Genomic DNA, 55696 nt, shown 5'->3' on the forward strand with positions numbered 1-55696 from the left:
GGAGGTCGAACCCTGGCCCCGGCAGGAGGCCGGCCCTCCGGCCGATTTTGCGTCCGGCCAATCGCCTGCGCCGGCTCGGCGAGGGGGCTCGCCTCCTACGCGGAGGCCGAACACGGAAATCGCCTCAGTCGGCGCGGCGCAGGAACGGGCGCTGTCCGGACTGCACGGCGCGGCGGATGAAGTCCGCACGGCCGCTTTCGCGCTGGTTGACCTCGTCCGCGCACTGCGACGGCTCGTAGGCCGCGGCCGAGAGCATCACTTCCAGTTCGGCGACGTCTACCTTCGGATCGGTCAGCTGGTCGGAGGTGACGTTCAGGTGGCGCCCCACCTCCCAGAACATGCGTGGACTCCACATCTTGGTCTGCACCCGCGGCGAGTTGAACAGTTCGACGCAGCGCTGATTGATCTGTTGCTGATCCATGGGGTACTCCGGTCACGGTTTTCAGGACGCCGGGGAATCTAGCGAAGCCGGCGTGGCAATACAAGCCATGCGGACTATTCCACGGTCACGGATTTGGCCAGATTGCGCGGCTGGTCCACGTCGGTGCCCTTGAGCACGGCGGTGTGATACGCGAGTAGCTGCAACGGGATCGCGAAGAGAACCGGAGCGATCCACGAGTTCAACGGGCCGTCGTGGGGCATGCCGACCCAGGTGTCATCCGGGCCCAGGGCGCGTGCCGCCGCCTCCTCGCCGATCACGATCAGCTCGCCGCCGCGGGCCCGTACCTCCTGCAGGTTGCTCGCGAGTTTCTCCAGCTGGGCGTCATCCGGTGCCACCGCAATGACCGGCATTTCGGCGTCCACGAGTGCCAGGGGCCCATGCTTGAGCTCGCCCGAAGGGTAAGCCTCCGCATGGATGTAGGAGATCTCCTTCAGCTTCAGGGCGCCCTCCAGCGCAATCGGGTAATGCACCCCCCGCCCCAGGAACAGCGCGTGGTGGCGCTCCACCAGATGCTCCGCCACCTGGGCGAGGCGCCCGTCCAGCTGCAGTGCGGCGTCGGCCATCGCCGGCAGGGCCTGCAGCGCCCGGATGCCGTCCTGGCGGTCGGCGGCCCCGAGCCGCGCGGTGCGCGCCGTATCACCGAGCAGGAGCACCAGGACGGCCAGCGCGGCGAGCTGGGTGGTGAAGGCCTTGGTGGAGGCGACGCCGATCTCGGGGCCGGCCTGGGTCATCAATACCAGGTCCGCGAGCCGGGCCATGGTGCTCTCGGGTACGTTGCAGATGGCCAGCCGCGCGGCGAAGGGCTCTTCGCGCGCCTGGCGCAGCACCGCCAGGGTGTCAGCGGTTTCCCCGGACTGCGACAGCACCAGCAGGAGGGTCCCGGGAGCGACCACATGCCGGCGATAGCGGTACTCGCTCGCCACCTCGACCTGTGCCGGCATGCCGAGATAATCCTCGATCCAGTACCGCGCCACCATGCCCGCGTGATAGCTGGTGCCGCAGGCGACGATCTGCACCGAGGTGACGTCGCACAACAGACGGTCGGTGTCCGGGCCGAGCAGATTCGGCAGCACGCCGTCATGACCGAACCGTCCGGCCAGGGTTTCGGCCAGCGCGCGCGGCTGCTCGTGGATCTCCTTGAGCATAAAATGGCGGTAGTCGCCGCGATCGGCGATGGTCACCTCGCAGCGGGTCTCGCGCGCCTCACGAGTGACCGTGTTGCCACGCGCATCCTCGATCTCGACGCGATCGCGTCGCAGGACCGCGATGTCGCCTTCTTCCAGATCGATGAACCGCTGGGTGACCGGCAGCAGTGCCTGCATGTCGGACGCCGCAAAGTTCTCGCCGATCCCCAGGCCGATCAGCAGGGGCGATCCGTGACGGGCGACGATGACACGGTCGGGTGCATCGGCCACGATGACGGCCAGCGCCCACGCCCCCTGGAGGCGGGCGCAGACACCGCGCACGGCCGCCACCGGTTCGTCCCCGGCAGCCAGCGCCTGTTCGATCAGGTGGGCGATGACCTCGCTGTCGGTGTCGGATGCACAGTTCCAGCCATCGGCCGCCAGGGCGTCCCGCAGGGCCGCATGGTTTTCGATGATGCCGTTGTGCGCAATGGCGACGCGCCGATCGCGCGACAGGTGCGGATGCGCATTCGCCTCGGAGGGCCGCCCGTGGGTAGCCCAGCGGGTGTGAGCCAGACCGGCCTGGCCCTGGAGCCCGGCCTGCGCGACCCGCTCCTCCAGCGCGGCGACCTTGCCCTCGGTACGAACGACCTCAATGCCGGCCGTGCGGGCGACCGCGACCCCGGCGGAGTCATAGCCCCGGTACTCCAGGCGGTGCAGGCCCTCGATCAGTAGCGGAACGATGTTGCGCTCGGCAATGCCGGTAACCAGTCCGCACATGGTTCAGTCCCCGTCTTCCGTTGCCTCGGTGCCGGCTTCGCCCGATTTCGGTCTCTTCGCCGGACGCTGCCAGCCTTCCACGGTCCGTGCCGGCGCCCGCGTCAGGGCCAGCGCGCCGTCCGGCACGTCGCGGCTGATGGTCGAGCCCGCGCCCACGGTCGCGCCCGCACCGATGGAAACCGGCGCGACCAGCGCGGTGTTGGAGCCGATAAACGCGTCCGCGCCAATCTCGGTGTGATGCTTGTTGGCCCCGTCGTAATTACAGGTGATGGTGCCCGCCCCCAGGTTGGCTCCGGCACCGACCCGCGCATCGCCGACGTAGGCAAGATGGTTGGCCTTGGCACCGGACTCCAGGCGCGCGTTTTTCACCTCGACGAAATTGCCGACCCGGGCGCCCTCGCCAAGATCGGCCCCCGGACGCAGGCGCGCGAACGGGCCGGCCTCGGCCCGCTCGCCGAGCCGGGCGCCCTCGACCACCGTATACGGCTGCAGCCGCGCGCCGGAAGCGATACGACAGTCACGCAGCACGCACCCGGCACCGATTTCTACATCATCGCCGAGGATCACCGTTCCCTCCACCACGACATTCACGTCCAGCCGGCAGTCGCGGCCGAACTCCAGCGTACCGCGGCAATCGAACCGGGCCGGGTCTGCCAGTGCCAGACCCTCACGCATGGATTCATCGGCGATCTCCCGCTGGAGCAGGCGTTCCTGCACCGCAAGCTGCGCCCGGTCGTTCACGCCCAGGACCGCGTCGGGGTCCTGGCTGTCGATCAGGGCCACCGACTGGCCCTCGCCCCGGGCCACCGCGACCACATCCGTCAGGTACCACTCGCGCTCGGCATCGGCCGGGGGCTCGCACGCACCCAGCCAGCGTCTCAGCGCCACCGCATCGCCCGCCAGGACCCCGGTATTGATGCGGTTCACGGCGGCCTCCGCAGCGTCCGTCTCCTTGTCCTCCACGATCCGCTCCAGATTGCCCCGCGCGTCTTCGATCAGGCGCCCGTAGCCACGGGGATCGGCCACCCGGGTACCAAGCACCGTGAGCGTCTCCCGCGTACGCGCACAGCCTTCCAGGTCTGCCAACGGGATCCGGGGCACGTCGCCATACAGCACCAGAACCCGCGCACCGTCGGGGATCCCCTCCAGGGCGCGGGCCACCGCGTGTCCGGTGCCCCCGGGATGGCCCTGGTCCACCCAGCGCAGGTCCTCTCGCTGCGCGAAGGCCGCCTGCACCGCCTCCCGGCCGTGGCTGACCACGACATGGACGGCGCTGGCCTCCAGCCGGTCCGCGCGCTCGAGCACGTGCGCCAGCATGGGTCGGCCGCCCAGCGGCTGCAGCACCTTGGGCAGGGCCGAGCGCATCCGCGTGCCCTTGCCGGCGGCGAGTATGATCAGATGCAGTCGTTCCACAATTACCCTTCCATACCGAGATCCCGGCCGGGACCACAAACAACAAGGCCGCCCGAGAGAGGCGGCCTTGTGATCCTTCCCTGCCGTGTCTGCCGCCGGTTCAGCGGCGGCGACGCAGCTTTTCGATCATCTGCAGCCGGGCCGCGGCTTCCGCAAGCTCGGCCTGCGCCTTGGCATAATCGAAGTCGGCCTGCTTGTCGGCCAGGGCTTCCTCCGCCCGCTTCTTGGCCTCGAGCGCCTCGGCCTCGTCCAGGTCCTTCGCGCGGACCGCGGTATCCGCGAGCACCGTGACGTGGCGCGGCTGCACCTCCATCACGCCCCCGGAGACGAACACCGGCTGGGGCTCCGCCCCTTCCTTCTCCTGGATGCGCAGTTCGCCCGGATTCAGACGAACCAGCATCTGCAGGTGACCGGCATACACGCCGACCTCGCCTTCCTCGGCCGGGGCCGCGATCATCTCGGCCGTGCCGGAGTAGATCGACTCCTCGGCACTGACCACGTCCACATGCATTGTCATTGGCATGACAGGTGCTCCTTAGCCGAGTTTGTCGGCCTTCTCGACGGCTTCCTCGATGGTACCCACCATGTAGAACGCCTGCTCGGGCAGGTGATCGTACTCACCGTCCACGATGGCCTGGAAGGCACGAATGGTGTCCTTGAGCGACACGTACTTGCCGGGGGCGCCGGTGAACACTTCCGCAACGAAGAACGGCTGCGACAGGAAGCGCTGGATCTTGCGCGCCCGGGCCACGACCAGCTTGTCGTCTTCCGACAGCTCGTCCATGCCGAGGATCGCGATGATGTCCTTCAGCTCCTTGTAGCGCTGCAACGTACCCTGCACCGCACGCGCGGTGTCGTAGTGCTGCTGCCCGATGATCTGCGGATCCAGCTGACGCGAGGTCGAGTCCAGCGGGTCCACCGCGGGGTAGATCCCCAGCTCGGCAATCTGGCGCGACAGCACGACCGTGGCGTCCAGGTGCGCAAAGGTGGTGGCGGGCGACGGGTCGGTCAGGTCGTCCGCCGGCACGTAGACGGCCTGGATCGAGGTGATCGAGCCCTTCTTGGTGGAGGTGATGCGCTCCTGCAGCACACCCATTTCTTCCGCCAGCGTGGGCTGGTAACCCACCGCGGAGGGCATGCGGCCCAGCAGCGCCGATACCTCGGTGCCGGCCAGGGTGTAACGGTAGATGTTGTCGATGAACATCAGCACGTCACGGCCTTCGTCGCGGAAGTACTCCGCCATCGTCAGACCGGTCAGCGCCACGCGCAGACGGTTGCCCGGCGGCTCGTTCATCTGGCCGTAGACCAGCGCCACCTTGTCGAGCACGTTGGAGTCGTTCATCTCGTGATAGAAGTCGTTCCCTTCACGAGTACGCTCCCCGACGCCGGCAAACACCGAGTACCCGCTGTGCTCGATGGCGATGTTGCGGATGAGCTCCATCATGTTGACGGTCTTGCCCACGCCGGCGCCGCCGAACAGGCCCACCTTGCCGCCCTTGGCGAAGGGGCAGAGCAGGTCGATGACCTTGATCCCGGTTTCCAGCAGGTCCGTGGATCCCGCCTGTTCGTCAAAACTCGGGGCCTTGCGATGGATCGACCATTTTTCTTCGGTTTCCACGTCGCCGGCCTCGTCCACCGGGCGGCCCAGCACGTCCATCACGCGGCCCAGGGTGCCCTGGCCCACCGGCACGGAGATCGGGCCCCCGGTGTTGCTCACGGCGGTCTGGCGCTTGAGGCCGTCGGTGCTGCCCATGGCGATGGTCCGGACGATCCCGTCGCCCAGCTGCTGCTGGACCTCGAGGGTCAGGCCGTTTTCCAGCGTCAGGGCGTCGTAGACCCTGGGCACCTCGCCGTGGGGGAACTCCACGTCCACGACGGCGCCGATGATTTCGACAATCTTTCCAGAGCTCATGCGTTCAATCCTCTAAGTCGTAATTCTTGCCGCGTCGGGCCTGCCGGAGGCGGTCGCTAGACCGCCGCGGCGCCGCTGACGATCTCGGAAATCTCCTGCGTGATCGCGGCCTGGCGTGCCTTGTTGTAGACCAGCTGGAGGTCCTTGATCATCGTGCCGGCGTTGTCGGATGCCGCCTTCATCGCCACCATCCGCGCGGCCATCTCACAGGCCACGTTCTCGACCACGGCCTGATAGATCAGGGATTCCACGTAGCGCTCGACGAGGGTATCCAGAACCTCGTAGGGCTCCGGCTCGTAGATGTAGTCCCAGTGGTATTCCAGTTCTTCGTCCGCGCTTGGCGCGGTCGGCAGCAGCTGCGTGACCTGCGGCTTCTGCGTCATGGTATTGACGAACTTGTTCTCCACCAGAACGACGCGATCGATCTTTTCCTCGCGGAAATCGTCCAGCAGCACCTTCGCGGTTCCGATGAGATCGGAGAGGTGCGGGCGGTCACCGAGATCCGTGGCCTGCGCCACGATGTTGCCCCCCAGCCGCCGGAAGAACTGCAGTGCCTTGTTGCCGAACACGCAGAGATCCACCTCGACCCCTTCGTCGCGGTAGCGCCGCATTTCCGCGACCGCCTGCTTGAACAGGTTGGTGTTCAGGCCGCCACACAGCCCGCGGTCGGTGGACACCACGATCATGGCGACGCGCTTGACGTCGCGCTCCACCATGAACGGGTGACGGTACTGGGCGTTCGCCATCGCGACGTGACCAATCACGTCGCGGATCTTTTCGGCGTACGGCCGGGACTCCTGCATGCGGTCCTGGGCCTTGCGCATCTTGGACGCGGCCACCATTTCCATGGCCTTGGTGATCTTCTGAGTATTCTGGATACTCTTGATCTGCGTCCGGATCTCCTTCGTGCCCGCCATTGCGCGCTCCCGTTACCAGGTGTTCTTGGACTTGAACTCGTCCAGGGCGGCGGTCATGCGTTCCTGGATGGAGTCGTTGTAGTCGCCGGTGCTGTTGATCTCGTCGAGCAGCGCCTTCTGGTTCGAGCGCAGCCAGGCCTGGAGTTCGCGTTCGAAATCCACGACCTTGTCTTCCTCGACGTCGTCGAGGTAGCCCTGATTGGCCGCGTACAGGGAGAACGCCATCTGGCCGATGGACATCGGCTGGTACTGGCCCTGTTTCATCAGCTCGGTGACGCGCTTGCCACGATCCAGCTGCTTGCGCGTGGTTTCGTCCAGATCGGAGGCGAACTGCGAGAATGCGGCCAGTTCGCGGTACTGGGCGAGGTCGAGACGCACGCTGCCGCCCAGCTTCTTGATGATCTTGGTCTGGGCCGAGCCACCGACACGGGAAACCGAAAGGCCGGCATTGATCGCCGGGCGGATACCCGAGTTGAACAGGTCGGTCTCGAGGAAGATCTGACCGTCGGTGATCGAGATCACGTTGGTCGGCACGAACGCGGACACGTCGCCGGCCTGGGTCTCGATGATCGGCAGGGCGGTCAGCGAGCCCGTCTGACCCTTGACCTCGCCATTGGTCGCACGCTCGACGTATTCCTCGTTGACGCGGGAGGCACGCTCGAGCAGACGCGAATGCAGGTAGAACACGTCACCCGGATAGGCTTCGCGGCCCGGCGGACGACGCAGCAGCAGGGACACCTGACGATACGCCCAGGCCTGCTTGGTGAGGTCGTCGTAGACGATCAGGGCATCTTCGCCCTTGTCGCGGAAATATTCGCCCATCGCGCAGCCGGCATAGGGGGCGATGAACTGCATCGCGGCGGATTCGGACGCGTTGGCCGCGACAACGATGGTGTTCTCCATCGCGCCGGCCTGTTCCAGCTTGTTCACCACCGACGCCACCGAGGAGGCCTTCTGGCCAACGGCGACGTAGATGCACTTCACGCCGGAATCCTTCTGGTTGATGATCGCATCCACGGCAACGGCGGTCTTGCCGGTCTGGCGGTCGCCGATGATCAGCTCGCGCTGACCGCGGCCGACGGGGACCATGGCGTCGATGGCCTTGATGCCGCTCTGCAGCGGCTGGTCCACGCCCTGACGTTCGATGACGCCGGGTGCCATGCGCTCGATCGGGCTGGTCTGACCGGTCTCGATCGCGCCCTTGCCGTCCAGCGGCTGCCCGAGCGAATCGACCACGCGGCCGAGCAGCTCGTCGCCCACCGGGACCTCGAGGATGCGGCCGGTGCACTTGACGGTGTCGCCTTCGCGCAGGTGGTTGTAATCACCGAGGATCACCACACCCACGGAGTCGCGCTCGAGGTTGAGCGCCATGCCGTAGGTTTCGCCGGGGAAGGCGAGCATTTCGCCCTGCATGACGTCGCCCAGGCCGTGAACGCGGGCGATGCCGTCCTGCAGGCTGACCACGGTGCCCTCGTTCGAGGCCTCGGAGCCCGCATCGAACTTGTCGATGCGCTGTTTGATCAGATCACTGATCTCGGAGGGATTCAGTTGCATGATAATTTCCTCTTAGCGACTCAAATTGGCAGCCAGGCGGTCTAGCTGGCCTCGCACGGAGCCGTCGATGACCAGGTCGCCGGCGCGGATGATGGCCCCTCCAAGAAGGGAGCTGTCGACCGAGGAGGTCAGATCCACTTCGCGGCCGAGACGTTCGGACAGCGCCTTGTGGATCTCTTTCTCCTGCGCCTGGGTGAGTTTGCGGAACGCAATGACCTCGGCCTCCACGCGGCTTTCGGCTTCGGCCTTCAGCGCGTTGAAGGCCTCGCTCACGGCCGGCAGTGCCGGCAGGCGACCGTTCTCGCCCAGCAGGCAGACCAGGTTGGCCGCACCGTCGTTGAGCTTGCCCTCGGCGATGTCCAGCACGAGCTGGGCACGCTTGTCCCGCGGCACCCGGGGATTCGAGAGGAGATCGTGCATCCGGGAATCGCCGGCGATCGCCGCCAGCAATTCCAGCTGCTCGGCCCAGCCGGCGAGGTCCTGGTCCTCGCGTGCCCGCTCGAAAGCGGCGCGGGCGTAGGGTCGGGCTACCGAAATCAGGTCTGACATAGCCTCTCCTTACAGCTTGGCAGCGAGCTTCTTGAGAAGGTCACCGTGGGCCTTGGCGTCAATCTCCTTGGCCAGGATCTGCTCGGCACCCTGCACCGCCAGGTCGGAGACCTGCTTGCGCAGCTCGTCCTTCGCGCGGTTGAGCTCCTGCTCGGCTTCGGCCTGCGCCGATTCCTTGATTCGCTCCCCTTCCTCGCGGGCGTTGGTGCGGGCTTCCTCGACGAGCTCGTTGGCACGCTTCTGAGCGGAGGCGACGATGTCGTTGGCCTGCTGCTTGGCCTCCTTGATGACCTCGGTCGCACGCTCCTGGGCCAGCTCCTGTTCCTTCTCGCCGCGTTCGGCGGCCGCGAGGCCGTCGGCGATCTTCTTGCGCCGTGCCTCCAGGGCCTGGGTCAGCGGCGGCCACACGAATCGCATGGTGAACCATACGAAAACGCTGAAGGCCAGCAGCTGCCCGATGATGGTGAGATTGATATTCATCCTGCTACCTCAGGTTGACGAGTGGTGAGGGATCCTCGTGACTCGATCAGCCCTTAGCCGAGAACGAACAGGACGTACAGGCCGATACCCACCGAGATCATCGGCACGGCGTCGGTCAGACCCACAACGATGAAGAAGTTGGTGCGCAGCATCGGGATCAGTTCCGGCTGACGGGCAGCGCCTTCGAGGAAGCGACCCCCGAGGGTGGCGACACCAATCGCGGCGCCGATAGCGGCCATGCCCATCATCAGAGCGGCGGCGATAATAACCAGAGCGTTAGCCATTTCCATCGTAATATCTCCAGTGAAGTTGAGACGGTCAGTTGAAGTTAAGGGTTATCAGTGGTCTTCCGAGTGAGCCATGTCCAGATAGACGATGGTCAGCACCATGAAGATGAAGGCCTGCAGCGGCACCACGAGGATGTGGAAGATCGCCCAGCCGACGTGCAGCACGCCCCCGGCGAGCCCCAACATCAGTCCGGCGGAGTACATCAGGCCGATGAGGATAAAGATCATCTCGGCGGCGTACAGGTTGCCGAACAGTCGCAGGGCGAGAGAAGCCGGCTTGGCCAGGAGGTCGACGACTTCCAGCACGAAGTTGGCCACCCAGGTCAGGGGCTTCAGCGGGGTGATGGAGGTCTGGAACGGCGCACCGGTCAGCTCCTTGACGAAACCCACCGGACCCTTGATCTTCAGCGAGTAATAGATGATGAGAATGAACACGCCCAGCGCCAGACCGATCGTCACGTTGATGTCGGTCGTGGGCACGATCTTGAAGTACGGGATGCCCAGCAGATAGGCGAGGTGCGGGATCAGATCCACCGGCACCAGGTCCATCAGGTTCAGGAGGAAGATCCAGATAAAGATAGTCAGTGCCAGCGGCGCGATGAGGTCGTTCTTGTGCTTGAACGAACCGCGCACGTTGGTGTCGACGAAGTCCATGATCCATTCGACGAAGTTCTGCCAGCCACCGGGGACACCGGCGGTGACCCGCTTTGCCGCGTAACGGAAGCTGAGGATGAACAGCAGGCCGAGGCCGATGGACCAGATCATCGAATCGACGTGGATGGCCCAGAAACCCATCTCGGCGGCCTCCGATGCGTTCATCGCGAAGCCGAGCCCGTTCTCCGGGTGATACCCGAAGGTCAGGTTCGTGAGATGGTGATTGATATGGTCGTCCATTTCTGAAGCCATGTCGCTATCTCTTCATTGCTTGGGCGGATGCCCGGTGGACCCACCACACGGGCAGAAGATGCACCGCGAGAAAGCCACCGAACAGGGCGGGCAGGTCGGGGTTCTCGTAACCCGCGAACACCGCCGCAAATGCGGCTGCGATGAGCAGCAGCCGGAATACCTGAGCCAGCATCATGCGCCCGGCCAGGTTGCGGGCGGCCGACGCACGATACGCCCCGAAGACCGCAAATACCATCACGGCGTTTCCGAGGGCGGCAATCCCGCCGCCGAGCGCCATCGAGATGGCGGCCGACGGTAACGACAGCACCAGCAAGAGCACCGTCAGGAGAAGGGTGACTGCGAGCTGCAGACCGAGCGACTGGATGGCAGGGCCGAAGCGTCGCGGTGTCATCTGGTGGATGGGCACAACCCACCCCTCTCCGGAAAATTGCGCGCAGTATAAGTGGGCCCTTAAGGGAGGTCAACGCGACCCGCGGGGGCCGACCGGGTTACTGAATATGTGAAAGGATTCCGTCGAGCTCGTCGAGGGAGTTGTATTCGATCACCAGGCGGCCCTTGCCCTGACGGTTGTAACGCACCTGGACGGGAGCACCCAGGGTGTCGGCCAGGCGGCTCTCCAGCTGCCGGATCTCGGGCGGTGGCTCGGTGGAGACCGGCTCGGCATCCTTCTGCTCGAGGGTGCGGCGAACCAGCTGTTCGGTGGCGCGTACCGAGAGCCCGCGCTTGACGACGCGCTCGGCGACCTCGGGCTGGTCGTCGACCGGCAGGGCGAGGATGCAGCGGGCATGGCCCATCTCGAGGCGACCCTCGTCGACGTGAACCTTGACCGCATCGTGGAGCTCCAGCAGCCGCAGGAGGTTGGTCACCGCGGTGCGGGAGCGGCCAACGGCGGTGGCCGCGTCCTGGTGGGTCAGTTCGAATTCGCCGATCAGCCGGTGGATGGCACTGGCCTCCTCCAGCGGGTTGAGGTTCTCCCGCTGGATGTTCTCGATCAGGGCCATCGCGGCGGCGGCCTGGTCGGGGATCTCGCGGATCACTGCTGGGACCGTTTCGAGGCCTGCCTGCTGGGCGGCGCGCCAGCGTCGCTCGCCGGCGATCAGCTCGTAGCCATCGTCCACCGGCCGCAGGACCACCGGCTGTACGATGCCCTGCGAGCGGATGGATTCGGTCAGTTCGGCCAGCGCCTCTTCGGAAATCCGGCCGCGCGGCTGGTAACGGCCGCGGCGGATGCGTTCGACCGGCACGGACTCCAGGCGATCCTCTTCGCCGGGCTCCTCGGAGGCCCCGCTGAGCAGCGCGTCGATACCACGTCCGAGTCGTCCACTGTTTCTTCTGGCCATGTGTCGAATCCTCCCGAAAGGAGCAATCAGCGGCGCAGCAGTTCGCCTGCCAGGGCGAGATAGGCGACCGCGCCGCGCGATGAAGCATCATACAACAGAGCAGGCTGACCGAAGCTGGGGGCTTCGGCCAGGCGGATGTTGCGCGGGATCACGGTATTGTAGACCCGGTCGCCGAAATACCCGGTCAGCTGCTCGGAGACGTCGCCGGCGAGACGGTTGCGGGCATCGAACATGGTGCGCAGCAGTCCGGCGATGCGCAGGCGGGGATTGGGCCCGCGCTGGATGCTCTCGATGGTGCGCATCAGCGCGGTGAGGCCCTCGAGGGCGTAGTACTCGCACTGCATGGGGATGACCACGCCATCGGCGGCGACCAGACCGTTGACCGTCAGCAGATTGAGCGACGGGGGGCAGTCGACCAGCACGTAGTCCCAGCGGCCACGGGCATCCGCCAGGGCCTGTTGCAGGCGATATTCGCGGCCCTCTTCCTCCATCAGGCGCACCTCGGCCACGGTCAGGTCACCGTTGGCCGGCAGCAGATCGAAGCCGGCCTCGACGCGTTGCACGACATCATCCAGGGGCGCATCACCCAGCAGGACGTCGCAGGTGGTGCGTACGTCGGCATGCTTGTCTTCGCCGGATCCCGTGGTCGCGTTGCCCTGCGGGTCCATGTCGACCACCAGCACCGAACGACCCAGACGGGCGAGCGATGCGGCGAGGTTGACGCAGGTGGTCGTCTTGCCGACGCCGCCCTTCTGGTTGGTGATCGCAAGGGTCTCGGTCACGGCGCGGTTCTCTCGATGATGGCGATGTGACGGGGGGCGTGCTCGCCGGGAATGGTAACCGGCTCGACCGCTTGATACGACCACGGTGCCGGCAACGCTTCGCGGGCACGGTCGGCGGGGCCCAGCATCGCCAGTACCCGCCCCTGCGGGGCGACCAGATGGCCGGCGCGCTGCAGGGTCTCGGCGGGGGCCTTGAAGGCGCGCGAGACCAGGGTATCGAACGGGGCCTGCGGCGCGAACTGCTCGATCCGCAGATGCCGGGCCTCGACGTTTTCCGTCCGCAGCAGGCCGATCACGTGACGCAGGAAACGAACACGCTTGGCGGCACTGTCCAGCAGGCAGTACCGCCGCTTTGCGGCCACATCGCCGTCGGGGGCGTAGGCATCGGCCAGGGCCAGGATCAGCCCCGGCAGTCCGGCGCCGGTTCCCACATCCAGGATACGCTGCCCGTGCAGCCACGGGCGCAGGCTGAGACTGTCGAAGACATGCCGCGACACCATCTGCTGCGGGTCGCGCACCGCGCTCAGGTTGTGCACCCGGTTCCAGCGTTCGAGCTGACTCAGCCAGGTCACCAGCGCGTCGATCGCGGGTTCCGTCAGGCCCGCGGCAGGGGCGTGGCGCGCTAGCTCCGCACGCCAGGTGTCCTCATTCGCCACTGGCGCGCTGCTTCAGATGCACGGCCAGGGCGGACAGCGCGGCCGGGGTCACGCCGGGAATGCGCCCCGCCTGGGCCAGGGTGTGGGGACGAAACTCGGCGAGCTTCTGCCGCAGTTCGGCGGACAGCCCATGGACGCGGTCGTAGTCCAGGTTTTCCGGCAGCGGCGTGTTTTCCGCGCGCGCCTGGCGGCGGACCTCGGTCTGCTGACGTTCGATGTAGCCGGCATATTTCGTCTGGATCTCGACCTGCTCGCAGACGTCGGCGGGCAGGGTCGCAGCCAGCTCGGGCAGGCAGGCCATCAGGCCGGGATAATCCACGTTCGGGCGACGCAGGAGGTCTTCCAGGGTCGCCTCGGGATCGGGTGTCTGGCCGAGGTAGGCGACCAGGGCCTCGTTGCCGCGCTGTTCGCGCGACAGTCGGGTCGCACCCAGGCGCGCGCGTTCGGCCTCCACCTGTTCGGCACGGCGACCGAACACGGTCCAGCGTTCATCATCGACCAGGCCCATTTCGCGGCCCGCCGGCGTGAGGCGCAGATCGGCGTTGTCCTCGCGCAGCAGCAGGCGATGTTCGGCGCGCGAGGTGAACATCCGGTAGGGCTCGCGGGTACCGCGGGTGACCAGATCGTCGATCAGCACCCCGATGTAGGCCTCGGAACGCTGCGGGACCCACGGGTCGTGCCCGGCGACGTGACGGGCGGCGTTGAGGCCGGCCACCAGCCCCTGGGCGGCCGCTTCCTCGTAGCCGGTCGTACCGTTGATCTGGCCCGCGAGGAACAGGTTGCCGACGTCGCGGGTCGCCAAGCCCGGGGTCAGGCCGCGCGGGTCGAAGAAATCGTATTCGATCGCATACCCCGGACGGGTGATGTGTGCGTGCGCGAAACCGGGGATGCTGCGCACCACGTCGACCTGTACCTCCCAGGGGAGGCTGGTGGAGATGCCGTTGGGATACAGTTCGTGGGTATCCAGGCCTTCGGGTTCGACAAAGATCTGGTGACTGTCCTTGTCCGCGAAGCGCACCACCTTGTCCTCGATCGACGGACAGTAGCGCGGACCGGTGCTGTCGATGGCCCCGGAATACATCGGCGAACGCTCGAGGTTGTCGCGGATGATCGCGTGGGTATGCTCGGTGGTCCGGGCGATATGACAGGCACGCTGCGGCGGATGCTCGTCGCGCGAACCGATGAACGAGAAGACCGGGCGCGGATCGTCGCCGGGCTGACGTTCCAGCACGGAAAAGTCGACGCTGCGCCCGTCGATGCGCGGCGGGGTACCGGTCTTCAGCCGGCCGACATCGAAGGCCATCTCGCGCAGGCGCGCCGCCAGGCGTTCGCTCGGCGGGTCGCCGGCGCGGCCGCCGGCCTGGTTCTGCTCGCCGGTATGCATCCGGCCGTTGAGGAAGGTGCCCACGGTCAGCACCACCGAGCCGGCCTCGAAGCGGATCCCGCCGTCGGTCACCACCGCCGCAGCGCGGTCACCGTCGAGCACGACATCAGCCACGCCCTGCTGAAAGACCCGCAGGTTGGGGCACTGGTCGACGGCGCGGCGCACGGCCAGGCGATAGAGCTGGCGATCCGACTGGGCGCGGGTCGCGCGCACCGCCGGCCCCTTGCGCCGGTTCAGGACGCGGAAATGGATACCCGCGGCATCCGCGGCCCGCGCCATGACCCCGCCCAGCGCATCGATCTCCCGGACCAGATGCCCCTTGCCAATGCCGCCGATCGCCGGGTTGCAGCTCATCTGCCCGACGGTCTCGAGGTTGTGGGTCAACAGCAGGGTTTGCGCACCGGTACGCGCGGCCGCCAGGGCTGCCTCGGTACCGGCATGCCCGCCGCCCACTACGATGACATCGAAGGATTCCGCCATGCTCCAGAACTTCCCGGCCCGGGGGTCGGGCCACTGCGTTGCAAGCGATCAGTGTAGCAGGAGCGCGCGCATCGATCAGGTCGGCACGGGGGCGCTGCGCACACAGTCGCGGCCGGCGGTCTTGGCGGCGTACAGTGCGTCATCGGCACGCTGCACCAGCGCGTCCAGCGATTCGCCGCCGTGGCGACACGCCACGCCTACCGAGGCGGTGACGGTCAGCGAATCCGCCGGAAACAGATCGACCGGTTCCGCCCCCAGACGCTCACGGATCCGTTCCGCCAGCGCTCGCGCGTGCTCGAGGTCGCCATGCGGGAGGACCGCGAGGAATTCCTCACCGCCCCAGCGGCCGGGGGTGCCACCATCGCGCAACTCGTCCTGCAGCAGGGCAGCGAAATGTTCCAGCACCCGGTCACCGGCACGATGGCCATGGGTGTCGTTGATCCGCTTGAACCAGTCGAGATCGAACAGCAGCACACACAGGCCGGCATCCGCCCCGCCGCCGACTTCCAGCTGACGCCGGACCCGGCGCGCAAGGGCCCCGCGGTTAAACAGGCCGGTCAACGGATCACGAGTGGCCTGACGGTAGAGCCGCAGCAGCATGTGCAGCTGACTGAGAGCGGCCCATACGGCTACCCCGGCCACCAGCACCAGCAGCCAGAGATTGCCCAGGGTGTCCCAGCGACCCAGATTCCCCATGGCCGCCTCGATGGCCATGTAGACGGCGAGGATGGCGACCGAACCGAACGCACCTTCGCGCAGGGTCAGCGGGAAGATGGCCAGGGCCGCGACCGTGAGTGCGGGAAAGAAAGCGTAACCCGAGGCGAGCGCCGACCCGAGGTCGGAATTGATGATGAACCGCGCCATGGCATAGAGCGTCATCGGAATCGCCAGCAGCAGGGCGAGGCGCCACAGCGTCCCTCGGTAGCCGGTATCCTGGCGGCAACTCCACCACAGCACCAGTCCGGCGCCGGCACCGGTGAGCCGCAGGATCATCGTGAGCAGGGCGTCCGGGGTATCCAGCAGGAAGAATTCGAGCGGCAGCCACAGGGGCAGACCGATGGCCAGCAACAGCGCGAGCGGCCGGATCCGTCGGCGGATGTAGTCCGCCCGGGTTTCGCGGAAGTCGGGCGCGTGACCGCCGCCGTGGACCAGATCGGGAAGATTCATCCGGATCAGGCGTTCACGCAGGGAGGCAGGGGAGGATTCCTCGGTCGGGACTTCCGGTTCGGTCGCCATGCCGCATTCCTTCGCTCGGGATTCGGCAAGCCTGCGGCGGGATCACGGCGAATGCAAAAGTCGCAGGACGGCACTCGGATTATTTGCCGATACAGAATCCGGCGAAGATCTCGCCCAGCAGGGCCTCGTGGTCCTGGCGCCCGAGCAGGGCGTCCAGGGCCTGTTCGGCGCTGCGCAGTTCTTCCGCGGCGAGATCGCCGGGCAGTGCCGGGTCGATGCGTTCCAGGGCGCCGGCCGCCGCCGCCAGGCCGTCCAGGTGACGCGCACGCACGCTGAAGCCGCCATCCGTCTCGGGGGCCAGGCCCAGGCGCGCGGCAATCGCGTCGCGCAGCGCATCCAGTCCCTCGCCGGTGCGCGCGGAGATCGCGAGTGCGTCGGCGGAAACACAACCCTCCCGATCATCGGCAAGATCGGTCTTGTTCCACACGACCAGGCGGGGCAGATCGGCCGGCAGGTCCTGCGGTATCCCGGCGTCGGGATCGGTCAGGTCACGCAGCTCGAGGACCAGATCGGCCGTCCGTCCGGCCTCGCGGGCCCGTTCCATGCCGATCTGCTCCACCGGATCCTCGCTCCCGTGCAGGCCGGCGGTATCCACCACCTCGACCGGAATGCCGTGGATCGCGACCGGTGCCCGCAGCACGTCGCGCGTGGTCCCGGGCCGATCGGTGACAATCGCGACCTCATCCTCTGCAAGGCGGTTCATCAGACTGGACTTGCCGGCGTTGGGCGGCCCGAGCAGCGCCAGTCGCAGACCGCGGTCCAGGTAGCGGCCGGGCCGCAGGCGTTCGATCAGCGCACGGATCTGCGCGGCGAGTTCGGCCGCCGCCGGCACCAGTGTCCCGGCCACATCCGACTCGAGATCGGTCTCGCCAAAGTCCAGTTCCGCCTCCATGTGGACCCGCAGGTCGCGGATGCGGCGCGAGACCGGCTGCAGCTCGGCGGCCAGGGCGCCGTCCAGACTGGAACGTGCGCGCCGCGCCGCGCGCTCGGTCTGGGCGTGGATGAGATCGGCGACGGCCTCCGCCTGGGCCAGGTCCATGCGGCCATTGAGGAATGCGCGTTCGGTGTATTCGCCGGGGCGCGCACGACGCGCGCCCAGGGCCACGCAGGCGGCAACCAGCCGTTCCAGCAACACGGGGCTCCCGTGGCCCTGAAACTCCACCACGTCCTCGCCGGTGTAGGAACGCGGGCCCGGGAAGAACAGCACCAGACCGTCGTCGATCAGCGCGCCATCGGCGGGGTCCTGCAGCCGCACGTAATGGGCGTGCCGCGGCCGTGGATCTAGCCCGGCGATCCGCCGCGCCATTACCGCGGACTCGGGACCGGAAAGGCGCACCACCCCGATGCCGCCGGACCCCGGAGGGGTCGCGACCGCGACGATGGTGTCACCGTCCACGTAGGGTCACTCCTTCTGCTTGTCGGGGTCCGCGCCGGTCTCGATCTTGCGCGTGATGTACCACTGCTGCGCGATGGAGAACAGGTTGTTGGTGAACCAGTACAGCACCAGGCCCGCCGGGAAGAAGGCGAAGAACACGGTGAACACGAACGGCAGCGCCATGAAGACCTTCTGCTGTACCGGATCCATCGGCGGCGGGTTCAGCTTGTACTGCACGAACATGGACACGCCCATCAGGATCGGCAGGATGAAGAACGGATCGCGCGACGACAGGTCCTGGATCCACAGCCACCACGGGGCCTGGCGCAGTTCGACACTCTCCAGCAGCACCCAGTACAGGGCGATGAACACCGGTATCTGCACCAGGATCGGGAGACAGCCGCCCAGCGGATTGATCTTCTCCTTCTTGTACAGGTCCATCAGCGCCTGGTTCATGCGCTGCTTGTCGTCCTTGTAGCGCTCCTTCAGCTCCTGCAGCTTGGGCGCGACCTTGCGCATGCGCGCCATGGAGCGGTAACTGGTCGCCGACAGCTTGAAGAAGGCCAGCTTGATCAGGATCGTCAGGATGACGATGGACCAGCCCCAGTTACCGACGACCGCGTGGATCTTGTCCAGCAGCCAGAACAGCGGGCTGGAGAGGAAGGTGAACACCCCGTAATCGACCGTCAGTTGCAGGCCGTCCGCGATCTCGGCCAGTTCGGCCTGGGTCTTGGGCCCCACCCACAGCCGGGTGTGGAAATCCCCGGTCTCACCGGGACCAACGCGCAGTGGCTCGGCCGAATGCAGGCCGATCAGGTATTCCTCGCCCACCTCGCCGGGCACGGAGCGGGCGTACAGGGCGTTGAGTTCCTCGGCGCCCGGGATCCACGCCGACACGAAATAGTGCTCGATCATCGAGACCCAGCCACCCTCGATGCGATCCTCGACCGGATCGTCTGCCAGCGACTCGAAACGCTCGCGCTCGTAGCTGCCGTCGTACCAGGCCGCCCCGGTGAAGGTGTACAGCCACCAGGATTCACGGTCGGGGGTCTCGCCATGACGCAGCTGGCGATACTGGCGCCCGATCCAGGGATCGGCACTGTGATTGTGAACCTCGTATTCCACCTCGATCAGGTGGGTGCCGCGGTTGAAGACGTAGGTCTTCACGACTTCGATCTCGCCGTCTTCCGAGGTCCAGCGCAGCGGCACGCGCAGCTGATCCTGGCCTTCGCCCAGCTCGAAACGATCCTGATCGACCTCGAAGTCGGCGTGATGCGAGGGCGCGCGTCCTTCGGGGTCGACACCCTCGACGCGGTCGTGGGTCAGGCCGCTCTGCGCGACATAACCGCGAATGCGGTGATCCAGTAAGCGCACCGGCACCAGGGGGTCGTCGCGCAGATCCTGCGGGAACTGCAGCAGATCGGCCCGCAGGATCGTGCCACCGCGGGTATCGATCAGCAGGTCATGCTTGTCGGTCACCACCTGGATCTGACGCCGCTCCGGGGCCGCGATGGGTTCCGGGGCATCGGTGGCCTGGTCGGCCTCGGGCTCGGCCGCCGCCTCCGGAGTATCCGGAACATCCTCCGGCCGCGCATCCGGATCCTCTTCCAGCTCGCGTTCGGCCGCGGTCTCGGTGGCCGGTCGGGTGCCGTAGTCATCGTTCCAGGCCATCCACATCAGGAACAGGATGAAGGCCAGGGTCAACCACAGCAGGGGACGGATGTTATCCATGGGCGCGATTACTTCCGGGAAGGAGATTGAGAGTCGGGATCCCGCGGCGGGACCGGATCATAGCCACCCGGTGACCAGGGATGACAGCGCAGGATGCGGCGCAGGCCCAGCCAGAATCCGCGCAGCACGCCGTGGGTCTCCACGGCTTCCACCGTGTAGGCAGAACACGTCGGGAAATGGCGGCAATGCGGCGCCATGAACGGCGAAATGCCGTACTGGTAGGCCCGCACGGGCAACAGGGCGATCTTGCGCAGCAGACGGCTCATCGGATGCGGTCCAGCAAATGGTCGATCTCGCGCCGCAGGGCTTCGGCCTGCACGTCGCCCGCGCCGCCGCGCGCGAGGATGATGATATCCACCGGCGGCAGTTCGGTACGGCGCTGGCGAAAGGCCTCGCGGGCAATTCGCTTGATACGGTTGCGCCGTACCGCGCGTCGGACATGGCGCTTGCCGATCGCCAGGCCCAGCCGGGCGGGGCCGTCCTCGCTCCGCGGGCGGTAAAGCAGGGTCAGGTGGCGCCCGCGCACCCGCCGTGCGTCCTGGAAGACGTAGCGGTAGTCACCGCCGGTCAGCAGGCGCGCGGCGCGCGGAAAACCGGCCGGCGAGGACGGCGCGGGCACTCGGGCCGAGGCCGGGCGTTACGGCGTCAGGTGCTTGCGGCCCTTGGCCCGACGGGCATTGATGACCTTGCGACCGCCACGGGTGGCCATGCGGGCACGGAATCCGTGGGTTCGCGCGCGGACGAGACGGCTGGGCTGGAAGGTGCGCTTCATGATGATTCCGGAATGACTGGATGAAAGGCCGGTGAACCTACCCCGTGTAGCGCCACAAGTCAATCGTCCCCGGGGGATGCGGCTGGCGTGACCCGGCACGGCGGGCGTAGACTGCACGCCTGTTTCGTATCCCTCATCGGAGAATATCGCGTGGCTTCCGACAGCCTTTGGAGGGCCTGCCTGGACCGCCTGCAGGACAAGGTCTCCGAACAGCAGCTCAATACCTGGCTGCGCCCCCTGCATGCGGATGAAAGTGGCGACACCCTGCGCCTTCTGGCCCCGAACCAGTTCGTGTTCGAGCACGTGCGGGACCATCTCCTCGGGACGATCGAAGAGGCGGTGGTGGAGATCGCCCCCGCCGGTTCCGGGGGTGAGACGCCGGCCGTCCGTCTCGGGATCGGCGGCGAGGAACCGGCGCCGGCAGCGGCAGGCGACGGGGAGCGCGCCAGCGGGACGCGGCCGGCCGAAGGTGCCGGCGCGCCGCCTCGCGCATCCGGACCGGTCAGCAACCTGAATCCGGCGTTCACCTTCGAGACCTTCGTCGAGGGCAAGTCCAACCAGCTGGCCAAGGCCGCCAGTCTGCAGGTCGCGGAAAATCCCGGGGTCGGCTACAACCCCCTGTTCATTTACGGCGGTGTCGGCCTGGGCAAGACCCATCTGATGCATGCGATCGGCAACAGTATCCTCGCACGCCAGCCCGAAGGCCGGATCATCTACCTGCATTCCGAGCGCTTCGTGGCCGACATGATCAAGGCGCTGCAGCACAACGCGATCGACGATTTCAAGCAGCACTACCGCAGTGCGGATGCGCTGCTGATCGACGACATCCAGTTCTTTGCCGGCAAGGAACGCTCGCAGGAAGAATTCTTCCACACCTTCAACGCGCTCCTGGAAGGCCAGCAGCAGATCATCCTGACCTCCGACCGTTACCCCAAGGAAGTCGAGGGGCTGGAGGAACGCCTGAAGTCGCGGTTCGGCTGGGGACTGACCATCGCGATCGAACCGCCGGAACTGGAGACCCGTGTCGCCATCCTGCAGCGCAAGGCGGAACAGGCAGGGATCGAACTGCCCAGCGAGGTGGCCTTCTTCATGGGCAAGCGGATCCGTTCGAACATCCGCGAACTGGAAGGTTCGCTGCGTCGGGTCCTGGCGAACGCCCACTTCACCGGCAAACCGATTACGGTGGACTTCGCGAAGGAGGCGCTGCGCGACCTGCTGGCGGTGCAGAACAAGCTGATTACGCTGGAAAACATCCAGAAGACGGTAGCCGATTACTACCGCATCAAGGTTGCGGATCTGTTGTCGACGCGGCGCAGCCGCTCCATCGCGCGACCGCGTCAGGTCGCGATGGCTCTGGCCAAGGAACTGACCCAGCACAGCCTGCCGGAGATCGGTCAGGCCTTTGGCGGGCGCGATCACACCACGGTCATGCACGCCTGCCGCAAGATCGCGGAACTGCGCGAATCGGACGCGAGCCTGGACGAGGATTATTCCAATCTGCTGCGAACACTGAGCAGCTGACAGCCGGGTCGGTGAACCTGCTCTGCGGGCTGTGGACAAGACGGTGGACAACCTGTCCGGGTGACGGTGCATAAACCGTGGGCGAATGAGCAGACGGAATCTGTCCACAGGTCACGCACAGTTGCCCCCAAGGGCTCACGGGACGGCGAAATAGTATCAAGTATTTGTTTTGAAAAAGGAAATAGTCTTTTTCCCACAGGCTGATGCGTCAGTTATTACTGCAAGTATTCATTTAGAAAGCTCTTACAACAGGACACGCCATGGAACTCTCATTCAACCGGGAAGCGATGACCGAGGCCCTGCAGCGGATCGTGGGTGCGGCCGAGAAGCGGCTGACCATGCCGATCCTCGGGAATGTCCGCGTGCGACCGGACGAGTCCGGGGGCATGCGGCTGGAAACCACGGACCTGGAACTGGCCTGGAGTGCCCATGCAGCCGGGGACATCCCGGCGGAATGCGACACTACGGTCTCGGTGCGCAAGCTGCTGGATGTGGTGAAGGCCGCACCCGTTGAGAGCGAGATCCGGGCGAGCCTGGATGCCGAACGCATGAGTGTCGGTTTTGGCGGTTCTCGGTTTTCGCTCGCCACCCTGCCCGGGGCGGATTTCCCCGACTGGGAAGCCGGCGGAATCCTGGCCGCGGTAGATGTCCCACAGAACCGCCTGCGGCGGTTGCTGGAGGCGACCATGTTCTCCATGGCGCAGCAGGATGTGCGTTACTACCTCCAGGGGCTGCTGCTCGTGGCTACCGGACACACCCTGCGCGCGGTCGCCACCGATGGCCATCGCCTCGCCCTGGCGGAGATCGAACTCGACCAGCCCGTGGAGAATCGCATCGAGCGGATCGTGCCGCGCAAGGCGGTGGCCGAGCTGAAGCGCAACCTCAACGACGACGATCAGGCGGTGCGTATCGGGTTCGCCGAGGACCAGATCGTGTTCGAGCTGGGAACGGCAGTGTTGCGTTCCAAGGTGATCGAGGGGCGCTTTCCGGACTACGAACGGGTCATCCCTGCGGATCTCCCGGCGACCCTGGTGGTTGAACGGGAATTGCTCAAAAGGGCGCTGGCGCGGGTCTCCATCGTCGCGAGTGACAAGTACCGGGGGGTGCGGATGGTCCTGGGACCGGCGGGCTGCCAGGTGATGACCCATAACGCCGATCGCGAGGAAGCACAGGAGTCGGTGGAAGCATCCTATGACGGGCCGGAAATGGAGATCGGCTTCAACCTCGGGTACCTGCAGGACGTGCTCAACGTGATCGAAACGGATTCAGTGCGGATCGGCCTTCGGGACGGAAACTCCTCGATCCTGATCCAGGCGGAACCGCCCGGCGGCGCGCGCTACGTGGTCATGCCGATGCGTCTGTAGCTGCGGACCCGGAGTGCTGGAAGAACTGCGTATCCAGGGCGTACGCAACCTGGAGGCAACCCGGCTGCAGCTGGGTGGCGGATTCAACGTGTTCACCGGGGCCAACGGAGCCGGCAAGACATCGGTGGTGGAGGCCTGTCACCTGTTGTCGGTCGGTCGTTCGTTTCGTACTCAGCAACTGCGCCGGGTGGTGAGCGAGGGGGAACACTACCTCGGCGTGGGAGGCACGGTACGGGATCCGGTCAGCGGGACGCGCCACCGGCTCGGTGTGGAATGGCAGGGAAGCCGACGCTCGCGTCTGGACGGGGAATGGCTGCGGGGGCATGCGCGCGTGGCGGAATGGCTGCCGTCGCGGGTGCTGCACGCGGGCAGCTTCGACCTGGTGCGCGAAGGACCGGAAGAACGGCGACGCCTGCTGGACTGGGGGTGTTTTCACGGAATTGCCGGGTATCGCGAGGCATGGCAGCGCTGGCGGCGGGCCCACGAGCAACGCAACGCGGCGTTGCGTCAGGGACAGGGTCGCGCGGCGCGCGAATTCGAGGGGCCGCTGGTGGCGGCGGGTGAACGCGTGACCCGGGCGCGCGAAGATTATGTCGGGGAGTGGCGGGCACGGACGCTGGAAGCCGCGGGGAAGCTGGGATTCGAGGGGGACCTGGAAGGACTGGATCTGCGGCTGCGGCCGGGATGGGAGCAGCGACGTTCGCTGGCGGAAGCGGTCGACCGCAGTCGGAGCACGGATGCGGAACGGGGGTTTGCACAGGTCGGGCCGCAGCGGGCCGACCTGGTGCTCAAACTGGCCGGAAGGGACGCGACGGAGGGATCGCGCGGGGAACAGAAACGGCTGGTGACGGCACTGGTGGTGGGCCAGGGTCTGATGCTGGAGGTGCGTACGGGGCGCTCGCCGCTGCTGTTGCTGGACGACGTTCTGTCGGAACTGGATCGAGGGGTGACGGCCGGGCTGCTCGGCGGGCTGGATATGCTGGGCTGGCAGGTCCTGCTGACCGCAGTGGATCACGGCGCGGTCGGGGACCGGGTTCGGGAGCCCCGGATGTTTCACGTGGAACACGGGCGGGTGGCTGCTCCGCCCGACTGATGTTCCACGTGGAACATTCCTCCTCCTCCTTTTCAGCCGCCGACGCGCCGACCGCCAGAATCGGCCGGCTTTGCGGTACAATGACGGGATTGTCACCTGCCGGAAGCGCATCCATGGCCGACCACGAAATCCCCGCCGATCCCGCCGCCTATGATTCCAGCCAGATCCGTGTCCTCAAGGGGCTGGACGCGGTGCGCAAGCGTCCAGGGATGTACATCGGCGATACCGATGACGGCACCGGTCTGCACCACATGGTCTTCGAGGTGGTGGACAACTCCATCGACGAGGCGCTGGCCGGACACTGTGACAGCATCGAGGTCGTGATCCACGAGGACAATGCCATCAGCGTTGCCGACAACGGCCGCGGCATTCCCACGGATGTCCACGAGGAAGAAGGCAAGTCGGCGGCCGAAGTCATCCTTACCGTCCTCCACGCCGGCGGCAAGTTCGACAACAATTCCTACAAGGTCTCGGGTGGCCTCCACGGGGTCGGCGTGTCGGTGGTCAACGCCCTGTCGGAAGAACTTCGCCTGGAGATCCATCGCGACGGCCAGCGGCACGAACAGATCTACCACCTCGGCGTACCGGAGACCGATCTGACCGTGGCGGGGTCGACCGAGCGGCACGGTACCCGCATCTGGTTCCGGCCCAGCAGCGAGATCTTCTCCGACATCGAGTTCCATTACGAGATCCTCGCCAAACGCCTGCGCGAGCTTTCGTTCCTCAACTCGGGGGTGCGCATCACGCTCCGAGACCTGCGTGACAACCGCGAAGAGACCTTCGTGTTCGAAGGCGGTATCCGTGCCTTCGTCGAACACCTGAACCAGAAAAAGACCGCCCTGCATCCCACGGTCATCTACGCCGACCAGATGCGGGATGATTACGCAGTAGAGATCGCCCTGCAGTGGAATGATTCGTATCAGGAGAATATCTTCTGCTACACCAACAACATTCCGCAGCGCGACGGTGGCAGCCACATGGCCGGTTTTCGCGCCGCGCTCACCCGCACGATCAACCAGTATCTCGAGCGTGAGGGTCTGACCAAAAAGGCGAAGGTCGCCACGGCCGGCGATGACATGCGGGAGGGTCTGACCGCGGTCCTGTCGGTGAAGGTTCCCGACCCCAAATTCTCGTCGCAGACCAAGGACAAGCTGGTCTCCTCCGAGGTGAAGCCGATCGTCGATTCGGTGCTCTCCGATGCGCTGGGCGCCTTCCTGCTGGAAAATCCGCCCGAGGCCAAGGCGATCACCGACAAGGTGCTGGATGCCGCCCGCGCCCGCGAGGCCGCGCGCAAGGCACGTGAAGTCACCCGTCGCAAGGGTGCCCTGGACGTTGCCGGCCTGCCCGGCAAGCTCGCCGACTGCCAGGAAAAGGACCCGTCCCGCTCGGAACTCTACCTGGTGGAGGGGGACTCGGCCGGCGGATCGGCCAAGCAGGGCCGCGACCGCCATTTCCAGGCGATCCTTCCGCTCAAGGGCAAGATCCTCAACGTGGAGCGCGCGCGTTTCGACCGCATGCTCGGTTCCGCCGAGGTCGGTACGCTGATCACCGCCCTGGGCTGCGGCATCGGCAAGGACGAATACGACCCCGACAAGCTGCGCTATCACCGCATAATCATCATGACCGACGCGGATGTCGACGGCTCGCATATCCGCACCCTGCTGCTGACCTTCTTCTTCCGTCAGATGCCGGAGCTGATCGAGCGCGGCCACGTCTACATCGCCCAGCCGCCGCTGTACAAGATCAAGCGCGGCAAGCGCGAGCAGTACATCCGCGACGAACAGGAGATGCAGCAGATCATCCACTCCCTGGCCCTGGACGGGGCAGCGCTGCATCCCGCCGCCGAGGCCCCCGCGATCACCGGCGAGGCGTTCGAGGACCTGATCCGTGCCTACCAGGCGGCCGCCGCGGCGGTCGGGCGTCTGGGACGTCTGTATGATCCCCGCGTCCTGTGGGGCATGCTCGAAGCGCCACCCATGCCGCGCCCGCGTTCGGTGACCGAACCTGCGGTTCAGCAGTGGTTCCAGGCGATTCTCGACGGACTGTCGAGTGACAAGGCGGGTGCCACGCGCTACGAACTGGAGGCCGATCGCGACCCCGACGGTCATGACCGGCTCGCACTCCATCGTCTCGAGCACGGCGCGCGGCTGTCGCAGCACCTCACCGACGACACCCTGGCCTCGCGCGATTTCCAGGCCATCCTCGATCTCTCCGAACGCCTGCAGAGCCTGCTGGACGAAGGGGCCTACATCCAGCGCGGCGAGCGACGCCACGAAATCGTCCGTTTCTCCGAAGCCATGGAATGGCTGCTGGCCGAAGGCCGGCGTGGGCTGTCCGTCCAGCGGTACAAGGGCCTCGGGGAAATGAACGCCGAGCAGCTGTGGGAGACGACCATGGACCCCGAATCCCGGCGCCTCCTGCAGGTCCGCGTGGAGGATGCGATTCGCGCGGACGAGATCTTCACCACCCTGATGGGCGACCAGGTCGAGCCGCGCCGCGACTTCATCGAGACCCGCGCGCTGAGCGCCGAAAACGTCGACATCTGAGCCGCGCGCGTCGCCCGTGCTCGCCCTGCTGCTGACCCTTGTCGGCGCGATCGGACTCGTCTGGCTGGGGCGGACGGCGGCCCGTCTCGCCCACTGTCATCGCCAGGTCACCCGTGCCTGGGAGCAGTTCGATGTCCTGGTGTGCCAGCGTAATGCGCTTTTACCGCAGGCTCTGACCGAACTCGCGGTACCGCCCACCCGCCGCGCCGGCCTCGACACCGCCCTGGAGGCCCATGAATTTGCCCGCCGCTACGGCAATCCACCGCGTCTTGCGGCGGCCGAGCGAGATTTGCGGAAGAACTGGGACCTCCTCCTCGCGGAGTTACCGGAAACCGCCCGCGATCACTCCGGCGTCCGGCAAATCGAGGCCCTGGATGCAGCGATTACCGATGCCATTCGCCGTTACAATGCGGCCCTTGGCACCTATCACTCGCTGTGCCGAACCCCCCCGGGAATACTGATCGCGCGCCTGACCGCCCGTGGTTCCTACGCCCCCCTGGAGCCCTCTCACCAGCGCGAGCATGCGCATTGATCAGTGCTTCCCTGACAGTGGCATAATCCCGATCCCAAACACCGACCCCCGGAGCCGCCGTGTCCAATCCGTTGCTGAACGTGGATTCCCTGCCCGCGTTCCGGTCCATCGAGCCGGATCATGTGATTCCGGCCATTGATCAGTTGCTTGCCGACAACCGCCGCGAGATCGATGAACTCGTCGCCCGCGCCGGTGATCGGCCCACCTGGGAGAACCTGGTCGCTCCTCTCCAGGAACTGGAAAACCGCCTGGAGACCGCCTGGTCACCGGTCAGCCATCTGAATTCGGTGATGAATTCGCCGGCCCTGCGCGAGGCCTACAATGCATGCCTGCCCAGGCTGTCGGATTACGGCTCCTGGCTGTCGCAGCACCAGGGCCTGTACCAGGCCTTCCGCGCGCTGGCCGATGGCGATGAATACCCGCGCCTTTCGCCGCAGCGGCGCAAGGTCATCGACGATGCCCTGCGCGACTTTCATCTGAGCGGGGTCGACCTGCCCGGGGAGGCGCGCGAACGTCTGCGAGCCATCGACGGGCGGCTCTCCGAGCTGACCGCCAGCTTCGAAGAGAATGTGCTGGACGCCACTCAGGCCTGGGCCCATCCGCTACACGAGGAGGGCGAACTCGCCGGCCTGTCCGATTCCGACCGCGCCCTGCTGGCCCGGAACGCCCGTGACCACGAACTGGACGCACCCTGGGCCGCCACCCTCGACTTCCCCAGCGTGCACGCCGTCCTCACTCACGCCGACGATCGCGCGCTGCGCGAACGCGTGTATCACGCCTTCGTCACCCGAGCCTCGGAGACCGGCCCGCACGACGTTGCCTACGACAACTCCGCCAACATGGTCGAAATCCTGCAGCTGCGCCAGGAAAAGGCCGAACTCACCGGTTTTCCCCGTTACGCCCATCGTTCGCTGGCGACCAAGATGGCCGAGACCCCGGAGCAGGTTGAGCAGTTTCTCGCCGATCTCGCCCACCGCGCCCGTCCGCAGGCCGAACGCGACCGTGCCGAGCTGGAGCGCTTTGCCCGCGAGGAACTCGGCCTCGAGCAACTCGAGTCCTGGGATGTGGCCTGGGCCGCGGAGAAGATGCGCGAGCGCCGGCTCGGACTGTCGCAAGAGATGCTGAAACCGTATTTCCCCGCCACCCGGGCCGTGGACGGTCTGTTCCGTCTGGTCGAACGCCTGTTCGGGGTCCGCTTCGAGGCCGATCCGGAGATCGAGACCTGGCACGACGACGTGACCTTCTACCGCATCTTCGGCCCCGAGGGCGATGAGCGGGCCGGCTTCTACCTGGACCTCTACGCTCGCCGCAACAAGCGCGGAGGCGCCTGGATGGATGTCTGCCGCCAGCGCTATGCGCGGGCCGACGGGTTGCAACTGCCCGTGGCCTACATGACCTGCAATTCCACGCCGCCGGTGGATGACCAGCCCGCGCTGTTCACCCACGACGAGGTGATCACGCTTTTCCACGAATTCGGCCACGGTCTGCACCACATGCTGACCCGGGTCGACGAGCCCGAGATCGCCGGTATCAACGGGGTGGAATGGGATGCGGTCGAACTGCCCAGCCAGTTCATGGAAAACTGGTGCTGGGAGCGAGAAGCCCTGGACCTCTTCGCCCGGCATCACGCGACCGACGAGCCGATGCCCGACGATCTGTATGAACGCCTGCAGGGGACGCGTCATTTTCATGCTGCCCTGCAGCTGTTGCGCCAGGTGGAGTTCTCCCTGTTCGACATGCGCCTGCACGACCGTCCGGCCCCGACGGATCCCGCCGAGATCCAGGATCTGCTGGATGCGGTACGCCAGGAGGTCGCGGTCTTCACTCCGCCGTCCTATAACCGTTTTCAGCACGGTTTCGCCCACATCTTCGCGGGGGGCTACGCCGCGGGTTACTACTCCTACAAGTGGGCCGAAGTGCTCTCGGCGGACGCCTTTGCCCGGTTCGAGGAGGAGGGCCTGTTCTCGCGCGAGGCCGGCGCCGATTACCTGCACGAGATCCTCGAGGCGGGGGCATCCCGCCCTGCCGCGGATTCCTTCCGCGCGTTCCGCGGCCGCGACCCGCAGATCGATGCGCTGCTGCGCCACAGTGGACTGGAGGAGAAGGCCGCGTGAAGATCGCCAGCTGGAACGTCAATTCCCTGAAGGTGCGCCTGCCCCAGGTCCTGTCATGGCTCGGCACGTCGCACACCGACATCCTCGCCCTGCAGGAGACCAAACTGACCGACGAAGCCTTCCCCGTGGCCGCCATCCACGAGGCCGGCTATCAGGTGGTCCATTCCGGCCAGAAAACCTATAATGGGGTCGCCATCCTGTCGCGAACCGAGGCCACTGACGTGGTGACCGATCCGCCCGGGCTCGACGACGCCCAGCGCCGCATCCTCGCCGCGACCATCGCCGGCGTGCGGGTGGTGAACCTGTATGTCGTCAATGGCGAGGCCGTGGATTCGGAAAAATACGCCTACAAGCTCGACTGGCTGTCGCGGGTCCGCAACTGGCTGGAAGAAGAGGCCAGGCACCACGAGAGGCTCGTGGTCCTAGGGGATTTCAATATCGCGCCGGACGACCGCGACGTCCACGACCCGGAGGCCTGGGAGGGCAAGGTCCTGTGTTCGGCACCCGAACGCGAAGCGTTACAGTCCCTGCAGGCCCTGGGGCTGCAGGATACGTTCCGCGCGTTCGATCAGCCCGAAGGTGAATTCTCCTGGTTCGACTACCGTGCCGCGTCCTTCCGCCGCAATCGCGGGCTGCGCATTGATCTGATCCTCGCGTCGGCGGCCCTCGCCAGCCGGCTGGCGGGAGCCGGTATCGACCGCGAGCCCCGCGCCTGGGAACGCCCCTCCGACCACGCGCCGGTGTGGGCGGAATTTAACGACGACTGACCCGCCGCCCGCGGTACCACCACCCATCACGGGGAGGACCCATGCAGTACAAGGATCTGCGCGATTTCATCGACGGCCTGGAACAGCGGGGAGAGCTCCGCCGCATCCAGCGCGAGGTCAGCCCCGACCTGGAGATGACCGAGATCAGCGACCGCGTGCTGCGTGCCGGCGGCCCCGCCCTGCTGTTCGAGAACCCGACCGGTTCCGACATCCCGGTGCTGGCCAATCTGTTCGGCACGCCGGAACGCGTGGCCCTGGGCATGGGCGAGGATTCGGTGGAGGCATTGCGCGAGGTCGGCCGCCTGCTCGCCTTTCTCAAGCAGCCCGATCCGCCCAAGGGTCTGAAGGCGGCCTGGGAGCAGCTCCCGGTGTTCCGCAAGGTCCTCGACATGGCGCCGAAGAAGGTGCGCAGTCCGGACTGCCAGCGACACGTGCTCGAGGGTGATGACGTCGACCTGAACCGACTGCCGGTGCAGACCTGCTGGCCGGGCGATGCCGGGCCCCTGATCACCTGGGGCCTGGTCGTGACCCGCGGCCCGGAGAAGACCCGACAGAACCTGGGCATCTATCGCCAGCAGGTGATCGGACGCAATCGCGTGATCATGCGCTGGCTGTCACACCGGGGTGGCGCGCTGGATTATCAGGAATGGTGCCGGGCTCACCCGGGCGAGCCGTTCCCGGTGGCCGTCACCCTGGGTGCAGATCCGGCGACGATCCTGGGCGCGGTCACCCCGGTGCCGGATACCCTGTCGGAGTATGCCTTCGCCGGCCTGCTGCGCGGGCGCCGGACGGAACTGGCCACCTGCATCGGATCCGATCTGCAGGTCCCGGCTTCTGCGGAGTTCGTCCTCGAGGGGCATATCCATCCGGGCGATACTGCGCCGGAAGGTCCCTTCGGCGATCACACCGGATACTACAACGAGGTCGACGAATTCCCGGTCTTCACCATCGACCGGATTACCCACCGCGAACGGCCGATCTATCACTCGACCTACACTGGTCGCCCGCCCGACGAGCCGGCGATCCTCGGCGTCGCGCTCAACGAGGTCTTTGTTCCGATCCTGCAGAAGCAGTTTCCGGAGATCGTGGATTTCTACCTTCCTCCCGAAGGCTGTTCCTACCGCCTCGCGGTAGTCTCCATGCGCAAGCAGTACCCCGGCCATGCCAAGCGGGTGATGATGGGGGTCTGGAGTTTCCTGCGGCAGTTCATGTACACCAAGTTCGTCATCGTGGTCGACGAAGACGTGAACACCCGCGACTGGAAGGACGTGATCTGGGCGATCACCACCCGCATGGATCCGGTCCGCGATACCACGCTGGTCGAGAATACACCCATCGATTATCTGGATTTTGCCTCGCCGGTATCCGGTCTGGGATCCAAGATGGGGATGGATGCGACATCCAAATGGCCCGGCGAGACCGACCGCGAATGGGGCCGACCCATCAGCATGGATCCGGCCGTGAAGGAACGGGTGGACGCCATCTGGGACGAACTCGGGCTCTGAACCCGCCTACCGGGCTGCCCGTCGGCCAACGGTCGATGCCTCCGCCGGAAGGGGGGGCGCAGGAAGGGGGGCAAGCCCGGGGATATTCGGGCCCGCCCCCCGGTTGCGGGACTCAGTCGCCCAGATGGGCGCCGTCTTCCGGTACCCGCGACCATGCCGCGATGTCCGAGCCCATCGCGCGGATCGTGCGTCCCATTACCGAACAGGTACCCTTGAATCCGCCGAAGGCGCCGCCACCGGAGATGCGACGAGAAGTGAAGTCCGCGACGGCTTCACCGTCCTCGTACAGGGTCCCTTCGGCTTCGCTGAAGGCACGGTGTCCGGACCAGGCATTCCCGTCGTTGCGCGCCTGGGTGATCTCCACCATCAGGACCTGGCCGCCGTCCGCCGGATTCGCGTCACCGCGCTCCTCGAAGCGAATGTCATGCCGTGCACCGAACTCCCGCACGAACTCCGGAAAGCGTTCTTCCAGCTCGCATTCATTGCGGATGGCCTGCGTCACCACCGCATCATCGCTGTAGGCGAAGCGCTCGGGCATCACGATGGTGACCGCCGGATCACTGACCGCCGGCGCCGCCTGCGCCTCCCCGCCCGAATCCCGGGTCTCGTTCGCGGCACAGCCACTCAGTGCCAGCAGGCCCGTTGCGGCCAGCACGCTCAGGTATTGCTTCTTTTGCATGGCTTTCTCCCCTTTGCCCATTGTGGTCTCGCAAAGTCTGCCCCAGAACCCACCCGTCATGCACCCTCCAAATCGGGGGGCCGGGCGGTCCTTGCGGTTGCTTGCGTTCCCCGGTTCTCTGCCCACAATGAACGCCTTTTCCGCATGGAGAATGCCCCATGGCCTTTGACGTCACCATCCAGCCCAGCGGCCACCAGTTCGAAGTCGAGGACGATGAAACCGTCCTCGAGGCCGGCTTGCGCCAGGGATTCGCGTTCCCCTACGGCTGCCGCAACGGCGCCTGCGGCTCGTGCAAGGGTCGGGTGCTCTCGGGCGAGGTGGATCACGGACCGAAACTGCCGCCCGGCATTACCGAGGCCGAGCTGGCCGACGGCCTGGCGTTGTTCTGCCAGGCGGTCCCGGTGGACGATCTGGAGATCGAGGTGCGCGAGATCGGCGCGGCCCGTGACATCGAGGTCAAGACACTGCCGTGCCGCGTGGCAGCCCTCAACCGCCTGGCCGATGACGTGATGGAACTCCGGATCCAGCTGCCCGCCCGGGAACGCCTGCAGTTCCTCGCCGGACAGTACCTCGATGTCCTGCTGAAAGGGGGCGAACGCCGCAGCTATTCCCTGGCCAACGCTCCGCACGACGACGAACAGCTGATTCTGCACGTGAAGTACGTCGAGGGCGGACGCTTCTCGGCCCATGTGTTCGAAGAGATGCAGCCCAAGGCCCTGCTGCGTATCGAAGGTCCCCTGGGGCAGTTCTTCGTGGATGAGGAATCCCCGCGCCCGCGCCTGTTCGTGGGCGGAGGGACCGGTTTCGGTCCGCTGAAGGGGATGCTGGACCACCTGGCGAACGAGGGGCTGGACCGGCGGCACCACCTGTTCTGGGGCGCGCGGGAGGCGGCGGGTATCTACGCCCCCGAGTGGCTGCAGGCGATGGCGGCGGCGGAACCGGAGCACTTCCGTTTTACCCCGGTGCTGTCCGATCATCCGCAGGACGAGGCGGCGGGCTTCGCCGCGCGGGCGGGACTGCCCCACGAGGCGGTGCTGGCCGAATATCCGGATCTGTCCGGCTTCGATGTCTACATGGCGGGGCCACCACCCATGGTCCATGCGGCCCGCGAGGCCTTCCGTGCAGCGGGCCTGCCCCCGGAACAGCTGTACTACGACAGTTTCGAGCCGGCGGGTGGCTCCTGACCGGGGGCACGGGACCCTGTTCGCCTGCGAACCGGCGCCTGCCGGTTTCGTGGGCGCGGGCCAGACCCTTTCTCAGCCGTCGCCGCCGTCCAGGCGCGCTGCGAGACGGCGTGCGGCCGCCAGCATGGATGCATCGGTGGGATCCTCGGCCGTCTCCACCGCGGACTTGAAGCCGAGCTCCTGCGCGATTTCGGCGATGCGTTCGCTGCCCACCACCAGGGGGGTCTTGCGCAGCCACATGCGTCCCAGCTTGCCGACCATCTCGTAGAGATTGCGCAGGCCCTCGCCCGAGGTGATGGTGATGATGTCGATCTGCCCGCGCGAGAACGCATACATCAGATCCCCGGTGTCCCCCTCCGGGCGTCCGCGCCGGTAGGCCTCGGCGAAGGTCACCCCGGCCCCGCGTTCGCGCAGGGTATCTCCCAGCAGCTCGCGCCCGCCGTCTCCGCGGAAGATCACCACCCGCTTGCCGCTCACGTCCTGCATCGCCGGCTCCGCCAGTAGCGCCTCGCTGTCAAAGCGGCGGGGCGGGGCAATGTCGGGCGCGTGGCCGAAACTGCGCAACTCCTGGGCCGTCCGGTTGCCGATCGCGGCGATGGCGGTCCCGGCGGGCCACTCACGATCCGCCAGCGCCAGGTTCATCACGCGCTGAACGGCGTTGGGGCTGATGAACACCGCAATATCGAACCGATCCAGCTCGTCCAGCACTGAGCGCAGATTGGTGGGATCGCTGGGTGCGAGGATCTCCAGCACGGGGAAGCGGATCACCCGCGCCCCTTCATTTTCCAGCGCCTCACAGAACGGTTCCGCCTGAGCGGCGGGCCGGGTCACCAGAATGCCCCGGTCGGCGAGGCTCGGCACCCGGCTCCGGGCAGCGGTTTCGGCATCGGCCATGATGCGGTCCTCAGTGATCGTTCATTGCGGCGCGCAGGAGTGCCCCGGCGCCCAGTTCCAGCAGCTCGTCGGCCAGGCGGATGCCCAGTGTCTCGGCTTCGGCACGTGGCCCGCGTACCTCGCGCTGCAGCAGCTGGCTGCCGTCGACCGCGCCCACCAGCCCGCGCAGCCACAGGCCACCGTCGGCCTCGAGGATCGCATGGGCGGCCAGCGGTACCTGACAACCCCCCTCGAGCCGGCGGTTGAACGCGCGTTCCGCGCGTACCCGATCGCTGGTATCCGGATCATTCAGACTGGCGATCCGTCCTTCCACCTCGTTGTCCCCGTCGCGGCATTCGATCGCGATGGCGCCCTGACCGACGGCGGGCAGGCTGACCTCGGGTTCCAGGCAGTTGCGAATGCGCTCGTCGAAGCCGAGGCGCTTGAGTCCCGCCGCGGCCAGCAGGATCGCGTCGTATTCGCCGGCATCCAGCTTGCCCAGCCGCGTGTTCACGTTGCCGCGCAGGTCATGGACTTCAAGATCGGGCCGGCGGGCACGCAGCTGGCACTGGCGACGCAGGCTGGAGGAGCCGACCCGCGCGCCCGCCGGGAGCTCGTCCACGTGCCCGTAGTGATTCGACACGAACGCATCCAGCGGGTCCTCGCGATCGAGGATGACCGGCAGGGCCAGGCCGTCCGGAAGCTCCATCGGCACATCCTTGACCGAATGCACCGCGATATCCGCGCGATCTTCCAGAAGCGCGTTCTCCAGCTCCTTTACGAACAGGCCCTTGCCGCCGATTTTCGCCAAAGGCGAGTCGAGCACGCGGTCCCCCTGAGTGGTCATGCCCACCAGTTCGACCGGCCGGTCCGGGTGTGCCGCGCGCAAACGCTCGGCGACGTGTTCGGCCTGCCACATGGCCAGCGGACTCTTGCGGGTGGCGATGCGTAGCGGTTTCATGCAGTGTCCCGGTCGGGGAACCCGGTGGTTTGTCCCGGGTCCATAAAAACGACGTAGTATAACGGCTCGCAACCCGCAGCCGAAAAAACCGATGGACGAGTTCATGATGACACGCAACCGGATTCTCGCGGCCTTCGGCCTGGCCGCGGCCATGCTGTTCGCCGGTCCGGCTCAGGCGGAGCTGGAACGGGTGACCGACCTGCAGGCGCTCAAGGACAACGGCGAGCGCAAGCCCACCGTAGTGATGTTCACCGCCGAGAATTGCCCCTACTGCGAGCTCGCGAAGGAGGCCCATCTGGGTCCGATGAGCCGCGACGAGGCCCATTCCGACGTCAATATCCTCATGGTGGAGATGAACGGCGAAGAAGTCCGCGATTTCGATGGCAATACCATGCGTGGCTCCGAGCTGGGGAACCGGTACGGGGCCCGCGTGACTCCCACCCTGGTGGCGTTCGACGCCGAGGGCAATCCGGTCGGGCGTCCGCTGGTGGGCATTCCCAACGAGGAGCTCTACCGCAGTCAGGTGCGCATGCGCATCAACGCCGCACGCGAGGGCAGCTGACCCGAGCCACGTCCCGCCGGACCGGACCCGCGCGGATCCGACCCGCCCGGATCACACGCGCGTGTGCCGCCGCAGAAAATCGCGCACCCGGGCCAGCTGCCGCCGGCTCACCGGTATCGGTTCGGCCCCGTCACGAAACCGCAGACGGTGGTCCCCGGCGTTGCGGGTCTCCAGGCCCGCAACGTTCCGGGCCACCGCCAGGGCCCCGCGGTGCACGCGCAGCACCTCGTCCCCCAGCGCCTGTTCCAGATCCTGCAGCCGAGCCTCGACGAAGCCCTCGAGGTCCCGCCCGCGTGCGACTACGCAGCCATCTTCGGTGACGAAACAGTCGATCGCATCCAGCTGCACCGACTCTTCGCGCCGGCCGATGCGCAGGCGTATGGCAGGCGGCTCGTCCGTTTGCGCGGCTCCGGCCGTTGACTGCCGGGCCCGTTCCAGTGCCTGCTCCAGTCGCTCCCGGCGTACGGGCTTGAGCACGTAATCGCGCACGCCCGCTTCGAAGGCCTCCAGGCCGAAATCCTCGTGTGCGGTGACCAGGATCACGACCACTTCGGGATGGCTCCGTGCAAGCTGGCCCGCCAGCTCGATCCCGCGCTCGCCGGGCATTTCGATGTCCAGCAGCAGCGCTCCCGGCCGGTGGGTCTGCAGGGCCGTACGGACCTCGCCGGCGTCCGCGGCTTCCGCCACCACCCGGTGGCCCAGCTCGGTTACCAGGTCGCGCAGCCGCTCGCGCGCGACCGGTTCGTCATCCGCGATCAGCAATTCCATGGATCAGCGTCTCCCTCGTCGATCCTGCGGTGTGCGGGGTATCTGCAGCCGGACCCGGAATTCGTCTCCCTCGCGTTGCGCGTGAAGCGATGCCCGGTCGCCGAAGGCGTGGCGCAGGCGCAGCCAGACCGCGTCGCTGGCGGTTCCGGTACCGGCCGGAGCGGTCACCTCCGGCAGGCTGTTGCGGATCTCGATGGTCAGCGTATCCCGTTCCGGGCGGATCCGGATTCCCAGATGCCCCTGCCCGCGGGCCGGAGCGATCCCGTGCTGGATCGCGTTCTCCACCAGCGGCAGCAGCACCAGGGACGGGATCTGCTGTTCCAGCGCCGGGTCCTGCTCGGGCCACTCCCGGTCAATCCGGAACTGCCCGCCCAGGCGTGTCTGCTCCACCCGCAGATAGCCCTCGACCACGGCCAGCTCCTCGCGCAGCGAATGGCGGTCGGCGCCATTGAACGCGGCACGAAACAGATCCGCGAGGTCCAGGGTGACCTGCTCCGCGCGCGAGGGATCCGTGCGGCACAGCCCGGCGATGGTGTTCATGCTGTTGTAGAGGAAATGCGGCCGCAGGCGTGCCCGCATGGCCTGTTCCCGCGCCTGCGCCACGGCCCGGGTCTCGCGCTGCCAGGCCGCCTGCAGATACAGGTAGTGCATCGCGACCAGGCTCAGGATCACCGCGATGCCCAGCACTGGCAGACGCAGCTCGGGATCCGCCAGCTGCACCGACTCGGCGGCGCGCTGCACCAGCGCGGTATTGACGATGGGGACCAGCGGCGGCAGGACGATCTGCAGGGTCAGCGGGCCACGCCGCAGCGGGCGTTGCAGCAGGCACAGGATCAGCAGACTGGTGAGCGCGACCCAGAAGATGAACAGGGCATACAGCGCCAGGGTCCCCGCCCAGTCGCCGGTCCCCGGTCGCAGCAGGGTGATCGCCAGCGCCAGCAGCACCGCCAGCATGAGCACCCGCAGCAGGGTCTCCGCGCCACAGAAATCCGGCAGCGGCGAGACGCGTTCCGCGCGGGCCTCGAGCGCCGGCGTGTTCCCGCTGGACGAACCCGGTTCCGGGCGCATGGCAGTCGCTCTCCCTGTATACTTCCCTGTCGTTCAAACCCCGTTCAGAGTGCACCATGACGCAGGATTCCCCGCAGGACAAGCCGGCCGCCGAAGCCAAGCTCTGGGGTGGCCGCTTCTCCGAGCCCACCGATGCCTTCGTGGAGCGATTTACCGCCTCGGTGGACTTCGACCGCCGCCTCTACCGCGAGGACATCCGGGGCTCGCAGGCCCACGCGCACATGCTGGCCAGGGTGGGGGTCCTGAGCGAGGACGAGGCGCGCCGGATCGTCGACGGGCTGGACGCCATCCGCGACGAGATCGCCGCCGGGGAGTTCGACTGGCAGGTGGGCCGCGAGGATGTCCACATGAACATCGAGGCGCGCCTGATCGAGCGCATCGGCGATGTCGGCAAGAAGCTGCACACCGGCCGCTCGCGCAACGACCAGATCGCCACCGACATTCGCCTGTGGCTGCGCGCCGCGATCGACGAGATCCTCGAACTGATTCGTTCCTACCAGAGCGGCCTGGTGGATCTGGCCGAGCGCGAGGCCGACACCATCATGCCCGGGTTCACCCATCTGCAGACGGCCCAGCCGGTGACCTTCGGCCACCACATGCTGGCGTGGTACGAGATGCTCGAGCGCGATGCCGAACGGCTGCGCGACTGCCGGCGCCGGGTGAACGTCCTGCCGCTGGGCGCCGCTGCCCTGGCGGGTACGCCGTACCCCCTGGACCGCGAACACGTGGCGGAACAGCTCGGATTCGACGGGGTCACGCGCAACTCGCTGGATGCGGTGTCGGATCGCGATTTCGCGATCGAATTCACCGCGGCGGCCTCGACCCTGATGATGCATCTGTCGCGTCAGGCCGAGGAGCTGGTGCTGTGGACCAGCGCCCAGTTCGACTTCATCGAGCTGCCGGATCGCTACTGCACCGGATCCTCCATCATGCCGCAGAAGAAGAACCCGGACGTGCCCGAGCTGGTGCGCGGCAAGACCGGCCGGGTGTATGGCCATCTGACCAGTCTCCTGACCCTGATGAAGAGCCAGCCGCTGGCCTACAACAAGGACAACCAGGAGGACAAGGAGCCGCTGTTCGATACCGTGGACACCCTGCTGGGCTCCCTGCGGGCGTTCGCCGACATGGTTCCCAACCTGGCCGTGCGTCGTGCGAACACCCTGGCGGCCACTACCCGCGGTTTCGCCACCGCCACCGATCTCGCCGACTACCTGGTGGAGCGGGGCGTGGCCTTCCGCGACGCCCACGAGGTGGTGGGCCGTGCGGTGCGCCTGGCGCAGGAGCGGGGTGTGGACCTGGCACAGCTGTCACTGGGGGAACTGCAGCAGCTGAGTGCCGCGGTGGGCGAGGATGTCCACGGGGTGCTGACCGCCGAGGGCTCGGTGGCCGCCCGCCGGGTGACCGGCGGGACGGCGCCGGAACAGGTCCGGCGCCAGGTCGCGGCCGCGCGCGCGCGTCTGGCCGCGGCCGGGGATCAGTCCTCGACGTAGCCGTCGACCACGTCCCACATCACGTTGCCGTGCACCACCTCGTATTCCAGTAGCAGCTGGCCGAAGCGGTCGCCGCTCTCGAAATGGGCGAGCACCCAGCGCGCGTTGAGTACGTAGATCCCGTCTTCGCGGAATTCGGCGGTGTCACCGTCGCGCAGGACCTCGGGAACCAGTTGCGGATTCTCGACCAGATCCTCGGACAGCCGGCGCTCCGGGTTGGTCATCCCCAGGCGCTGCAGCTGCTGGATGTCGGCGTTGCGCAGACCGATCTCCACCGGGCGCGGCACCTCCTCGCGGGTGTATTCGGCCAGCTGCATCTGGGCCTCCAGCAGCTCGCGGTTGGCCTCGGTGACGTCGTGCTCCAGGCCTTCGGCGCGCGCGATGTAGATCGCCAGGATGATGACGAAGAACGCCATCAGGCCCAGCCACATCAGGCGTTCACGGGTACGCAGGCGACCCGGATCCTCGTTGTCGGTCTCGGGGTTGCGGTTTTCATCATCCTGGGACACGGCGGTTCTCCTCGGTTGCGGGCGGGCGGTAGTCCCGGGCCGAGTGGGCCCATGGGACGTACCCTCGACATGTGGCGCATGATAACCCGCAATGTTCCCGCTGCCGAGGTGCCGCCCCATGTCCGCCGCCGAGCCGAACCGCGAACGTCCTCCGGAGACCCCGCCGTCGGGCGCCGGGCTGGAATGGATCAACCGTTTCGCCGCGCTGCCGGACGCCTTCCATCACCGCCCGGAGCCGGCCCCGTTCCCCGGGGCCCGGCTGCTCGCCAGCAGCCCGGCGATGCGCGAGCGTCTGGGTCTGACGCCCGAGGATCTCGCCGCGGAACCGTGGCTCGGCATGATTACCCGCGGCGAGCCGGCGGCGGGCACGCCGCAGGTCGCCAGCGTGTATGCGGGTCACCAGTTCGGGGTCTACGTGCCGCAGCTGGGCGACGGCCGGGCCAAGTTGCTGGGCGAGGTGCGCACGCCCGCCGGCGAGCACTGGGAACTGCAGAGCAAGGGCTCCGGTCCGACCGCGTTCTCGCGTCATGCCGACGGACGCGCGGTGCTGCGCTCGTCGATCCGCGAATACCTGGTTTCCGAGCACATGGCGGCGCTGGGTATCCCCACCACGCGCGCGGTGGCCCTCTACGGGTCCTCGCTGCGGGTGTTCCGTGAGCGCATCGAGAGTGGCGCGGTGGTACTGCGCGCGGCGCCCAGCTTCCTGCGTTTCGGGCATTTCGAATACTTCCACTACGCCGGCTATCCGGAGCGGTTGCGCCAGCTGATCGACTACGCGCTGGACCATGACTTTCCCGAGCACAGGGACGCGGAAGACCCCGTGCGGGCGATGCTGGAGACCGTGACCGCGCGCACCGCCGAGCTGATGGCGGACTGGCAGGCGGTGGGCTTCAGCCACGGAGTGATGAACACCGACAACATGAGCCTGATCGGGCTCACCATCGATTACGGCCCGTTTGCGTTCATGGACGCCTACGATCCCGATTACATCTGCAACCATACCGACCAGGGGGGTCGTTATGCCTTCGGCCGCCAGCCGGGCGTGGCTCAGTGGAACCTGATCCGCCTCGCGGAGACCCTGGTGGGGCAGTTCCGCGCCCCCGACATCGACACCGCGGTGGAGCAGGCGAAGCCCGTCCTCGAGGCGTACCAGGAGCAGTTCCGCGCGGCCTGGTTGCGGCGCATGCGCGCCAAGCTGGGCCTGCAGCTCGAACGCGACGAGGACGAGGCCCTGATCCAGGATCTGCTCGCCCGGATGGCGGCCGAAGGCGTCGACTACACCCGGTTCTTCCGTCAGTTGCCGGAACTGGAAGACGGAGAGACGCGTCAGGGATTCATCGAAGAACTGGAAGACCCGCGTGCCTGGGAGGCCTGGGAGGATCGCTGGCGTGCCCGTCTGGGCCACGAGACGCGCCCGACCACGGAACGCCATGTGGCGATGCGGGCGGTCAACCCGAAATACATCCTGCGCAACCACCTGGCGCAGGCTGCTATCGAACGCGCCGAGGAGGGTGACCTGTCGGAGGTCGAACGACTGCAGCGCGTGCTGAGCCGGCCGTTCGACGAACAGCCGGAGGACGAGGACCTCGCCGGGCTCCCGCCGGCCTGGGCCAGCGGGATCCAGCTCAGCTGTTCGTCCTGAGGGGGGCGCTGTCCGGCTTCAGGCCGAGTCGGGGACCTCTTCCAGCAGCAGGCTGCGTCCGCCCATCGCGCTCGGCTTGGGTACGCCCATCAGGTCGAGCACCGTGGGGGCGACGTCGGCGAGTCCGCCGCCGGTGCGCAGGCGCCAGCGCTGGCTGTCGAGGATCATGCACATCACCGGGTAGATGGTGTGCTGGGTATGTGGTGCCCCGGTGACCGGGTCGACGTATTCGTCGCAGTTGCCGTGGTCGGCGGTGAGAATCACCGAATACTGCTGGGCCTCGGCTGCATCCAGCACGCGCCCGACTTCGCGGTCGAGGGTGTGGACCGCCTCGATCAGGGCCTCGCGGCGGGCGGTGTGGCCCACCATGTCACCATTGGCGAAATTCACCAGGATGAACCCGTAACGCCCGCTTTCCATCGCCTTGATGGTCTCGTCGGCCACCTCGCGCGCGCTCATCTCCGGCTGCTCGTCATAGGTGTCCACCGCGGGCGAGGGCACCATCACCCGCTTTTCGCCCGCGTAGGGTTCTTCCTTGCCACCGTTGAAGAAGAACGTGACGTGGGCGTATTTCTCGGTCTCCGCGCAGTGGAACTGCGGGATCCCGGCGGAGGCGATGGTGGAACCCAGGGTGGTGGACGGGCGTTCCGGGGGGAATGCGATCGGCGACAGAAAGCGCGGGTCGTATTCGGTCAGGCAGGTCTCGGAGACCGGATGGAAGTCCCCGCGATCGAACCCGTCAAAATCATCCATGCCCAGGGCGGCGGTGAGCTGGCGCGGGCGGTCGTTGCGGAAGTTGAACAGCACGCATTCCGCCTCGGTGCCCATCGGCGCCCCGCCATTGATGATGCGGGGCTTGATGAATTCGTCATCCTCGCCCGCGGCCCAGGCACCCTCGATCGCCTCGCGCGCGCTGCCGACCGGTTCGCCTTCGGCGAAGGCCATCGCGCGGAAGGCCTTCTCCGTGCGGTTCCAGCGCTTGTCACGGTCCATGGCGTAGTAGCGTCCGCAGACCGTGGCGATGAACCCGCCGGCCTGCTCCAGTTCCGGCTCCAGGGTCTCGAGATAGTTCAGGGCCGAGCGCGGGGCGGTATCACGGCCGTCGGTGATCATGTGCACGATCGGCCGGGCGCCTTCCTGACGGCAGATGCCAATCAGGGCCACCAGGTGCCGGATATGCGAATGCACGCCGCCATCGGACACCAGGCCGATCAGGTGCAGCGGCTGATCCTTGGAGGCCGCGGCCCGCGCCGCACTGACCAGGGCATCGTTCTCGAAGAAGCTGCCGTCGGCAATGGCGTCGTCGATGCGCACCAGGTCCTGATTGACGACCGTGCCCGCGCCCAGCGTCAGATGGCCGACCTCGGAGTTGCCCATCTGTCCGTCCGGCAGGCCGACCGCACGACCGCAGGCATCCAGGGTGGTGTGCGTGCGGGTCGACAGATAGCGGTCGAGGTTGGGGGTGTCCGCCTCGGCGTAGGCGTTGTTGATCTTGCTCGGGTTCACGCCCACCCCGTCCATGACGATGAGGAGGACGGGGCGGCGAGGGGTGGTGCGCGGATCAGCCATCGCGGTCTCGGTACCTGGGTGCGTGGGTGGGACGGAATTTCAGTGAGTGCTGAATTTTACCAGCTCCGCAGGCGGTTTGGAGGTCCGGGACGCTCGCGAATCAGCGGGGATCGCGCTCGGGGCGGTCCCCGGATTCGTCCACCGCGTCGTCCGCGGCATCGGTCGGCGCATCCTTCCGGTTATCCGTGGTCTGGTTTACCCGTCGGGCGTCTTCGGCCTCGATGCGATCGAGTTCGGCATCCATCTCCGCCTCGGACAGCGGGGTGTAGCCGGTACGAGCGGCGGGAGACGGACGCGTTTCGTCGGAGGTGCCGGCGGCCGGCGCCCTGCCCGCGGGTTCGGGCCGGGTGGTGCCGGAGCGCGGTGCGGGGCCGGAATCCGGTCCGCTCTGCGGCCCCGCGCCCGGGCCGCCGCCCGGTCCGCCCTCGGGGTCATCGGGCCCCTCCGGGTCGTCCTCGGGGGTGGCCTTCTGTTCGGCCTTGCGCCGCTCCATGATGCGCGCAAGGATCAGGCCGACCTCGAACAGCAACCACATCGGCAGGGCCAGCAGCGTCTGCGAAATGATGTCCGGCGGGGTCAGGACCATGCCCACCAGGAACACCCCGACGATCACGTACGGGCGCTTGGCGGCCAGCTTCTCGGTGGTGGTGGCCCCCATGGTCACCAGGAGGATGGTGGCCACCGGCATCTCGAAAGCAATGCCGAAGGCGATGAACAGCAGGATGACGAAATCCAGGTAGCGCGAGATGTCCGTCATCACGTCCACGCCTTCCGGCGCGGCCGCGGTGAAGAACGCGAAGATCAGCGGAAAGACCACGAAATAGGCGAACGCCATCCCGAGGTAGAACAGGATGGTGGATGACGCGACCAGAGGGCCGGCCAGGCTCTTCTCGTGCTGATAAAGCCCCGGCGCGATGAACGCCCAGAGCTGATAGAGCAGGTACGGGATACTGATCGCCACCGCCAGCAGCAGGGTCAGCTTGAACGGGATCAGAAACGGCGCGGCCACCTCGATCGCGATCATGCTGGTGCCTTCCGGCAGATGCGCCATCAGCGGATCGGCCAGGAAGGTATAGAGCTGGTTGGCGAACGGGAACAGGATCAGGAACACCACCAGCACGGCGATGAACATCCGCAGGACCCGGTCGCGCAGCTCGATCAGGTGGGAGAGCAGGGTCTCGGTGGCCTCTTCCGTGGGTTCGACCCCCGGGCTGGTCTTGCTCATGGGCGTTCGTCAGGCGTGCGGGGTGAGTGGTCGGTGTCGGTTTCCTGCGGCCCGTCGCCGCCCTGTCCTTCCGGGGATTCCGGCGCTTGCCCGGCGGGGCGCTGCGGCCGGCGCCCGGCGGTGCGCCGCCGGGGCCGTTCTTCCCGCGTGCTGCGCTGTTCGCGTTCGGCCGCCAGTGCGGGATCTTCGGTGGCCAGGTCCGGGCCCATGTTGTGGCTGACGGGTACCCGCTCGAGGTCGCCGTCGGCCGCGTCCCAGGCCGGTTCCTCCGGCGCGGATCCCGCCTCGCTGTCCTGCGTGCCGGCATCCTCTACCGAATTGGCGCGGGAGGTGTCGGTTTCGCGACCGGCCGGTTCCGGAGGGGTGCGACGTTCGCGAACCGCGGGACGTGCCGGCTTCGCCGGTTGCGTGTCCCCGTCGGCCGCCTCGCCGGCATTCGCATCCGCCGGGGTGTCGTCGGTGTCGCGCAGCTCGCGGTTGATCTCGCGTTCGGTCTGCTCCAGATCCTCACGCAGGCTGGTCTCGGTGTCCTCGACCATGTGCTTGAGTTCGCGGATCTCGCGGTCCTGGCTCTTGACCATCTCGCGCAGTTCCTCGGTCTGGAACTCGCGCTCCACGTCCGAGCGCACGCTCTGGACAAAGCGCCGGGTCTTGCCGACGAACCGGCCGATCTCGCGCGCAAGGCCGGGCAGGCGCTCCGGTCCCACGACCAGGAGCGCCACCACGACGATGATCAGGATTTCCCAGAAGCCGATGTCGAACATGGACTAGCGCCGCTGCCGGCCGGTCGTTGCGGACCGGAACCGGATCAGGCGTTCTTGTCCGACGAGTCGTTGTCGCCGGACTTCTCGCTGCGCTTTTTCACCTCGGCGTCGACCACGCGACCTTCGTCGTCTTCGCTCTGGTTCTCGACGCCCGGCTTTTCGCCTTCCACGCCTTCCTCCCCTTCTTCCTTCTTCTGGTTCTCGCCGTCGGGGTCCTTGACCGCCTGCCGGAAGTTCTTCAGCGCGGAGCCGACGTCACCGCCCATGTTGCGCAGTTTTTTCGTGCCGAACAGCAGGACCACGATCAGAAGGATGATCAGGAGCTGCCAGATGCTGATACCACCAATACCCATGGAGTGTCTCCGAAATAAGTTCCTTGCCGGACAGCCTGACCGGGGAGGGTTCCCGAATCAACCAGGCCGCCTATTTGTCCGAACGCTGTCCTGCGACTTCGCGGCCGGCCTTTTCGTCCACGCCGGACAGGCCGAAACGCCGGGCCAGTTCGTCGAGGACGTCGTCGGGGTGCCGGTCGCGCGCCCGCAGGACGATGAGGGTATGAAACCACAGGTCGGCCATTTCCGACACCAGCGCATCGGCGTCGTCGTCCTTGGCCGCCAGCACCGCTTCGGTGGCTTCTTCACCCACCTTCTTGAGCATGGCATCCAGGCCGCGTGCCTGCAGCTTCGCGACGTAGGAGCGTTCGGGATCCGCGGAGCGTCGCTCGTCGATGACTTCGGCCAGCGCCGCCAGCAGGTGCTCGCGCGGGTTTGCGGAGGGGTCGTTCAAGCCGTCACCTCCTGCAGGGGACGCACGGGCACCCCCGCGGCTTCCATCGTGGCCTTGGCCTCGCCGACCGTGTGCTCGCCGAAGTGGAAGATGCTGGCCGCCAGCACGGCATCCGCGTGCCCGGTGGTCACGCCCTCGACCAGATGTTCCAGGCTGCCCACGCCGCCCGAGGCGATCACCGGAATGTTCACTGCGTCACTCACCGCCCGGGTCAGTTCCAGGTCGAAGCCGCTGCGGGTGCCGTCGCGGTCCATGCTGGTCAGCAGGATCTCGCCGGCGCCCAGCTCGGCCATGTGGCGCGCCCATTCGATGGCATCCAGGCCGGTCTCGCGGCGCCCGCCGTGGGTGAAGATCTCCCAGCGTGCGGGCTCGCCTTCGGCGCTGGTGCGGCGCGCGTCGATGGCCACCACGATGCACTGCGAGCCGACCCAGTCGGCGGCTTCGCGCACCAGTTCGGGTCGGTGAACCGCCGCAGTGTTGATGGACACCTTGTCCGCCCCGGCGTTCAGCAGACGGCGGATGTCGTCCACCGCGCGCACGCCGCCGCCCACGGTCAGCGGGATGAAGACCTGCGAGGCGACTTCTTCGACCACGTGCAGGATGGTGCTGCGGTCGTCGGAGGAGGCGGTGATGTCGAGGAACGTCAGCTCGTCGGCCCCCTGAGCGTCGTAGCGCCGGGCGATCTCCACCGGGTCACCGGCGTCGCGGATGCCGACGAAGTTCACGCCCTTCACCACGCGGCCGGCGTCCACGTCCAGGCAGGGGATGATGCGGCGTGCCAGCATCTCAGGTGTCCTCGCCCCGGGCGGCCGTGCGCGCCTGCTCCAGGGTGAAGGCGTCCTCGTACAGGGCGCGGCCGACGATCACGCCGTCGATACCGGCGTCGGCCCCGCGGGCGAGGCTGCGGATGTCGTCCAGCGAGCTGACGCCGCCGGAGGCGATCACCGGTACGCGCACGTTCTCCGCGAGCTTCGCGGTGGCCTCCACGTTGGGGCCTTCCATCATCCCGTCGCGCGCGATGTCGGTGTAGATGATCGCGGCGACGCCGTCGGACTCGAAGTGCTGGGCGAGGTCGATCACGTCGTGACGCGAGAGCTTGGACCAGCCGTCCACCGCGATCTTGCCGTCGCGGGCGTCCAGGCCGACGATGATGTGACCCGGGAATTCCAGGCACAGGTCGTTGACGAAATGCGGCGCGCTGACCGCCCGTGTGCCGATGATCACGTACTGCACGCCGGCATCGAGGTAGGCCTGCACGGTGTCATCGTCGCGGATGCCGCCACCGATCTGGATGGTCAGGTCGGGAAAGGTCTCGACGATTGCATGGATCGCCTCGGCATTGCGCGGCCGCCCCGCGAATGCCCCGTCGAGGTCCACGATGTGCAGGCGTTCGGCCCCGGCCTCGACCCAGCGTCGGGCCATTTCCACCGGCTCTTCGCCGAATACCGTCGAGTCCTCCATGCGCCCCTGGCGCAGGCGCACGCACTTGCCTTCCTTCAGGTCGATCGCGGGAATGACCAGCATCTCTCTCCGCCTCCTGTTGCGGCGTTCACGGGGCGTCCGGGGCGTCGCCGTCCCAGCGCAGAAAGTTGTTCAGCAGGCGCAGGCCGCAGGCCGCGCTCTTTTCCGGGTGACACTGCATAGTGAACAGCGAGCCGCGGGCGAGGGCCGAGGCGAAGGTTTCGCCATAATCCGTGTGCGCAGCCACGCTGGCCGCGTCGCGCGGCTGCACCCGGAAGCTGTGCACGAAATAGAACCACGGCGTCTCCGGCAGGCCGTGCCACAGCGGGTGCTCGCCGGTGGGCTGCACGCGGTTCCAGCCCATGTGCGGCACCTTCAGGCGACGCCCCTGCGCATCGCTGCGTTCCGGAAAGCGGGCGACCCCGCCGGGGATCACCCCCAGCAGGTCGACGCCGCCGCTTTCGTCCGAGTGCTCCATCAGGATCTGCTGCCCCAGGCAGAGTCCGAGGAACGGGCGCGAACCGGCCAGTTCCGGCAGCAGGCGGTTGAGACCGCGCCGGGCGAGGGCCTGCATCGCGTCGCCGGCCGCCCCCTGGCCGGGAAACACCAGCCGGTCGGCCTCGCGCAGGATCTCCGGGTCGTCGGTACGCAGGATGCGCTGGCCGGGTGCGGCCTCGTGCGTCAGGGCACGCTCCACCGAGTGGAGGTTGCCCATGCCGTAGTCGATGACGGCGACGGTTTCCATGTGGCTTCCCTGTTGCGGCGGGCCTTACAGGCTGCCCTTGGTGGAGGGCGTGATGCCGGCGCCGCGGGGGTCTTCCTCCGCGGCCTCGCGCAGCGCGCGGCCGAAGGCCTTGAAGATGGTCTCCGCCACGTGATGGGCATTGTCCCCGCGCAGGCAGTCCACGTGCAGGGTGATCCACGCGTGGTTCACCAGGCCCTGGAAGAATTCGTGGAACAGGTCGACATCGAACCGGCCGATGTGCGAGCGGCGGAAATCGGCGTGCATCTCCAGGCCCGGGCGGCCGGAGAAGTCGATCACCACCCGTGACAGGGCCTCGTCCAGCGGCACATAGGCATGGCCGTAGCGGCGGATGCCCTTCTTGTTGCCGATCGCCTGCGCCAGTGCCTGGCCCAGGGTGATGCCGATGTCTTCCACCGTGTGGTGGTCGTCGATGTGCAGGTCGCCTTCGGCGCGCACGTCCAGATCGACCATCCCGTGACGCGCGATCTGGTCGAGCATGTGGTCGAGGAACGGGATGCCGGTCTCGGTGTGGCACTGGCCGGTGCCGTCGAGGTTCAGTTCGACGGCGATCCGGGTCTCGAGGGTGTCGCGGCGGACTGAGGCGGTACGCTGGTTCATCTTGGCTGGCTTCGACGCAGAAAGTTCCAGTGTAGCAAGGCTGGCGCCCGGCCGGTATGCCGTACTCGCGGCCCGGGACATGCAGCGCGACGTCTTTCCACCCATCGGCGCGCCGGATACGGGTACCCATAAAAAAGGCCGGGGCGAACCCCGGCCTTTCCGCATCCATCAAGGGAGATGGATTTACCGGACGGAAACCGACTCGGAAGCGGTTTCGCCCTGGTTGTCTTCCCAGCTGATCTCGACGGTGTCGCCGGACGAACCTTCGAATTCCAGCTCGAGGAAGGGGTTCTGCGAGATGGTCACGTTCCAGTGGGCGGTGACCATGGTTTCGCCGTTGCGCTTGGCTTCGACGGTCTGAATGAAATGCTCGGGGATGGTTTCGCCGGCATCATCGGTCTGATCCCCGGTATGCATCGGGTGGCTCAGCAGGGCGCGGACGTTGATCATCCCGTCCTGTTCCTGGGCGCGAATACGGATGGACATAGTTCTTTACCTCCAGACTGTTGATCGGATCGGTGAGGGTGCCGGCTTAGCCGCCGCAGCCACCCACCGTCACTTCGACGTTGCGGGACGTCATGTACCAGTTGCCGTCGGCCTTGACGGCGGCGACCACGTCCGAGGTATCACCCAGGCGGATGCGCATCGAAGCCTTCGGCTTGGCGCCGGAGGCGAAGACATAACGGCCGGTGAGGGAGCGCTCGTTGGCCTCGGCGAAGACCGCGATCTCCTCGACGTTGTCCATGTGGGCCTCGACCGAGACCGGGACCACGGCGCCGTTCTCGGCGATTTCCGGGGCGCTCAGGTCGATGTCGTCGGACTGCTGCATGTCGGTGGTGCCGGCGACGGCGTTCATCGCCTCGGACATGCCCTCCGTCTCGAACATGTCGGCGGACCAGGCGGCGAGCAGCTTGCTCGGGGCCAGCAGACCGGCGCCCACGGCGGCGCCAACGGTACCGGCGGCGAGAGTGCCTTTCAGGAAGACACGACGCTTGGTGCTAATCATGGAGATCTCCTCTCATCTTTTTGGATCAAATCCGGACATTCCCGGGGCGCGAGCGATCCATCTGGATGCAGGCGCCTGTGCGTTGTGACGGGGTACCGTTCGGTTCTATTCCCCGTCCCCGGATCAGCCCCCTTTGGTGTCGGGCCCTTTGCTGATCCTGCAACTCCAGAGTCCCAGAATGTGGCTGAACGCTTCATGAACGGATCCGTTATCGAGCGGCTCCGGGCCGCATCGCCCCTGATCCGAGTGAAGCCAGCCCCGTATCAATGGCACACTATGCCCTCCCGATGCAATCATTTCCGGATACCGCACCCATGCCCTTCTGCAAGGCCCACCTGTTGCTGCTGATCGTGGTTGTCGTCCTCGGAGGCGCGCAGATGCTGGCCAGCTGCGGGCAGAAGGGCGATCTCTACTTCCCCGAGGACGAGCAGGAGGAAGCCCGCTAGATGGACTATTTCGATTACCGCGGGGGCACGCTGCATTGCGAGAGCGTGGACCTCGACGCCCTGGCCCGCCGGGTGGGGACCCCCGCCTACGTCTACTCCCGCGCCACCCTGGAGCGCCATTACCGTGCGTTCGCCGAGGCCCTGATCGGGATGCCGCATCAGGTCTGCTTCGCGGTCAAGGCCAACTCCAGCCTGGCGGTGCTGAACGTGCTGGCCCGCATGGGCTCGGGGTTCGACATCGTCTCCGGCGGCGAACTGGAGCGGGTGCTGCGTGCCGGCGGCGACCCCGCGCGGGTGGTGTTCTCCGGGGTCGGCAAGACCGCGGTGGAGATGCAGCGCGCGCTGGACGTGGGCATCCACTGCTTCAACCTCGAATCGGAGGGCGAGCTGGAACGCCTGGAAGCGGTCGCCGCCGAGCGCGGGGAGACTGCCCCGGTGTCGTTGCGGGTGAACCCGGACGTCGACGCCGAGACCCATCCCTACATTGCCACCGGCCTGCGCGACAACAAGTTCGGCGTGGCGATCGAGGACGCGCCGGCGCTGTATCGCCGCATCCATGAGTCCGGGCACCTGGACGCGATCGGCGTGGATTTCCACATCGGCTCGCAGCTGACCAGCACCGAGCCGTTCGTCGACGCGCTGGAACGGGTGCTGGCGCTGGTGGACCGGCTGGCGGAAGACGGCATCGAGCTGTCGCACATCGATGTCGGCGGCGGGCTGGGCGTGCGTTATCGCGACGAGACCCCTCCGGAGCCCGACGTCTGGGCGGCGGCCCTGCGCGAGACCCTGGGCCAGCGGCCGCTGAAGGTGCTGCTGGAGCCGGGCCGGGCGATCGCCGCCAACGCCGGGGTGTTTCTGACCCGGGTGGAATACCTCAAGCACTCGGAGCACCGCGATTTCGCGATCGTCGACGGGGCGATGAACGACCTGCTGCGCCCGGCGCTGTACGGCGCGTGGCAGGCGATCGATCCGATCGTGCCGCGCGACGACACCGAGACCCGCAGTTACGACGTGGTCGGACCCGTATGCGAGACCGGGGATTTCCTCGGGCGCGAACGCGATCTCGCGCTGGCCCCCGACGACGTGCTGGCGGTGCGCTCCGCCGGGGCCTACGGCTATGTGATGGCGGGCAACTACAACAGCCGCCCGCGCCCGCCCGAGGTCATGGTGGACGGTGACCACTATCAGATCGTCAACCGCCGCGAGCAGGCCGATCATCTGATGATGCGCGAGAGCATGCTGCCGCGCGATCCCGACGAGGAAGATCCGCCCGGGAGGGTCGATCCGTGATCCCGCGACGGCCCGAGCCCGAGCTGATGCTGGAATCCGGCCAGGCCCGGGCCTATGCCGAGGCGGATTTCGCGCAGCCCCACGAGGGCTTTGTCGATGCCTTCGCCGAGGTGTTCCCGGAGCCGGTGCGCGGCCCGGTGCTGGATCCGGGCTGTGGCCCGGGGGATGTCAGCCTGCGCTTCGCTGCGCGCCATCCCGAGTGCGAGGTCGACGGGCTGGACGGGGCTCCCGCGATGCTGGCGGCCGGGGCTGCGCTGTGTGCGGGGCATCCGGCCGCCGATCGCGTGCATCTGGCCGAGGGTTGCCTGCCCGATGCGCGGGGCCCGCGCGCGCCCTACGCCACCATCATCTGCAACTCGCTGCTGCATCACCTGCATGATCCGGGAGTGCTGTGGCAGGTGATCCGTCGTGACGGCGCCCCCGGGGCGCGGGTGTTCGTGATGGATCTGCGTCGTCCCGATTCGGAGGCCGAAGTGAAACGCCTGGTGGCGGAGCACGCGGCCGACGCCCCGGAAGTCCTGCGGCGCGACTTCGAGCACTCGCTGCATGCGGCGTTTACCCCCGAGGAGGTCCAGGACCAGCTGGCCGCGGCCGGCCTCGACGGCTTCCGCGTGCGGGTCACCAGCGACCGCCACATGGTCATCCACGGGCGGTTGCCGGAGCGCCGGGGATGAGTGCGCTCGCCTTTACCAAGATGCACGGCCTGGGCAACGACTTCGTGGTGTTCGACGGCGTGCGCCAGGCGGTCGCGCTGAGCACCGAGCAGCTGCGCCTGCTGGCCGATCGCCATTTCGGCGTGGGCTGCGACCAGATCCTGCTGGTGGAGCCGCCCGCCGATCCCGCGAGCGCGCTGTTTCGCTACCGCATCTTCAACGCCGACGGCGGCGAGGTGGAGCAGTGCGGCAATGGCGCGCGCTGCTTCGCCCGCTTCGTACGCGAACAGGGCCTGACCGACGCCCGCGAGATCCCGGTGGAGACCCTGGGTGGTCCGCTGGTGCTGCGGGTGGAGGCGGACGAACAGGTCACCGTCGACATGGGCTGCCCGGTGCTGGAACCGGCGCGCATCCCGTTCGAGGCCGACTTCCAGGCACCGGAGTACCCCCTCGAGGTCGGCGACACCTTCCTGAAGATCGGCGCGGTGTCCATGGGCAACCCGCATGCCGTGACCTTTGTCGACGACGTGGGGCAGGCACCGGTGGCGACCCTGGGGCCCGCGATCGAGGCGCATCCCCGCTTCCCGCGCCGCGTGAACGCCGGTTTCGCCGCGGTACGTGATCGCGGGCACCTGGACCTGCGGGTATACGAACGCGGCGCCGGCGAGACCCTGGCCTGCGGCTCCGGCGCCGCCGCGGCGATGGTGGTGGCCCGTCTGCAGGGCCGGGTCGATGACTGCGTGCGGGTCTCGCTGCCGGGCGGGGCCCTTGTGCTAAGCTGGGAGGGCAGCCCGGAGTCGCCGGTGCGGCTGACCGGCCCCGCAACCACGGTATTCAACGGCAGGATCGATCTATGAGTACAGACCCCTCCAGTGCCTCCCCGGCGGGGGATGGCGCCGAACTCTCGGCGGCCGAGGTCGAGGCCTGGCTGCGCGAGCACCCGGATTTCTTCCTCGACCACCAGGCCCTGCTGGACGTGCTGCGCATCCCGCATCCGGCCGGTGGAGCCGAGTCTCTGGTCGAACGCCAGCTCAAGCGCCTGCGCGAGCAGAACCGCCAGCTGGAGCAGCGTATGCACGAGCTGGTGGAGCGTGCCCGCGACAACGAACGGGTCGGCCGCCAGCTGCACGATCTGGCCCGAACCCTGATGCGTGCGGAGAACCTGGATGCGGTGCTGGCGCTGACGCAGGACGCCCTGCGCGATGAACTGGGCGCCGAGCGGGTGAGCATCCGTCTGGCGGAGCGCGAGGTGCAGGACCTGCACGCCCTGGATACCGCCCAGCTGGCCGTGCTGGAACCACTGTTCGCCCGCGGCCGGGCACAGTGTGGCCGCGTGCCCCCGGACATGCTGAAGGTGCTGTTCGACGATGCGGACGACACGGTGGGTTCGGCGATCCTGATGCCGCTGCTGGCGGACGACGAACGCGTGGGCGTTCTGGGCCTGGCCAGTGCCTCGCCGGACCGCTTCCAGCCGGATATGGGGACCTACTTCGTCACCCATATCGGCGAGCTGCTGGCCGAGTCCATCCGCTGCCATGCCGAACGCAAACAGGCCGCCTGAGTCCGAGCCGCAACCCGACCCCGCCATCGAGGCCTATCTCGCGCATCTGCGTGATGTGCGCGGGCTGTCGCCGCACACCGTAGCCGCGTACCGTCGCGACCTGCGCGAACTGCGCCGGGCCTGGGACGCGCCCTGGGCGGAGCTGGATGCCGCCGCGCTGCGCCGCATCGTGGCCGGGCTGGCACGCGGCGGGCGCCATCCGCGCTCGGTCCGCCGGTTTCTCGCCGCAGTGCGCGGTTTCCTCGATTTTCAGGTGGAGCGTGGCGAGCGCGCCGCCAACCCCGCCGCGGGGCTGCGCGGTCCGAAGACCGACCGTCCGCTGCCCCGCGGGCTGGACGTGGATCAGGCGCAGCAGGCGCTGGATGCCCCGCCCGCCACTGGCTCCGCGCCGGACGGGGAAGCGGCCGATCCCGATTCGCCCCTGGCGCGCCGCGACCGCGCGATGCTGGAGCTGCTGTACGGCTCCGGACTGCGGCTGGCGGAACTGACCGGGCTGGATCTGCCGGACGTGGACCTGGACGCCGGCATGGTGCGTGTTCTCGGCAAGGGCCGCCGCGAGCGGCGGGTGCCCGCCGGGCGCATGGCGCTGGCCGCCCTGCGCGACTGGCTGGCGGTGCGCGGGCAGTGGGCGGATGCCGACGAACCCGCGCTGTTCGTGACCCGCCGGGGGCGGCGCATCAGCAACCGCTCGGTGCAGCGCCGGGTCGAGGAGGCCGGGCGCCGGGGCGGGCTCGACGTGCATCTGAACCCGCATCGCCTGCGCCACGCCTTCGCCAGCCACCTGCTGGAATCCAGCGGCGACCTGCGTGCGGTGCAGGAACTGCTGGGGCATGCCGATCTGTCCACTACCCAGATCTACACCCATCTGGACTATCAGCACCTGGCCGAGGTCTACGATGCCGCCCATCCCCGCGCGCGGCGTCACGATCCGGCCGACGAGACGGGTTCGTAGGCGGGCGCAACCGCGTACAATCCCGGTCCGGATCCGACCACCGATTGCAGGAGACCACCGTGGAGCAGTTTCGTGGCACCACCATCGTCTGCGTGCGCCGCAACGGCGCCGTGACCCTGGGCGGCGACGGCCAGGTATCGCTGGGCAACACCGTGATGAAGGGCAACGCGCGCAAGGTGCGCCGCGTCTATCACGACCGCATCCTCGCCGGTTTCGCCGGCGGCACGGCCGACGCCTTTACCCTGTTCGAGCGCTTCGAGGGCATGCTGGAGAAGCACTCCGGCAACATCACCCGGGCCGCGGTCGAGCTGGCCAAGGACTGGCGCACCGACCGTGCGCTGCGCAAGCTGGAGGCGCTGCTGGCGGTGTCCGATCGCGAGAACTCGTTCGTGATCTCGGGCAATGGCGACGTGATCGAGCCCGAGAACGCGCTGATCGCGATCGGCTCCGGCGGCCCCTACGCCCAGGCCTCGGCCCAGGCCCTGCTGCAGAACACCGATCTGCCGGCGCGCGACGTGGTGGAGAAGAGCCTCCATACCGCCGCCGACATCTGCGTCTACACCAATCACAACATCACGCTGGAGAGCCTCGACGCCGAGTGACGCCCCGGCGTCGCCCGCAAGGCTCCCCGGCCGCGACCCTTCAGGACCGCAAGCCATGAGCGACATGACCCCCCGCGAAATCGTCCAGGAACTGGATCGCTACATCATTGGCCAGGACGGGGCCAAGCGTTCCGTGGCCGTCGCCCTGCGCAACCGCTGGCGCCGGCGACAGCTGCCCGAGGCCCTGCAGCCCGAGGTCACGCCCAAGAACATCCTGATGATCGGCCCCACCGGCGTCGGCAAGACCGAGATCGCCCGCCGCCTGGCGAAGCTGGCCAAGGCCCCGTTCATCAAGGTCGAGGCGACCAAGTTCACCGAAGTCGGCTATGTCGGGCGCGATGTGGAGTCGATCATCCGGGACCTGGCCGAAAACGCGATCAAGCAGCTGCGCGAGGAAGAGATGCAGCAGCACCGCGGCCAGGCCGAGGACGCCGCCGAGGAGCGCATCCTCGATGCCCTGCTGCCGCGGCCGCGCAACGCCGGTTTCACCGAGTCCGGCGACGACGCAGCCAACAACGAGACCCGGCAGAAGCTGCGCAAGCGCCTGCGCGAGGGCAGCCTGGATGAGCGCGAGATCGACATCGAGCTCCAGCAGCAGGGGCAGAACGTCGAACTGATGACACCGCCCGGCATGGAAGAGATGGCCAGCCAGCTGCAGTCGATGTTCCAGAACATGGGTGGCCAGAAGAGCCAGCAGCGGCGCCTGAAGATCGCCGATGC

The 55696-nt window shown here is 67.3% G+C and carries 59 protein-coding genes (1 of these 59 running past the window's edge); 20 read left to right on the plus strand and 39 right to left on the minus strand.

What is annotated here, in order from left to right; genetic code table 11:
* Window positions 1-124: 124 nt before the first annotated feature.
* The 22 genes from F788_RS0100415 to rpmH form a co-directional block, all read right to left on the minus strand.
* Complete coding sequence (locus tag F788_RS0100415) at window positions 125-421, minus strand: hypothetical protein (protein WP_019569320.1); 297 nt, start codon at window positions 419-421, stop codon at window positions 125-127.
* Window positions 422-495: 74 nt separating this feature from the next.
* A complete protein-coding gene (gene glmS, locus F788_RS0100420; RefSeq protein ID WP_019588902.1) occupies window positions 496-2346 on the minus strand; it encodes a glutamine--fructose-6-phosphate transaminase (isomerizing) in 1851 nt (616 codons plus the stop codon).
* 3 nt (window positions 2347-2349) lie between these two features.
* Window positions 2350-3759, minus strand: a complete 1410-nt coding sequence (gene glmU / locus F788_RS0100425) for a bifunctional UDP-N-acetylglucosamine diphosphorylase/glucosamine-1-phosphate N-acetyltransferase GlmU (protein WP_018868909.1) — start codon at window positions 3757-3759, stop codon at window positions 2350-2352.
* 100 nt (window positions 3760-3859) lie between these two features.
* The gene (locus F788_RS0100430; RefSeq protein WP_024328652.1) at window positions 3860-4282 is read right to left on the minus strand and encodes a F0F1 ATP synthase subunit epsilon; all 423 of its coding nucleotides are present in this window, start codon (window positions 4280-4282) and stop codon (window positions 3860-3862) included.
* A 12-nt stretch (window positions 4283-4294) separates the two neighbouring features.
* Window positions 4295-5671 carry a F0F1 ATP synthase subunit beta gene (gene atpD / locus F788_RS0100435; protein WP_019022537.1) on the minus strand — a complete coding sequence of 459 codons (1377 nt, stop codon included), beginning with the start codon at window positions 5669-5671 and terminating at the stop codon, window positions 4295-4297.
* 56 nt (window positions 5672-5727) lie between these two features.
* Window positions 5728-6588 carry a F0F1 ATP synthase subunit gamma gene (atpG, locus tag F788_RS0100440; protein WP_018868906.1) on the minus strand — a complete coding sequence of 287 codons (861 nt, stop codon included), beginning with the start codon at window positions 6586-6588 and terminating at the stop codon, window positions 5728-5730.
* Between the two features lie 12 nt (window positions 6589-6600).
* Window positions 6601-8142, minus strand: a complete 1542-nt coding sequence (gene atpA / locus F788_RS0100445; protein WP_019588903.1) for a F0F1 ATP synthase subunit alpha — start codon at window positions 8140-8142, stop codon at window positions 6601-6603.
* A 12-nt stretch (window positions 8143-8154) separates the two neighbouring features.
* Window positions 8155-8691, minus strand: a complete 537-nt coding sequence (locus F788_RS0100450; protein ID WP_019588904.1) for a F0F1 ATP synthase subunit delta — start codon at window positions 8689-8691, stop codon at window positions 8155-8157.
* 9 nt (window positions 8692-8700) lie between these two features.
* Window positions 8701-9171 carry a F0F1 ATP synthase subunit B gene (locus tag F788_RS0100455; protein ID WP_019022540.1) on the minus strand — a complete coding sequence of 157 codons (471 nt, stop codon included), beginning with the start codon at window positions 9169-9171 and terminating at the stop codon, window positions 8701-8703.
* 53 nt (window positions 9172-9224) lie between these two features.
* Window positions 9225-9461 carry a F0F1 ATP synthase subunit C gene (atpE, locus tag F788_RS0100460; RefSeq protein ID WP_018868902.1) on the minus strand — a complete coding sequence of 79 codons (237 nt, stop codon included), beginning with the start codon at window positions 9459-9461 and terminating at the stop codon, window positions 9225-9227.
* Window positions 9462-9509: 48 nt separating this feature from the next.
* A complete protein-coding gene (gene atpB, locus F788_RS0100465; protein ID WP_019588905.1) occupies window positions 9510-10352 on the minus strand; it encodes a F0F1 ATP synthase subunit A in 843 nt (280 codons plus the stop codon).
* A gap of 16 nt (window positions 10353-10368) precedes the next feature.
* Window positions 10369-10770, minus strand: a complete 402-nt coding sequence (locus F788_RS0100470) for an ATP synthase subunit I (RefSeq protein ID WP_019588906.1) — start codon at window positions 10768-10770, stop codon at window positions 10369-10371.
* A gap of 82 nt (window positions 10771-10852) precedes the next feature.
* On the minus strand, window positions 10853-11704 hold the full coding sequence (locus tag F788_RS0100475) for a ParB/RepB/Spo0J family partition protein (RefSeq protein ID WP_018868899.1): 852 nt from the start codon (window positions 11702-11704) through the stop codon (window positions 10853-10855).
* 26 nt (window positions 11705-11730) lie between these two features.
* Entirely contained in the window at window positions 11731-12486 is a 756-nt protein-coding gene (locus F788_RS0100480) for a ParA family protein (RefSeq protein WP_019022543.1), read from the minus strand.
* Window positions 12483-13142, minus strand: a complete 660-nt coding sequence (rsmG, locus tag F788_RS0100485) for a 16S rRNA (guanine(527)-N(7))-methyltransferase RsmG (protein WP_019588907.1) — start codon at window positions 13140-13142, stop codon at window positions 12483-12485. The genes F788_RS0100480 and rsmG overlap by 4 nt, the downstream gene beginning before the upstream one ends.
* Entirely contained in the window at window positions 13132-15006 is a 1875-nt protein-coding gene (mnmG, locus tag F788_RS0100490) for a tRNA uridine-5-carboxymethylaminomethyl(34) synthesis enzyme MnmG (RefSeq protein WP_019588908.1), read from the minus strand. Before mnmG ends, rsmG begins: the two co-directional genes overlap by 11 nt.
* Window positions 15007-15081: 75 nt before the next feature.
* Window positions 15082-16242: a diguanylate cyclase gene (locus F788_RS0100495; RefSeq protein WP_018868895.1), complete on the minus strand. Its 1161-nt coding sequence runs from the start codon at window positions 16240-16242 to the stop codon at window positions 15082-15084.
* Between the two features lie 79 nt (window positions 16243-16321).
* Window positions 16322-17638, minus strand: coding sequence for a tRNA uridine-5-carboxymethylaminomethyl(34) synthesis GTPase MnmE (mnmE, locus tag F788_RS0100500; RefSeq protein ID WP_019588909.1), 1317 nt, complete (start codon window positions 17636-17638; stop codon window positions 16322-16324).
* Window positions 17639-17644: 6 nt separating this feature from the next.
* The gene (yidC, locus tag F788_RS0100505) at window positions 17645-19348 is read right to left on the minus strand and encodes a membrane protein insertase YidC (protein ID WP_019588910.1); all 1704 of its coding nucleotides are present in this window, start codon (window positions 19346-19348) and stop codon (window positions 17645-17647) included.
* A gap of 8 nt (window positions 19349-19356) precedes the next feature.
* Window positions 19357-19614: a membrane protein insertion efficiency factor YidD gene (yidD, locus tag F788_RS0100510; RefSeq protein ID WP_018868892.1), complete on the minus strand. Its 258-nt coding sequence runs from the start codon at window positions 19612-19614 to the stop codon at window positions 19357-19359.
* Complete coding sequence (rnpA, locus tag F788_RS0100515; RefSeq protein WP_019588911.1) at window positions 19611-19967, minus strand: ribonuclease P protein component; 357 nt, start codon at window positions 19965-19967, stop codon at window positions 19611-19613. The genes yidD and rnpA overlap by 4 nt, the downstream gene beginning before the upstream one ends.
* Before the next feature lie 18 nt (window positions 19968-19985).
* A complete protein-coding gene (rpmH, locus tag F788_RS0100520) occupies window positions 19986-20120 on the minus strand; it encodes a 50S ribosomal protein L34 (protein WP_019588912.1) in 135 nt (44 codons plus the stop codon).
* A gap of 150 nt (window positions 20121-20270) precedes the next feature.
* Between rpmH and dnaA the strand changes: the two genes are divergently transcribed.
* The 8 genes from dnaA to ubiD all read left to right on the plus strand — a co-directional run bounded on the left by dnaA (window position 20271) and on the right by ubiD (window position 31562).
* A complete protein-coding gene (gene dnaA / locus F788_RS0100525) occupies window positions 20271-21641 on the plus strand; it encodes a chromosomal replication initiator protein DnaA (RefSeq protein WP_019022549.1) in 1371 nt (456 codons plus the stop codon).
* A gap of 260 nt (window positions 21642-21901) precedes the next feature.
* Window positions 21902-23005 (plus strand): DNA polymerase III subunit beta, encoded by a 1104-nt coding sequence (gene dnaN, locus F788_RS0100530; protein ID WP_019588913.1) that lies wholly within the window; start codon window positions 21902-21904, stop codon window positions 23003-23005.
* Between the two features lie 13 nt (window positions 23006-23018).
* Window positions 23019-24098 (plus strand): DNA replication/repair protein RecF, encoded by a 1080-nt coding sequence (locus tag F788_RS0100535; RefSeq protein ID WP_019588914.1) that lies wholly within the window; start codon window positions 23019-23021, stop codon window positions 24096-24098.
* Between the two features lie 113 nt (window positions 24099-24211).
* The gene (gene gyrB, locus F788_RS0100540; RefSeq protein WP_019588915.1) at window positions 24212-26644 is read left to right on the plus strand and encodes a DNA topoisomerase (ATP-hydrolyzing) subunit B; all 2433 of its coding nucleotides are present in this window, start codon (window positions 24212-24214) and stop codon (window positions 26642-26644) included.
* A gap of 16 nt (window positions 26645-26660) precedes the next feature.
* A complete protein-coding gene (locus F788_RS0100545) occupies window positions 26661-27176 on the plus strand; it encodes a hypothetical protein (RefSeq protein WP_019588916.1) in 516 nt (171 codons plus the stop codon).
* 59 nt (window positions 27177-27235) lie between these two features.
* Window positions 27236-29290 carry a M3 family metallopeptidase gene (locus tag F788_RS0100550; RefSeq protein WP_019588917.1) on the plus strand — a complete coding sequence of 685 codons (2055 nt, stop codon included), beginning with the start codon at window positions 27236-27238 and terminating at the stop codon, window positions 29288-29290.
* Window positions 29287-30057: an exodeoxyribonuclease III gene (xth, locus tag F788_RS0100555; protein WP_019588918.1), complete on the plus strand. Its 771-nt coding sequence runs from the start codon at window positions 29287-29289 to the stop codon at window positions 30055-30057. Before F788_RS0100550 ends, xth begins: the two co-directional genes overlap by 4 nt.
* A gap of 41 nt (window positions 30058-30098) precedes the next feature.
* The gene (ubiD, locus tag F788_RS0100560) at window positions 30099-31562 is read left to right on the plus strand and encodes a 4-hydroxy-3-polyprenylbenzoate decarboxylase (protein WP_019588919.1); all 1464 of its coding nucleotides are present in this window, start codon (window positions 30099-30101) and stop codon (window positions 31560-31562) included.
* 112 nt (window positions 31563-31674) lie between these two features.
* Here the strand turns inward: ubiD and F788_RS0100565 are convergent, their stop codons facing one another.
* Window positions 31675-32241 carry a hypothetical protein gene (locus F788_RS0100565; protein ID WP_019569340.1) on the minus strand — a complete coding sequence of 189 codons (567 nt, stop codon included), beginning with the start codon at window positions 32239-32241 and terminating at the stop codon, window positions 31675-31677.
* 158 nt (window positions 32242-32399) lie between these two features.
* Between F788_RS0100565 and F788_RS0100570 the strand changes: the two genes are divergently transcribed.
* Window positions 32400-33425, plus strand: a complete 1026-nt coding sequence (locus F788_RS0100570) for a CDP-6-deoxy-delta-3,4-glucoseen reductase (RefSeq protein WP_019569341.1) — start codon at window positions 32400-32402, stop codon at window positions 33423-33425.
* A gap of 72 nt (window positions 33426-33497) precedes the next feature.
* On the opposite strand, the gene F788_RS0100575 is transcribed toward F788_RS0100570, so the two are convergent.
* Both F788_RS0100575 and hemC read right to left on the minus strand, forming a co-directional pair.
* Window positions 33498-34319, minus strand: a complete 822-nt coding sequence (locus F788_RS0100575; protein ID WP_019588920.1) for a uroporphyrinogen-III synthase — start codon at window positions 34317-34319, stop codon at window positions 33498-33500.
* A gap of 10 nt (window positions 34320-34329) precedes the next feature.
* Window positions 34330-35259 (minus strand): hydroxymethylbilane synthase, encoded by a 930-nt coding sequence (gene hemC / locus F788_RS0100580; RefSeq protein ID WP_019588921.1) that lies wholly within the window; start codon window positions 35257-35259, stop codon window positions 34330-34332.
* A gap of 91 nt (window positions 35260-35350) precedes the next feature.
* On the opposite strand from hemC, the gene F788_RS0100585 reads away from it, so the two are divergent.
* Window positions 35351-35821, plus strand: a complete 471-nt coding sequence (locus F788_RS0100585; protein WP_019588922.1) for a thioredoxin fold domain-containing protein — start codon at window positions 35351-35353, stop codon at window positions 35819-35821.
* Window positions 35822-35872: 51 nt separating this feature from the next.
* Here F788_RS0100585 and F788_RS0100590 read toward each other — a convergent pair whose 3' ends face one another.
* On the minus strand, window positions 35873-36589 hold the full coding sequence (locus F788_RS0100590) for a LytTR family DNA-binding domain-containing protein (protein ID WP_019588923.1): 717 nt from the start codon (window positions 36587-36589) through the stop codon (window positions 35873-35875).
* Window positions 36590-36592: 3 nt separating this feature from the next.
* Window positions 36593-37657, minus strand: coding sequence for a sensor histidine kinase (locus tag F788_RS0100595; protein ID WP_019588924.1), 1065 nt, complete (start codon window positions 37655-37657; stop codon window positions 36593-36595).
* Between the two features lie 56 nt (window positions 37658-37713).
* Between F788_RS0100595 and argH the strand changes: the two genes are divergently transcribed.
* Complete coding sequence (gene argH, locus F788_RS0100600; protein WP_019588925.1) at window positions 37714-39147, plus strand: argininosuccinate lyase; 1434 nt, start codon at window positions 37714-37716, stop codon at window positions 39145-39147.
* Here the strand turns inward: argH and F788_RS0100605 are convergent.
* Window positions 39132-39656 carry a hypothetical protein gene (locus tag F788_RS0100605; protein WP_019569348.1) on the minus strand — a complete coding sequence of 175 codons (525 nt, stop codon included), beginning with the start codon at window positions 39654-39656 and terminating at the stop codon, window positions 39132-39134. The two genes, argH and F788_RS0100605, sit on opposite strands and share 16 nt — an antisense overlap.
* Window positions 39657-39774: 118 nt before the next feature.
* Here F788_RS0100605 and F788_RS0100610 point away from each other — a divergent pair, with 118 nt between their 5' ends.
* Window positions 39775-41298, plus strand: coding sequence for a YdiU family protein (locus F788_RS0100610; RefSeq protein ID WP_019588926.1), 1524 nt, complete (start codon window positions 39775-39777; stop codon window positions 41296-41298).
* Between the two features lie 18 nt (window positions 41299-41316).
* Here the strand turns inward: F788_RS0100610 and gpmI are convergent, their stop codons facing one another.
* The 11 genes from gpmI to soxY all read right to left on the minus strand — a co-directional run bounded on the left by gpmI (window position 41317) and on the right by soxY (window position 49472).
* The gene (gpmI, locus tag F788_RS0100615; RefSeq protein ID WP_019022565.1) at window positions 41317-42867 is read right to left on the minus strand and encodes a 2,3-bisphosphoglycerate-independent phosphoglycerate mutase; all 1551 of its coding nucleotides are present in this window, start codon (window positions 42865-42867) and stop codon (window positions 41317-41319) included.
* A 100-nt stretch (window positions 42868-42967) separates the two neighbouring features.
* Window positions 42968-44092, minus strand: coding sequence for a twin-arginine translocase subunit TatC (tatC, locus tag F788_RS0100620; RefSeq protein ID WP_019588927.1), 1125 nt, complete (start codon window positions 44090-44092; stop codon window positions 42968-42970).
* Window positions 44089-44856, minus strand: coding sequence for a Sec-independent protein translocase protein TatB (gene tatB, locus F788_RS0100625; RefSeq protein ID WP_019588928.1), 768 nt, complete (start codon window positions 44854-44856; stop codon window positions 44089-44091). Before tatB ends, tatC begins: the two co-directional genes overlap by 4 nt.
* A 44-nt stretch (window positions 44857-44900) precedes the next feature.
* Window positions 44901-45209 carry a twin-arginine translocase TatA/TatE family subunit gene (tatA, locus tag F788_RS0100630; RefSeq protein WP_018868868.1) on the minus strand — a complete coding sequence of 103 codons (309 nt, stop codon included), beginning with the start codon at window positions 45207-45209 and terminating at the stop codon, window positions 44901-44903.
* Between the two features lie 70 nt (window positions 45210-45279).
* Entirely contained in the window at window positions 45280-45642 is a 363-nt protein-coding gene (locus tag F788_RS0100635) for a phosphoribosyl-ATP diphosphatase (protein ID WP_018868867.1), read from the minus strand.
* Window positions 45639-46427: an imidazole glycerol phosphate synthase subunit HisF gene (gene hisF, locus F788_RS0100640; RefSeq protein ID WP_019588929.1), complete on the minus strand. Its 789-nt coding sequence runs from the start codon at window positions 46425-46427 to the stop codon at window positions 45639-45641. The genes F788_RS0100635 and hisF overlap by 4 nt, the downstream gene beginning before the upstream one ends.
* A gap of 1 nt (window position 46428) precedes the next feature.
* Window positions 46429-47166 (minus strand): 1-(5-phosphoribosyl)-5-[(5-phosphoribosylamino)methylideneamino]imidazole-4-carboxamide isomerase, encoded by a 738-nt coding sequence (hisA, locus tag F788_RS0100645; RefSeq protein WP_019588930.1) that lies wholly within the window; start codon window positions 47164-47166, stop codon window positions 46429-46431.
* A 25-nt stretch (window positions 47167-47191) separates the two neighbouring features.
* Window positions 47192-47848: an imidazole glycerol phosphate synthase subunit HisH gene (hisH, locus tag F788_RS0100650; RefSeq protein ID WP_019569355.1), complete on the minus strand. Its 657-nt coding sequence runs from the start codon at window positions 47846-47848 to the stop codon at window positions 47192-47194.
* A 24-nt stretch (window positions 47849-47872) separates the two neighbouring features.
* Window positions 47873-48466, minus strand: coding sequence for an imidazoleglycerol-phosphate dehydratase HisB (gene hisB / locus F788_RS0100655; RefSeq protein WP_019588931.1), 594 nt, complete (start codon window positions 48464-48466; stop codon window positions 47873-47875).
* A gap of 183 nt (window positions 48467-48649) precedes the next feature.
* A complete protein-coding gene (soxZ, locus tag F788_RS0100660; RefSeq protein WP_019588932.1) occupies window positions 48650-48952 on the minus strand; it encodes a thiosulfate oxidation carrier complex protein SoxZ in 303 nt (100 codons plus the stop codon).
* Window positions 48953-48998: 46 nt separating this feature from the next.
* Window positions 48999-49472 carry a thiosulfate oxidation carrier protein SoxY gene (gene soxY, locus F788_RS0100665; RefSeq protein WP_019588933.1) on the minus strand — a complete coding sequence of 158 codons (474 nt, stop codon included), beginning with the start codon at window positions 49470-49472 and terminating at the stop codon, window positions 48999-49001.
* Window positions 49473-49786: 314 nt separating this feature from the next.
* Between soxY and F788_RS13535 the strand changes: the two genes are divergently transcribed.
* The 8 genes in view from F788_RS13535 to hslU are tightly spaced (at most 59 nt apart) and all read left to right on the plus strand, a layout consistent with a single transcriptional unit that may run on beyond the window.
* Window positions 49787-49918 carry a lipoprotein gene (locus F788_RS13535; protein ID WP_019588934.1) on the plus strand — a complete coding sequence of 44 codons (132 nt, stop codon included), beginning with the start codon at window positions 49787-49789 and terminating at the stop codon, window positions 49916-49918.
* Window positions 49919-51208 (plus strand): diaminopimelate decarboxylase, encoded by a 1290-nt coding sequence (lysA, locus tag F788_RS0100675; protein ID WP_019588935.1) that lies wholly within the window; start codon window positions 49919-49921, stop codon window positions 51206-51208. It abuts the gene before it with no gap.
* Entirely contained in the window at window positions 51205-51882 is a 678-nt protein-coding gene (locus F788_RS0100680; protein ID WP_019588936.1) for a trans-aconitate 2-methyltransferase, read from the plus strand. The genes lysA and F788_RS0100680 overlap by 4 nt, the downstream gene beginning before the upstream one ends.
* Window positions 51879-52718 (plus strand): diaminopimelate epimerase, encoded by an 840-nt coding sequence (gene dapF / locus F788_RS0100685; RefSeq protein ID WP_019588937.1) that lies wholly within the window; start codon window positions 51879-51881, stop codon window positions 52716-52718. The genes F788_RS0100680 and dapF overlap by 4 nt, the downstream gene beginning before the upstream one ends.
* Window positions 52715-53422: a DUF484 family protein gene (locus F788_RS0100690; protein WP_019588938.1), complete on the plus strand. Its 708-nt coding sequence runs from the start codon at window positions 52715-52717 to the stop codon at window positions 53420-53422. The genes dapF and F788_RS0100690 overlap by 4 nt, the downstream gene beginning before the upstream one ends.
* Window positions 53397-54374, plus strand: coding sequence for a tyrosine recombinase XerC (locus F788_RS0100695; RefSeq protein ID WP_019588939.1), 978 nt, complete (start codon window positions 53397-53399; stop codon window positions 54372-54374). The genes F788_RS0100690 and F788_RS0100695 overlap by 26 nt, the downstream gene beginning before the upstream one ends.
* A gap of 59 nt (window positions 54375-54433) precedes the next feature.
* A complete protein-coding gene (gene hslV, locus F788_RS0100700) occupies window positions 54434-54976 on the plus strand; it encodes an ATP-dependent protease subunit HslV (protein WP_019641486.1) in 543 nt (180 codons plus the stop codon).
* 55 nt (window positions 54977-55031) lie between these two features.
* Window positions 55032-55696 carry the 5' portion of an ATP-dependent protease ATPase subunit HslU gene (hslU, locus tag F788_RS0100705; protein WP_019022578.1) on the plus strand. 667 nt of this gene lie beyond the right edge of the window, so the window shows 665 of its 1332 coding nt (coding positions 1-665); it begins with the start codon at window positions 55032-55034; its stop codon lies off the right edge, out of view.

The sequence above is a fragment of the Thioalkalivibrio sp. ALE10 genome (assembly GCF_000381385.1).
In the GTDB taxonomy this organism is placed as follows: domain Bacteria; phylum Pseudomonadota; class Gammaproteobacteria; order Ectothiorhodospirales; family Ectothiorhodospiraceae; genus Thioalkalivibrio.

What these genes read in the sequence shown, in the direction of transcription:
- hisA (WP_019588930.1), bottom strand. Translation starts at nt 47,166, where the DNA reads ATGCTGGTCATTCCCGCGATCGACCTGAAGGAAGGCAAGTGCGTGCGC.
- F788_RS0100585 (WP_019588922.1), top strand. Translation starts at nt 35,351, where the DNA reads ATGGACGAGTTCATGATGACACGCAACCGGATTCTCGCGGCCTTCGGC.
- glmS (WP_019588902.1), bottom strand. Translation starts at nt 2,346, where the DNA reads ATGTGCGGACTGGTTACCGGCATTGCCGAGCGCAACATCGTTCCGCTA.
- soxZ (WP_019588932.1), bottom strand. Translation starts at nt 48,952, where the DNA reads ATGTCCATCCGTATTCGCGCCCAGGAACAGGACGGGATGATCAACGTC.
- yidC (WP_019588910.1), bottom strand. Translation starts at nt 19,348, where the DNA reads ATGGATAACATCCGTCCCCTGCTGTGGTTGACCCTGGCCTTCATCCTG.
- hemC (WP_019588921.1), bottom strand. Translation starts at nt 35,259, where the DNA reads ATGAAACCGCTACGCATCGCCACCCGCAAGAGTCCGCTGGCCATGTGG.
- F788_RS0100690 (WP_019588938.1), top strand. Translation starts at nt 52,715, where the DNA reads ATGAGTACAGACCCCTCCAGTGCCTCCCCGGCGGGGGATGGCGCCGAA.
- F788_RS0100575 (WP_019588920.1), bottom strand. Translation starts at nt 34,319, where the DNA reads ATGGCCGATGCCGAAACCGCTGCCCGGAGCCGGGTGCCGAGCCTCGCC.
- F788_RS13535 (WP_019588934.1), top strand. Translation starts at nt 49,787, where the DNA reads ATGCCCTTCTGCAAGGCCCACCTGTTGCTGCTGATCGTGGTTGTCGTC.
- F788_RS0100475 (WP_018868899.1), bottom strand. Translation starts at nt 11,704, where the DNA reads ATGGCCAGAAGAAACAGTGGACGACTCGGACGTGGTATCGACGCGCTG.
- yidD (WP_018868892.1), bottom strand. Translation starts at nt 19,614, where the DNA reads ATGAGCCGTCTGCTGCGCAAGATCGCCCTGTTGCCCGTGCGGGCCTAC.
- hisB (WP_019588931.1), bottom strand. Translation starts at nt 48,466, where the DNA reads ATGAACCAGCGTACCGCCTCAGTCCGCCGCGACACCCTCGAGACCCGG.
- atpG (WP_018868906.1), bottom strand. Translation starts at nt 6,588, where the DNA reads ATGGCGGGCACGAAGGAGATCCGGACGCAGATCAAGAGTATCCAGAAT.
- F788_RS0100415 (WP_019569320.1), bottom strand. Translation starts at nt 421, where the DNA reads ATGGATCAGCAACAGATCAATCAGCGCTGCGTCGAACTGTTCAACTCG.
- tatA (WP_018868868.1), bottom strand. Translation starts at nt 45,209, where the DNA reads ATGGGTATTGGTGGTATCAGCATCTGGCAGCTCCTGATCATCCTTCTG.
- F788_RS0100455 (WP_019022540.1), bottom strand. Translation starts at nt 9,171, where the DNA reads ATGAATATCAATCTCACCATCATCGGGCAGCTGCTGGCCTTCAGCGTT.
- F788_RS0100430 (WP_024328652.1), bottom strand. Translation starts at nt 4,282, where the DNA reads ATGCCAATGACAATGCATGTGGACGTGGTCAGTGCCGAGGAGTCGATC.
- hisH (WP_019569355.1), bottom strand. Translation starts at nt 47,848, where the DNA reads ATGGAAACCGTCGCCGTCATCGACTACGGCATGGGCAACCTCCACTCG.
- F788_RS0100570 (WP_019569341.1), top strand. Translation starts at nt 32,400, where the DNA reads ATGGCCTTTGACGTCACCATCCAGCCCAGCGGCCACCAGTTCGAAGTC.
- hisF (WP_019588929.1), bottom strand. Translation starts at nt 46,427, where the DNA reads ATGCTGGCACGCCGCATCATCCCCTGCCTGGACGTGGACGCCGGCCGC.
- tatC (WP_019588927.1), bottom strand. Translation starts at nt 44,092, where the DNA reads ATGAGCAAGACCAGCCCGGGGGTCGAACCCACGGAAGAGGCCACCGAG.
- dnaN (WP_019588913.1), top strand. Translation starts at nt 21,902, where the DNA reads ATGGAACTCTCATTCAACCGGGAAGCGATGACCGAGGCCCTGCAGCGG.
- F788_RS0100495 (WP_018868895.1), bottom strand. Translation starts at nt 16,242, where the DNA reads ATGGCGACCGAACCGGAAGTCCCGACCGAGGAATCCTCCCCTGCCTCC.
- ubiD (WP_019588919.1), top strand. Translation starts at nt 30,099, where the DNA reads ATGCAGTACAAGGATCTGCGCGATTTCATCGACGGCCTGGAACAGCGG.
- atpB (WP_019588905.1), bottom strand. Translation starts at nt 10,352, where the DNA reads ATGGACGACCATATCAATCACCATCTCACGAACCTGACCTTCGGGTAT.
- atpD (WP_019022537.1), bottom strand. Translation starts at nt 5,671, where the DNA reads ATGAGCTCTGGAAAGATTGTCGAAATCATCGGCGCCGTCGTGGACGTG.
- F788_RS0100590 (WP_019588923.1), bottom strand. Translation starts at nt 36,589, where the DNA reads ATGGAATTGCTGATCGCGGATGACGAACCGGTCGCGCGCGAGCGGCTG.
- mnmG (WP_019588908.1), bottom strand. Translation starts at nt 15,006, where the DNA reads ATGGCGGAATCCTTCGATGTCATCGTAGTGGGCGGCGGGCATGCCGGT.
- soxY (WP_019588933.1), bottom strand. Translation starts at nt 49,472, where the DNA reads ATGATTAGCACCAAGCGTCGTGTCTTCCTGAAAGGCACTCTCGCCGCC.
- argH (WP_019588925.1), top strand. Translation starts at nt 37,714, where the DNA reads ATGACGCAGGATTCCCCGCAGGACAAGCCGGCCGCCGAAGCCAAGCTC.
- lysA (WP_019588935.1), top strand. Translation starts at nt 49,919, where the DNA reads ATGGACTATTTCGATTACCGCGGGGGCACGCTGCATTGCGAGAGCGTG.
- F788_RS0100565 (WP_019569340.1), bottom strand. Translation starts at nt 32,241, where the DNA reads ATGCAAAAGAAGCAATACCTGAGCGTGCTGGCCGCAACGGGCCTGCTG.
- dapF (WP_019588937.1), top strand. Translation starts at nt 51,879, where the DNA reads ATGAGTGCGCTCGCCTTTACCAAGATGCACGGCCTGGGCAACGACTTC.
- gpmI (WP_019022565.1), bottom strand. Translation starts at nt 42,867, where the DNA reads ATGGCTGATCCGCGCACCACCCCTCGCCGCCCCGTCCTCCTCATCGTC.
- F788_RS0100695 (WP_019588939.1), top strand. Translation starts at nt 53,397, where the DNA reads ATGCCGAACGCAAACAGGCCGCCTGAGTCCGAGCCGCAACCCGACCCC.
- atpA (WP_019588903.1), bottom strand. Translation starts at nt 8,142, where the DNA reads ATGCAACTGAATCCCTCCGAGATCAGTGATCTGATCAAACAGCGCATC.
- F788_RS0100450 (WP_019588904.1), bottom strand. Translation starts at nt 8,691, where the DNA reads ATGTCAGACCTGATTTCGGTAGCCCGACCCTACGCCCGCGCCGCTTTC.
- F788_RS0100595 (WP_019588924.1), bottom strand. Translation starts at nt 37,657, where the DNA reads ATGCGCCCGGAACCGGGTTCGTCCAGCGGGAACACGCCGGCGCTCGAG.
- F788_RS0100610 (WP_019588926.1), top strand. Translation starts at nt 39,775, where the DNA reads ATGTCCGCCGCCGAGCCGAACCGCGAACGTCCTCCGGAGACCCCGCCG.
- gyrB (WP_019588915.1), top strand. Translation starts at nt 24,212, where the DNA reads ATGGCCGACCACGAAATCCCCGCCGATCCCGCCGCCTATGATTCCAGC.
- rpmH (WP_019588912.1), bottom strand. Translation starts at nt 20,120, where the DNA reads ATGAAGCGCACCTTCCAGCCCAGCCGTCTCGTCCGCGCGCGAACCCAC.
- atpE (WP_018868902.1), bottom strand. Translation starts at nt 9,461, where the DNA reads ATGGAAATGGCTAACGCTCTGGTTATTATCGCCGCCGCTCTGATGATG.
- tatB (WP_019588928.1), bottom strand. Translation starts at nt 44,856, where the DNA reads ATGTTCGACATCGGCTTCTGGGAAATCCTGATCATCGTCGTGGTGGCG.